Raw genomic sequence first — 56726 nt, 5'->3', positions numbered from 1 at the left:
AGCCGATTCCGAGAACGGCCAGCCAGACCGGAATCAGGTACACGGACAGGCGCAGATCCGGAATCTCGTACATCACCCAGACGATGCCCGCGAGAAACGCGAGCACGACGTAGTTCGTGAACGGATGCAGAAAGCTCGGAAACGAGGTCGCTTCGGCGTTCGCGCGCTTCTGCCGGCGGAACATGAGATGGATGATGCTGATCATCGCCCAGTTGATGACGAGCGCCGACACCGCGAGTCCCATCAAGAGGCCGAACGCGCGCCCCGGAATCACATAGTTGATGACGACGCACGCCGCCGTCACCAGCGCCGACACCGCCAGCGCCGCGAGCGGAATGCCGCGTCCGCTCACGTTGAGCAGCGCGCGCGGCGCGTTGCCTTGCTGCGCGAGGCCGTACAGCATGCGGCTGTTCGCATAGACGCCGCTGTTGTACACGGAGAGCGCGGCCGTCAGCACGATCACGTTGAGCACGTTCGCGACGACCGTGCTGTTCATCTCGCGGAAAATCAGCACGAACGGACTGCCGCCGGTCGCGACCTTGTCCCACGGATAAAGCGACAGCAGCACGCCGAGCGCGCCGACATAAAAAATCAGGATGCGATAGATGACCTGATTGGTCGCGCGCGGAATGCTGCGCGACGGGTCTTCCGCTTCCGCCGCCGTAATGCCGACGAGCTCCAGCCCGCCGAACGAGAACATGATGACGGCCATCGACATGACGAGCCCGTGCACGCCGTTCGGAAAGAAGCCGCCGAGCCGCCAAAGATTCGCGACGCTCGCTTCCGGCCCCGCCTTGCCCGACGCGAGCAACCAGCCGCCGAACAGGATCATGCCGACGATCGCCGCCACTTTGACGATCGCGAACCAGAACTCCGTCTCGCCGTAGGACTTCACGCTCGTCAGATTGATCGCGTTGACGATCACGAAGCACGCGAGCGCCGATATCCACATCGGCAATCCCGGCCACCAGTACTGCATGTAGATGCCCACGGCCGACAGCTCCGCCATGCTCACCAGAATGTAAATGGCCCAGTAGTTCCAGCCGGAGATGAAACCGGCGGCGTGGCCCCAGTATTTATCGGCGAAATGGCTGAAGGAACCGGCAACCGGCTCGTCGACGATCATCTCGCCGAGCTGACGCATGATGAAGAACGCCATCAGCCCGGCGATCGCGTAGCCGAGCAGCACGGATGGCCCGGCGAGCTTGATCGTCTGCGCGACGCCGAGAAAAAGCCCGGTGCCGATCGCGCCGCCGAGCGCGATCAACTGGATGTGGCGACTCTTGAGTCCGCGTTTGAGTGTGTGCGGCGAGGGTGTTTCGTTCGTCGTGGGTGAAGCCATGTCGATGTCTGTTGCACTGCAAAAATTACTGCGTTCATGGATCGAACGATCGCGCGTATCGTTTGATCCGACCTTTTAGTCTGCTTTTTGGTAAGAAACTGTTGTTTTTTCGTGCGGATGACCCCACAAGCCGCTGCAAAAAAGGCCGATTATCAGCGGACGGATCTGCGATTTTACCGCCCGGCGGCCGCAAAGCCTTGATGGGCGGGCGTATAGCAGCCGTGCTCCGAATCGCGGAAACGGACATCAAACGAATTGAGGCCGGAATCAGGGCTTGTTCGGAGGATTACTCGAGGCGTCGCGGCGTGAGAATCGCATCATCCACTCACGACGGGGGTCGCCATGTATCGGACGATGGAAGGAAACGCCAGGCCGCATCGAACGGCGCAGCGTTTCGGCGAAGGATCGCAGGACAGCGCGGCGACACAAGCGGAATTGCTGAGCGCGCTGCAGTCGGTGTCGGACAACATCATGCGTCTCGCCGGGAAGCTGCACGGCGATCCGAACGCCACCGACGACGATGCAGAGACCATTACCGAGCAGCATGCGTTCGCGCAAGAGCTGATCGGACGTTTGCTGGCGCTGCCCGCGTCGCAAACGTAACGGACCAACAGGGCCAACAGAAGGCGGGCAGCGGTGACGGCAAAGCCGCCCGCGCTCGGAGCATCGGGGAGAAGGATATGAGCTACTTGACGATCATCGCGGTGGTCTGGGCTGTTTGCGCGGTGGGTGCGGTGTTGTTCATCCGCGGCGCGGCGCAACGCAATCACGAACCGCTGCGCAAGCAGAGCGAACGCGAGCCGGTCGCGCCCGCGTCGAAGGATTTCAGTCGCCCGGCCTGACCCGATGACACGGCGAAGCGCCCACACGCTTCGCCGTGAAGGCATCGGCCTTATTTGATCGCGGCGACTGCTGCGCGCAAGCCCAGCAAGTAGCTATCGACGCCGAAACCGGAAATTTGCCCTCGCGCAATTTCCGCGAACACCGATTTGTGGCGGAACTCCTCCCGCGCGTGCACGTGCGACATGTGCACTTCGATGATCGGCGCCTTCAGGATCGCGAGCGCATCGCGGATCGCGTAGCTGTAGTGCGTCCACGCACCCGCGTTGATGACGATCGCATCGACGTTTTCTTCGAACGCGCGATGAATGCGCGAGCACATCTCACCTTCGATATTCGTCTGGTAGCACTCCACCTCGACGCCGAGTTCCTTGCCGAGCGCGGCCATCTGCTCGTCGATTTGCGCGAGCGTCGCCGTGCCGTACTGCTTCGGGTCGCGCTTGCCGAACATGTTGAGGTTGACGCCGTGCAGCGTCAGGATCGTTGCCATGTGATTTCCTTGAACTGGAAGGGGAATTGAAAAGATTCAGGCGGTCTCGACGATCCTGCCGCTCGTGGCGGCAAGAACGATGGCCTCGGTGATCCGCAGATTCTGCAGTCCGTCGCGCGCGCTGACAATAGGTTCGGCTTCCCCGCGCGCCACGCGCCCGAAATGTTCCATCTGATGCGCGAGCGGATCGTCGCGCTGCATCGCCACGACGTCTTCGTCGAACGGCTTCCACCATGATCGATCTTCGGCCTTCGCGTAGGACTTGAGACGCATCGTCGGCACGGAAAGCGAGCCGAACGTGCCCGCGATCACGTAGCAGTCTTCGTCGGGATACGTGGAATACGCCTTGTTCTCCTGCGACGTCTGCTCCCAGCTTCGCGGGCACGCGGCGGTGTCGGACAGCATGAACGTGCCGAGCGCGCCGCTCGCGAAACGCAGATTGATCGCGACCGTATCTTCGACGGGAAAGCCGCGCGTCGCGTGCGATGCGAACGCCTGCACCGCGACGATATCGCCGCACAGCATCCGCAAGTTGTGCACCTCGTGGATCATGTTGAGCAGGATCGGCCCGCCCCCCGGCTCGCGCCGCCACGGCGCGCTGGCGTAATACTCGTCGGGCTTGAAGAACACCGCGCTGCCCATCACCGCGACGAGCTTGCCGAGCCGCCCTTCGTCGATGACCTGCTTCGCGCGCGCCATGATCGGGCTGTGCGCGCGATGATGGCCGATCAGCACTTTCGCGCCGGAACGCTCCACTTCATCGACGAGCATCTGCGCTTCCTCGACCGTCGGCGCGATCGGCTTCTCCAGCAGGATCGGCACGCCCGCCGCGATGCACACGCGCGCATGTTCGACGTGCAATTGATTCGGCGTCGCGAGCACGATGCCGTCCGGGCGATCCTTCGCGAGCAGTTCGTCGAGCGTTTTGTAGAGCGGCACGCCCGCCTTCTGCGCGATGTCGACGGCGGCGGGCGCCGGATCGACGATGGCCGAGAGCGTGCACGTCGTGCTCGCCTGCGCGACGCCCACGTGCGCCTGACCGATATAGCCCGCGCCCGCCACCGCGATACGCGTCTTGCCTGAGTCTGTATTCACTTCGATTTCACCGTGTTGAAAAAGCGCGAGTTCACCCCGGCGGCGCTGTCGCGCGCCGCCTGAGCAAGGAAAGAGGACATGAGCTTCAGGAAGTGCGCGCGTTCGCGACCGATTCCGCGCGCAGGCGGTCGTACTCGGACTTCTCGACCGGCCGCGCGTCCGGCTCGCCGAGCTGGTTGAGCGGAATCCGGTACGTCTCCCGCGCGCTCCACGCGGCGATCGCCGAGATGATCGTGACGGCGAGCGTGATTGAACCGATCATGACCGGAATGTTCGTCGATCCGGGCGGCGCGACGCTCGCGAACAGCGCGGGCAACAGCGCCGTGATGGTCGTGCCGATGTTCTGCGAGATCGCCATCGCGGAGACGCGCGTGCGCGTCGGGAAGAGTTCGGGATAGAAGCTCGGGAAGATCGCGTTGTAGCCCTGATAGACGATGCCCCACATCAAGAGCGACGCGACGATCGCCATGCCGACGTTGTGAATGCTGATCGCGTAGAGATACAGATACGACAGCAGCCCCGAGGCGATCGCCCCGACGATGATCGGCGGCCTGCGCCCGATCTTGTCGGAGAGATTGCCGACGATCGGAATCACGATGACGGCGAGAATATTGCCGACGACCGGAATCCACAGATACACGCTCTTGTGAAAGCCGATGCCGTACGCCGCCTGCACCGCATACGCCGCGCCGAAGATCGTCGCGACCACGGGAATCACGTTCATCAGCGCCATGCAGACGACGCGGATCATGTCGGGCAGGTTGTACTTGAAGGCGTCGACGATTGGCGAGCGCGGCACCGCGCCCTTCTCGCCTTCCTTCTCGAACGCGGGCGTCTCGTGCACTTCGCGCCGGATGATGTAGCCGGCAACCAGCACGAACGCCGAAAGCAGGAACGGAATGCGCCAGCCCCATGAATTGAACGCGTCCTCGGGCATGTAGTACGCGAGCGGCAGGAACACGGCGGCGGCGAGAATCTGTCCGGCCTGCACGCCTTGCAGCGTGAAGCTCGCGAAGAAACCGCGGCGTCCGAATGGCGCGTGTTCGAGAATCATCGAGCTCGCGCCGGAGATTTCGCCCGCGACCGCGAAGCCCTGGACGAGCCGCAGGATCACGAGCAGCGTCGGCGCGAGCATGCCGACGCTGTGATACGTCGGCAAAAGTCCGACGGCCATCGTCGAGAAGCCCATCAGGAACATGCACAGCACGAGCACGGTCTTGCGGCCGTGCGTATCGCCCCAATGACCGAGCACGAATGCGCCGATCGGACGCGCCACGTAACCGACGCCGTAGGTCGCGAGCGACGCGACGATCGCCACTTTCGGATTGCCCGAAGGAAAGAAGAGTTGCGGAAAGATCAGCGCGGCGGCTTGCGCGTAGATGAAGAAGTCGTAGTACTCGAGCGCGGAGCCGATCCAGCCGCTCGCGGTCGCCTTCTTCGTCTGCTTGTGGTGCTCGGCGTGCGACCCGCCTTTTGCACCGGGTGAGAGAGAGTTCGTGTCCATGACGTCTCCTTTTATGAATCGCCCGACGGTTTCTGTGGCCATCTTTCCGCGAAACTGCTTCTTTCATCCTCACCGACGACGCCTTCGCGGCATGGCGCGCAGGACATCAAACATGATCGTCTCTGAAACGAAAGCTTTCGATGAGGCAAAACCCGGCGTCAGGCCAGGTTGAAAGACTTGAGCCCTAAATTACTATGTCCGCGCGAAAACGTAATCCGGCTCGAAGGAAAGTCAGAATGCGCTCTCAGCGAATAATCGACGCTCACCACGCCTGAGCCGCCGCTAAGTCCTGCCTAAAGAACACGCAGACGCCGCCGTATACACGATTACCGGCGGTGATCGCATCACCGCCGCCTTCGTATTCATCCTCTCGCCGGCCCGGTCTTGCGTATGTCAGGCAATCCGTCCTTGATCGATTCGATTCTGGCCACGCCGGCGACCGCGGACGGACGGATCACGCCTGCCGTTCGCGCATCGCTGCTGTCGACGCTTGTCGAAGACATCCGCCCGCTGCTGCTGTCCGGCATCTCCGGCGCGTTCGTCGCGATGATCGCGCTCGGACGCCAGCCGTCCCTCTGGACGATGCTCTGGCTCGCCGCCGACGCGCTTCTGCTCGCCACCCGCCTTTCGATCGTCGGCCGATATCGCGCGTTGAGCCGCACGGACGCGCCGCAGCCCGGCCGGTGGGCCGCGCGCTATGCGCCGTTCGGGCTGCTGGCCTGTCTCGTGACGGGCCTCGGCGCGATGGGCTGCGTGATCTCGGGCGACGCCGTGCTCGCGTCGCTCGCGATCATGGTGACGGCCGGCCTGCTCGGCGGCGTCGCGTCGCGCAACGCGGGCACGCCGCATCTGGCGATCGCGCAGGTGTGCCTCGGCGCGCTGCCGATCGGCGTCGGCGGGCTGTTCGGGCCGTCCGGCTACTGGATTCTCGTGCCGCCGCTCGTCCTCTATATCGCCGCGATGTGCGCGGTCGTGCAGCGGCACTATCGCGGCCTCGTCGCGCTGATGACCGCCAAGGAAAGCCACGCCGAAATCGCCACGCGCTTCGACGCGGCGCTCGCGCACATGCCGCACGGCCTCTGCACCGTGGATGCGTCGGGCAGGGTGGTGATCGCGAATCGCAAGGCGGCGGAGCTGTTCGGCGCGACCATCGACATGCTGCGGCTGAACGTGTCGCTGCCGGAGTTCATCGGCTATGCCGCGCTCGCGAAATTCGGCGAGACGCCGCGCGCGCAGCTTGCCGAGCGATGCGCGCAATGGCTCGAAAGCGGCCATCCGACGCTCGACCTGCCCTTGCGCGACGGACGGCATCTCGAACTGAGCCGCAATCCGGTGCCCGACGGCAGCGCGGTCATCATCATCGAGGACGTGACGGAGCGCCGCAAAGCCGAAGCGAAAATCCTGCAATGGGCGCATCACGATTCGCTGACGGGCCTGCCGAACCGGCGCTATCTCGGCGACCAGGCCGGGCGTCTGATGGCGGGCGGCGCGGGCCGCGAGAAAGTGACGGTGATGTACGTCGATCTCGACGGCTTCAAGCACGTCAACGACACGCACGGCCACAATGCCGGCGACGAACTGCTGAAGCTCGTCGCCGACCGCCTGCGCAACGCGATGCGCCGCGGCGAGCTGGTCGCGCGTCTGGGCGGCGACGAGTTCGCGATCGTCGCCACGTATATCGCGCACGCGGCCAACGTGGTTTTCGCGCGCAAGATCATCGGCGAGCTGTCGGCGCCGTACACGCTCGAATCCGGGCAGACGGTGCGCGTGGGCGTGAGCGTCGGCATCGCGCTGGCGCGTCCGGCGGAGTCGTTCGAAAGCGCATTGAAGCGCGCCGATGCCGCGCTGTACGAAGCGAAATCGGAGGAACGCGGCACCTATCGCTTCGCCGATCGCGACGGCGACTCCATCGCGAGCGACGAACAAGCCGTCGCGAACGACCGCGGCCGCGCCTGGTAAGCGAGCCTACGCCTCTTCCGGCCCGGCGATCAGCGCTTGCTCGTTCGACGCGCGCCACGCGTCGAGCCACGCTTCGAGCTTCGCGGGGGGCAGCGGCCGGCTCAGGTGATAGCCCTGCGCCAGATCGCAGCGCAGCGCCTTCAGCCGCTCCAGCATCTCTTCGGTTTCGACGCCTTCCGCGACGACCTTCAGTCCCATGTTGTGCCCGAGATCGATTGTCGAGCGCACGATGGTTTCATCGTCCTTGTGCTGGAACATGCCCATCACGAACGATTTGTCGATCTTCAGCTCATCGACGGGCATGCGCTTCAGATACGACAGCGACGAATACCCAGTGCCGAAATCGTCGATGGACAGGCGAATGCCGAGCGCGTGCAGCCGGTCGAGCGTCTCGATCGCGTGATTCGGGTCGTCCATGATCGCGCTCTCGGTGATCTCGATCCAGATCGATTCCGGCGCGACGCCGTGCTTGTCGAGCAGTCCCTGGAAGATTTCGGGCAGCGTCGACTGGATCAGCTCGCGCGCCGACACGTTCACCGACACGGCCAGCTCGATGCCCTGCCGGCGCCACGCGGCGCATTGCGCGATGGCCTTGTCGGCGACCCAGCGCGAAATCGTCTTGATGTAGCCGGTCTGCTCCGCGAACGGGATGAACTGGTCGGGCGAGACGAAGCCGCGCGTCGGATGATCCCAGCGCACGAGCGCCTCGACATATTTCACGCGATGCGTCGCGAGATCGACCTTCGGCTGATAGTAGAGCGTCAATTGATCGTGCTCGACGGCCTGCCGCAGCTCGCTCATCAGCGAAAGACGCTCGGCGTTGTTCTGGTCGTGACGTTCGTCGTAGAGCGCGTAGCCGAGATTCGAGCGCTTCGCCACGTACATCGCGATATCGGCGCGGCGCAGCAGCACGTTCATGTCCGTGCCGTTCTGCGGAAACGTGACGATGCCGATGCTCGCGCCCACATCGACGAGTTGCCCTTCGATCGTGATCGGCTCTTCGAGCGCGTTCAGCATGCGCGTGGCGAGAAGACGCGCGGACGCCAGATCGTCGGTCGGCAGAAGGACGGCGAATTCGTCGCCGCCCAGACGCGCGACCGTATCGGTCTTGCGATGCAGCGCCGCGCGCAGGCGCTTCGCCACTTCGCACAGCAGCATGTCGCCGATCGGATGCCCGAGCGTGTCGTTCACGTACTTGAAGCGGTCGAGGTCCATCATCATCACGGCGAGCGGGCGCTTGCTCCGCGTCGCCGCGCCGATCGCCTGCTGCAGGCGGTCGTTGAAGAGCGCGCGATTCGGCAGGCCGGTGAGCCGATCCATGTACGCGAGCTCGGTGATGCGTTTCTCGCGCTCCGAAATGCCGTCGCGCATCTGATTGAACGCGCGCGCCAGCTCGCCGATTTCGTCGTTCTGGCGAATCTCGATGGGCGCGGCGTAATCGCCCTGCCCGATGCGCTTCGAAAACTGCGTGAGCGCCGCGATCGGCCGCGTGACCGAGCGCGCCATCAGCACGCTGCCGACGATCGACACGAGCACGCCGAGCAGCGTAATGAGCAGCAGCGTCGTCTGCAGGCGCTTGAAGGGCGCGAGCGCCTCGTTGAGCGAGCGTTCGAGCAGCACGGCGACCGTGCGCCCTTCGGAGTGCAGCCGCATGACGCGCGTCGCGTAGCCGTTCGCGGCGAGTTGCGCCTGATCCGTCAGCGCGTCGCGTGCGTCGTGGGGGAGCGAGCTTGCGAGCACGCCCCATTTGCCGTCGTCGCCGACGGTGAGAAACGACACGTCGAGCGACGTAAGCGAGCTCAGATCGCGTGCGAGCGCATCGTCGACCGCGAAGCCCATCACGACCCACGCGATCGCGATGGGCGCTTTCACCGGCACCGCGACGAGCTGATACGCGCGCGGCCCGATCATGCCGAACGACGACGCATCGCCCTTCGTCGCGACGGTCCTGATGAGCTTCGGGAACGGAAACGCCATGCCTTCGCGCCCGACGCCGCCGCTATCGGCGATCAGCTTGCCGTCGAGATCGACGAGCATCACGACGTCCGCATGAACGCGGTCGCCGTGATTGCGCAGCGCGGACGCGACCGTCTTGCTGTCGTGCGTCGCGACCGCTTCGCGAAAGCCGAAGTCGAGCGCGACCACGCTCGCCGCCTGCGTCAACTGTTCGCTATTGCCGCGCAAAATCTGCGCGAATACGCGCTCGGCCACCGACAGTTGCTCTTCGGCGTTGCGATGCGCGTTCTTCAGAATCACCGAGTTGATGACGAGAAACGCCGCCGCCTGCGCGACGAGCATCAGCACGACGAAGACGAGCGCGATTCGCGCGCGCAGGCTGTGAAAGAGCATCGTGACGGGCGTCCTATTCGGCGGGGCGCAGTTGCAGCGCGAATTTCACCGCGCCGTCCGCGTTGACCTTCTGCGTCGGCTGCGCGTTCGGATCGCTCTGGCGGAAATGCCACGCGATCACCTTGTACGCATCGGCGGGCAGATTGTCGATGGTCGCGGCGCCGTGCGCGTCGGTCTTCGCGAACCACGGCGTATCGACGATCAGCAGATACGCGACCATCGAATCGTGGATGTTGCAGCCCATCACGACGAGGCCGGGCTTGTCGAACACGACCGGATTCGCGGGAATGCCGTGATACAGATTCAGCTCGAAGCGCTTGGGCGGCGAGAACGAATAGACGTCGTGCTCGATGTTGTCCTTGTTCGGGAACGCCACCGACGCGCCCGTCTGCACGACGGAGACCATCGGCACGAAGCGCCGCTTGATCTGATCGATGACCGCGCTGGCGGGCTTCGTCGCGGGCGGCTTGCCGTTGACGGGCAGCGCATAGACGATGGCGTCGGGCACGGGCGCGCCGGCCTGATCGACCACTTGCACGCGCACGCTCCCGGCGTGGGCGATCGTCGCGCCGAACGCCAGCAGCGTGATGAAAAATTTGAGCATGTTCATTCGCGGTCTTGCACGTCGCGGTACATCGGCGCGAGCTTCGCCAGGAGTTTGTTTTGCGCGTGGAACGGCACGCCGTTCTTGTCCATCGCGGCCTGCAAGTCTTCGACGAGCGCGTTGAACGCGGCCCGGTCGATGTTCTGTCCTTCGTGCGTGCGGCGCATCGGGCGGCCGGTGTAGACGCACGGGCCGTCGAGCAGCACGCAGATCTGCTCGACGAGCTTCTGCTTGATGCGCTTGACGGGCGCGTTGTCGAAATACGGCGCGGTGCGCGGATCGGCGAGCACGTTGTCGTACATGTCGTCGACGATCTTCGTCAGCCCTGCTTGCTCCCCGAACTGTTCGTAGAGCGCCTCGTCGGCGTGCGCGTTCGCGCAGGCGAGCGTGAGAGCCAGCATTGCGGCGTGGCGGATTTTCATCGTCAGAACCCCGCCTGCATCGAAACGTAGAGGCCGCGCTGATTCTTCACCGTCGCGATGTCGCCGAGCGCGACATACGCCGCCGTCAGCGAGACGTGCTTGTTCGGCGCCCACGCGACGAACGCGTCGTACGCGTCCTGCTCGCGCGCGAACGAGAGATTGTTCGGCTTCATCCGATATTCCCCGCCGATCGCGACGTTCTTCGTCAGCAGATACGCCACCGACGACTCGAATTCCGGGTGATACGCGTTCGACTTGTCGCCGCCGAACCCGAGCAGGCCGAACTGGTTCGCCTTCGTGAAGCGCAGCGTGCCGTTCAAGAGGAGGCTTTGCGCGAGCAGCAGCTTCGTCGCGGACAGATAGAAATCGGTGCCGGAATTGCTCGCCGCGCCGACCGCTTTCACGATATCGCCCTGTTCGTTGTGCTTGAACTGCAGCCCCGCGGCGATTTGCGGTATCCACGTGTCCTGATCGAGCACCGCGTCGCCGAACAGCCGCACCTTCACGCCGAAGATGTTCTGATTGAACTTGAAGTTCTCGCCGAGGCCGAGTTTCGCGCCGACATCGCGCGTATCGAAACTTTGACGCGCGAGCGACAGCTCGACGCGATTCGCGACGCCGACGGTCAGGCCCCACGTGCCGAGCGCGTAATCCTGCGTGCGGATGTAGGTGCCGTGCGCGTTCGCGCCGAGTTGGCGCGCGGTGCCGTATCCGCCGATGACGGCCCACGGCGTGAGGCCGCCGCCCGCCGCGCCTTCGACTTCCGAGACGCCGCCCGTCAGCAGCAGCTTGCCGCCGGTGAGCGGCACGGCGGGCGGATCGTCGGCGAAAGCGGACGACGAGAACGAAACGAGCGACGCCACGGCCAGACTGGCGAGGCGCATCTTTGAGTAAATCTGACGCATGCGGGAGACATCGAGCGGTTGTCGGGGTTGCCGTCGCCGCCTCGGGGTGCCGCGCGACGCGTCGCGGCGAGCCAGGCGCTCTGGGAAGGTCACTCGCCAGGTAGGCGGCGCCTTTTCATATGCGTGTAAACGGCCGCTGACGGTCGAACTTGACGGCCGTTCGTCAGTTTTTGCGGGCCGAACGTTTGCAATCCGGGATGGGTCAGCGCGTCGGCCTAACCGTGGATCGTGTCGCGATGCAGGTCGCGCAGTTCGAGAAGGTCCGAGCGAATCAGCGAGACGTATGTCTCGACGTCCTCGACCCAGTTGCCCGCCTCCCTCAGCGTCGCGCGCAATTCCTCGCACTCATCGAAGAGCATGGACGGGCCGAGCACCGACAGCCCGCCCGCAAGCTTGTGCGCCCAGCGGCGCAGCGCCGGGGCGTCGCGCTGCGAGCAGATCGCGTCGAGCGCGGCGATGTCTTCGCCGATCTGCTGGACGAAGGCGGCGACATACGGCGCCGGCACCGTCGGCAATCGTGGCGGCGACGCATCATCGGCCGATGCGTTTCCTTCATCGACGGCTAACGTGCGCAACACGTCAGCGAGCACGGAGAGCGCAACCGGCTTTGTCAGATAGTCGGTGAAACCGGCGTCGCGACCACGTTGAACATCGGTCGCGCTCGCACTCGCGCTCACCGCATAGACACGCATCGACGGATCGAGGGCACGCGCGGCCGCCAGGAGTTGCGCGCCGTTCATCTTCGGCATGTCCATGTCGGTCAGCACGAGGTCCACGCGGTTCTTGCGCAGCAGATCGAGCGCTTCCTCGCCGTCGGCTGCTTCGATCACGGATGCGCCGAGCGTCAGCAACTGGTCGCGCAACAAACCTCGGTTGAGGCGATTGTCCTCGGCGATCAGCACTGTCGCGCCGGGATTCGCCGAAGCGGGTTGCAGAGGCGCCGACCGAATGGGCGACGCGGAGATCGCGTGATGCCTCCCGTCTCTGACAATCTGCACCGCTTCCCGGAACTCCTTGGCCGCGAAGATGCTGACGGCTATTTCGCCGTTCTCTCTCGCCACCGGCACGAGCGGGCCGTCCTGCGTCACGCGGATGACGCGCGCGCGATCTGTCCATCGCGCATCGATCTCGTCATCCGAGATTTCGTCGGTCGCGATGAGACAGTCGCAACCCTCCACGTTCGCCGCCGCGCCCTCGTTCGTGATGTACGTAATCGAACTGCGCTCTGCATCGAAGAGTGCGTCGAACCACTCGCGATGCTCGTTCGCCCGATACAGGATGGCGGGCCGGCCGACGAGCAAGGCATCGGCTTCGTCCGGCGACGACTCAGCCACTTGCAACGGCAGCGTGACGGTGATGCGCGTGCCGACGCCCTCCGTGCTTTCAAGCGCGATGCGCCCTTTCATCAGCCGGCACAGATGCTCGCAGATCGAGAGCCCGAGCCCGGTGCCGCGCGCTTGAGTCAGCCGGTGCGCGTCGCCCTGGACAAACGGCTGAAAGAGCATCTGACGCTGCGCTTCCGGAATGCCAATGCCCGAATCGGCCACACTCAGTGCGAGCGCGCCGTCGACCCAGCGCGCACGCACGACGACCTTGCCCGAATACGTGAACTTGAGCGCGTTGCCAAGGAGGTTGTTGAGTATCTGCGCGACGCGAATCGGATCGAGCCATAAGCGTGACGGGCACTCGCGGTCGATCACGACGAACAAACGCAAGCCCTGGCGATTCGCGATGGGCGAATGACCGACCATCACGCGCATGACGATGTCGCGTATCGACGCCGGCTCTTCGCTGAGACGCATTTCCCCGACGTCCATCTTCGAGAAATCGAGAACATCGTTGACGACCTGCAGCAGCGCGCCCGCCGACGCCTGCATCGCACCGACGCGGGCTTCCTGTTCCGCCGCCAGCGGGCCCCTGGCGACGAGTTCGAGATTGCCGACGAGCGACGCCAGCGGCGTTCTGATCTCGTGGCTCATCGAAGCGAAGAAATTCAGCTTGGCCTTGGCGGCGGCGTCGCTGGTTTCCTTCGCTTCGCGCAGCAGGCGTTCGGCTTCGTGATGCTCCGTGATGTCGGCAATGGCGCAGAACAGCACATCGGTCTTGTTGACGACCGCCGACGTGTAGGAAATCTTCAGGTGACGCGACGACTGGTCCGCTTTCTCCAGCGTGCATTCGAATTGCCAGATCACGGCGGCGTCGCCTTTTGCGGGCAAGCTCATGCCATGTTGATGGAAGGCCACACATAGCGCGGCGGGCAGATGCATCGCGCTGGCATCGAGGTCGAGCAGGTTACGCGCGACCTGATTCGCGGCAATGGCGCTGAAATCGCTACGCAGCGCAATGCACAAACCGACCGGCGTCACCTGCACCTGCAGATGATTTAGAATCTCGCCTTCCACCGCGCGGCAAGCCTGCTCATAGGTACGCGTCAGGAAGCGGTAGTTCCAGTATCGGTATAACGCCACGAGCATAGTTGAGAGCGCCGCTTCCACCAGAACGATAACCGACACTTCCGTACGCTTGACAGCGAGATTGGTCGCCGTCGGCAAGGAAACGACGATGTGGCCGACGCCGAGCGCAAGCGGTTCCATTCGCGCGCCCCATCCGTGTCCCATGATCCAGTGGGATACGCCAGGCGGCCCCTTCTCGAGATGTTTGTCGACGAATCGCGCGTCTCCCGATGCATCGCCCGCCAGCACCGTGCCATCGTCGCTAAAGATCGTTATTTCCGAATTGAGGGCGGCGGGCCGGACCAATTTCAGCACACGCTCGACGTCCACCTTCGTGAAGACAAACGCAACGGGTCGATCGTTCTTCTCGACCACCATGAACATAACGATCGTCGAACTCTCGAAACCCAGCAGGGCCGGTGCACGGAACCATAGAACGCTATGTTCTCGTGCGACGCTTACGGGATCGAGGCCGCGAGAACTCATGGTGGCCTTGGCGGTATCGACGAGTGAGCGCAATCGTTCGGTGCCGGGTCCCTCAGCGGCGTCGCGCTTGGTGAAAAATTCAAAACCATACGACGCGCTTCCGTCGAACCGTGCGAATTGCAGGGAGAACGGCAAGCTCCCGTCGGGAATAGCACGCAGTGCCGCGCTGCAAATCCGGCTCATCGATGCGTCTTCGCTGTCCGAAGGTAAGGGCGCGCACGGCAGCGCGGCCCGAGGACCGTTGGGCGATGGATGGTAGTCCTGCGGGGTGACTTCGAGGAGTAGCTCGCCCGTCTTCAGCATGTTGTAACGACTGAAGATACCGATATTCACGCCGCGCATGACGGACTGGACGTCGGCAAGCTCGGTCCTGAGCGTACTATTGACCAGAAAAACGATGGCCGCGAAAGCGGCACACATCGAAGAGAAAATCAGCAAGCCGATGGCGACCGCGAAAATGCGTCGCTCGCGTTTGAGATTGTCCTCGAGCATTCGCAGCATCTGCAGAGGAGAATCTCGCGATGCGGCGAAAACATGCTCCATCAGGCTAGTCCTGCTCTGGCCGCGTATTTGACGAGATCGACGTGGTTCTCCACATGCAGCTTGCGCATGGCCGATCGCTTCTGCGTGGCGACGGTCGGCACGGATCGGTTCAGCGTGCGCGCGATTTCAGTCACCGAAAGGCCCTGCGCGAAGAGGCGCACCACTTCCAGTTCGCGGGGCGAAAGCGGCTGCTCGCGCGCGAGGTCCTGCAGGGTCGATCCATCGCGCGCCAGACGGTGTTGAATCTTAGGCGAAATGATCGTCTCTTTCGTGCTCAATGCACGAAGCGTGACCTGGCTGAGCTCGCTGGCGGGCTCCTCCTTGCTCATGATCGCAGCGACGCCCAGCTTGCACAATTCGTGGTAGATGCCGCCGCTCGTCATCATGGTCAGCACAATGACGGGTATGTTCGGAAAGGACCGCTTGAGCTTGCTGATCAGCCGCAAGCCGTCTATGTCCGTCTCGTCTTCTCCCTGCATCACGAGATCGGTGATGATAAGGTCGACGGGCTCCTTTTCGAGTACGCGAAGCAACTCGGCGCCGGAATGAGCCATGGCGGCGATCGTAAAACCCGGAATTTTCGAGAATTGGTCGGCTACAGCCAACAGCACGATCGGATGATCGTCCGCCAAAACCATCCGAATCTTGTCCCCTCGTGCGTTCATATAACAACCGTTTTTTGAGTTGCCGCTCTTCGAGTCCAAACCCGAAACGTACGGCTCATTTATTGATGTAAAAGCAACTCACGAATGTCGGGCGGGCCTGAGCTATCCCGCAAAGGAAGCCTATCGGATTTTAGGACGTGCTCAATCCGGGAGAAACATCGGCGGTGTCAGAAGTGCGTTTCGCCCGGCGAAACGAATCTTCCCGGCGACACCGGCTTCACGTCCCGCACGCACTTTGTCTGCAGCGCGGACGTTTGTGCATCCTGACCCGCGCTGCTCATGCTCATTGCTTCCACGAAGCGAACTCGCGAGCTGGTCGAGCGGAATCGATGTCACCGGTGGCCTGGCCTCACGTTCGTACTTACGGCTTTCGGATAGCAGCATGCAAGCAAAGATGATCATCGAAAGGCTGAATACCAAAGCAATCGGCACGATCAAATTCCAACTCGATACCCCTAGCGCTGCCAGAAGCAGAAACGACAAGCCGAAATAAACCGACGTGAGAATCGACGACGCGCGCCCGGCCATTGCGCAGTAATGCCGAAATTTTCGGCTCAGAAATTCGAGAATTGACATGGCGATATTCAGTGCAATGGGCACGACGGTCGACCCCGGCTCATACAGGATCCGAAGGAAGACAGTGCTTACTCAGGCCAGCACGCAGGCAGAGCGAGTGCCCATCGCTCGTGACTTGCGCCCTGCCACAACGATGGTCGAATTTAGCCGACGGGCTCTCCGCTCGATATAGAAAAATATCGAAAGCCCGATATGGTCAAAATATCCGCACGATTCATCCGGGAATGGTCTTGCTTCGATCTGCGAACTTATGTAGGGAGATCGTTTTTTTCGTCATTTCCGAAGACGAAAACACCGAAGCGCGAGAGGGTCTATCGCGGAGTCTTCGGTGATTGGGCACAGGACGCAAGACATCCCGCAGACTCGCGTCTTGAGGATGTCTTATGAATTTCTCAGACGCACGTGGTATCGGCCCTTAGCATCTTCAGATGCCCGGCGATGCGCGCGACCACTTCCGACCAGTCGCAACCGTGACGCTTGCGGAAGAGACGCATCGTCGGATACCAGGGACTGTCCTCGCGGGTGTAGTGCCAGCGCCAGTCGCCGTAGAACGGCAGCATCATCCACACGCGCTTGCCCATCGCACCGGCGACGTGCGCCACCGACGTATCCACCGTGAGCACGACGTCGAGTGACTCGATGGCTTTCGCCGTCTCCGCCATCGTCGTGACTTGCGCGCCTACATCGTGGAAGTTCGCGTGCTTCTGCGCGTAGTCGGCGGCTTCGTCGGCTCCGGCGCCCTTCTGCAGGCTGAAGAACTCGATGTCCGGAATCCTGAGCAGATCGTCGAGCACGGCAAGCGAGGGCAAGGAGCGCGCGCGATCGTTCTCATGCGTGGGATTGCCCTTGAACACCAATCCCACTTTCAGCTTGTTCGGCGCGACGATCGGCAGCTTCGAAGGCACAGCGGACGGCGCACGAAGATACGGCACTGCTTTTGGCAACGCTTCGAGATCGAGCGTCAAATGAGCCGGAATCGCGTGCGGATACACCCAGTAATCGATGTCCGGAAGATTCGCGGCCGATTCGGTGCTCACGACTTCGTCCGCCTCGCCCGACGCCTCGTAAAGCTCGACGAGCGGCGGCTGACACATGACGATGACGCGTTTTGCCCCGCACTGCTCGCGGAAGAATCTCGCGAAACGCAGGAAGAAGATTTCGTCACCGAGGCCGAACTCGCTCCAGATCGCAATCGCTTTCCCCTCAAGCGACTGGCCGCTCCACTCCGTTACATGACGCGGCGGCTCGACGGTCGTGCGGCGCTTCCAGCCGAAGCGTGCCATCAATTCCTCGCGCATGCGAAAGCCCTTCTGCAGCCGTCCGCGTGCGATCTCGTGCAGCACGTGATAAAGGCGCGGGTGATGTTCCCCAGGCAGGCGCTTCACGCATTCCTCCCACATCGAGTCGACTTCTTCCAATGCGTCCCAGCGCAGCAGTTCCAGCAACACGTATCGATAAAGATCGAAGTGATACGGATACGTACGCAGCGCTTCCCTGCATGCAGCGACACCTTCCTGCACGCTGCGCGCACGCGACGCGGCTTGCGCCAGTTCACGCGGCGACGCCACAGCGCGCTTGCGCAACACGATCTCGATCGCGCATTCCGCAAGACCCTTCGCGGTCTGGTCCTCATTCGCGTCGCGCTCGTCGTAGCCGTTGCGCACGAGCGTGACTCGCTCACAGTGCGCGACCGGCGACATCGTCTGAATCAGTTCCAGCACGTTGACGGAACGCGGCAAGCGCTTGTCTGATTTGTGGACCGTGAAGCTCCACTTATGGCGGCGATTGAAACGGCTCGGCCATGTGCCCTTACCGTAGAGATCCTCGTCCGGCACGGTCACGACCGCATGGCCGCCCGGCTTCAGCAGCTCCAGCCAGCGCGACAACGCCTTATGAGGATTAACGAGCTCGGCGAGACTATGGCTGGAATGCAGGAAGTCCAGTGTCGACTCTTTCACGCCCTCCATCTTCGTGAGATCGCCCTGCGACGAAGGATAAGACGCGGCGTTGCGCATCTTCGGGAACATGGCGACGTGAGCGGAAAGCGGATCGTCCGCAGGTCCGATGTCGATGCCCTCACCGACGAAATAGTGGTTCACGAAGGCCGGATCATGCGAACGGCGCAGGCTTGCTTTACTGGTCTCTTTCATCATTGCCTCACAGTGCTTCTGCTACGACTTGCGTATCCGCCTTCTCCTTCAGCAAAGCACGGATGCGCTCACCGAGAATCTCCGGACGGCCTTTGAAAATGAGCTTCTCCACTGCCTTGCGGCCCGCGAACTTGCGCGCGAGCTGGTTGCGCTCTTTCGAATCGTCGATGAGACGCAACGCCGCCGCCTTGTACTCTTCGGTCGTCTTTGTGATCATCCACTCCGGGAAGCCGAGACGACGGAACATACCTTCATCGATATGCTCATGCACTTCGCGGCCGGTCTTGCATACGCCGACGAGACCCGCCCACACCGTATCGACGATGCCGTTCGTGTTGCCGAACGGGAACGGATTGAGGAACATGTCGCAATCCGCGATGACCTTCATGTAGTTCGCATAGCTCTGATGCTTGTGGACGACGCCCTTGTCGCCCATCAGGCGGCGTACCAGATTGCGCACTTGCGGGAACGTGATGCCCGTCGCCTGGCCCACCAGAAAATGGAACTCGACAGGCACCGATGCTTCATTCGCGATATCCGCGCATGTCTGCAGGAAACCGGGGTTGAGCTTGATCGTCGTGGCCGCGACCGCGATCTTCACCGGGTCCGACTTGGCGCGCTTGCGCGGCTCGAGCTCGACTTCGAGCATCGCGGCGGGCGGACGATACGGCATGCCGTCCTGCGGCAGCTTCAGGAGCTTCTCGCTGAAGCACGCTTCGTCGCCGACGTAGTCTTCTTCCACGACGACGTAATCCATCGCATGACCATGCGTCGTGGCCGGATGACCGAGCGCCATCAACTGCAGCGGCGCGACGCGCAGGCATGCGAGTCCCATCGTGATAGGGAACATGCCGACGCTCGGCATGTACATCGCCTGCGCCTCGCGCGCTTCGCTCACGTCGCGAACCTGGCGCATGTTTTGCCACAAGTCGCCCTGCAACGGGATGAACTCGTGGAACACTTCGCGGCCCGCTTCATCCACACGCCCGTCATAACCCATGCCGATGATGTGGAACTTGTCGCGCATCGCGACGATGGTCTGCGAATGCGTGCGATAGATCGAATGATTCTTCGAGAACCATTCGAGCACGACCAGCAACACCGGCTTTTGTCCTTCTGCAGCGGGCCGCGCCTGGCGCTCGACATCATGAATGCCGAGGCTCGCGAGCTTGCGGCGGATCAGCGTGTTGATCGGCTTCTTGATGTCGTGCTTGCCCGGCAGGTCCGCGTAACTGCAATGCATGTACATGTCGTGCAGCACGCCCATCGGCAGGGCATCCACGCTTTCGATCTGATCGAGCCGCTCCGGCAGCCAGCGCAGAATCAGCTCGCGCTTCTGATGCGCCGCCGGCGTGCCCAGAAAGCGCGACGACAGGATGGTCGTGGCAAGGCCGGCAGCGGCGACCTTGTCATGCTTCCACAGCGCGTCCCAGTCGAGCCGCACTTCGGATTCGGGCGTGTAAAACAGCCGGAACTTGTCGATGTCCGACTTGCGCAGTTCCACGGAATAGCGTGCATCTTCGTTGACGCCCAACGAACGCAGAATGTGATCGGCATTGCGGAACGAACTCGCCGCGAACAGTCCCGCGATCCAGCGCTGATAAACCAGCGTCCTCGCAATGCCTTCTTCCGAGAAGCGAAAGGCCGGGTCGCTCAGAAGCGAAGTGATCGCGGACGTGATGCGCGTGAGCAAGTGCTCGTCCAAGATGTCCTGCGCCTCGCCGGATTGCGACCAGCTGTCGACGTCCATCAGCACGCCGTAGTTGGCGTCGATGAGCGCAAGCAGCTTGAGAAGCTCGCGGCCCGCAGCACCGTGATCACGGCGATAGCAAAGATATTCGAACTTGTTGATGCTGAATTGCATGATGTCTTCCTTCATCCTGATAGGGTGCGATGCGTTTGCCGAAGCAGCGACGACGCGCGGAAATGAACGTTAGTGATTCCAGGAAACCGAGAGCCAGACCTGCGCCGGCTTCTTGCCGGGATCGACCCACGAGGTCTGCGAAAATCCATAAGCCTTGGAGACCGCGACCGACGCGGTCGCGCCCCACGGCGTCAGCCAGTCGACGCTCACGCCGTAGCCTGCGAGCGTGCGTGTGTTCTGCACGCCCGGCACGTTCACGTAGCTTTGCTCCCAGTTCGTCCACGGCGAGTGATTCACGCGGCCATACGCAAGATCGGAGAAGACGCCGAACTGAAGCTGATGTCCCGCGGCGACCGGCACGCGCTGATACAGGCCGAGGTTCGCCACCACGCCTTCATCGAGCGAGCCTTCGTCGGCACGATAGGCACGCACTGCATTGGGACCGCCGATGCTGAGCTTCTCGCTCGCGTCGAGGTTCTTGCTCGACACTTGCGCGTTCACGCGCGCCGCGAGGAAGGTATTGCCGCTTGGCGACAGTGCGTAGGTGCCGAAGCCGCCGCCGTAGAGCTTGGCGTAGTTGCCGGCGACGTTCCCGCTCATGCTGTCGAACGATCGGTAATCGTTGCTTTGATGGCCGAGAGTCAATGCGAGCTGGCCGCTCCATTGGTTCGTGCGAAGTTGCTTCGCGCGGTCTCCGTTGTCGGCTTGCAAGGAGAGCTGAAGCGAATCGAGCTTGCTGTGCTGAGCCGGAAAGTCCTGCAGCGAAGTTGAGGTGTTGCTGTGCAGATAGGATGCGTGCCCTGATTGATGGTCATCGTGTTGGAATTCTGCGAGATCGAAGCCTGACCTGCGGTGACTTGACCGCCGGTCGGCAGTGCCTGCGCGAAGCTCGTCGCAGGGGTCGATGCGAACATCGCGAGCGCAAAGGCCGTCATCGTTGCAATGACGCCCATTTTCGCGCTTTGAGGAGAAGAGGAGGAGGAAGCGTTGCCTTCGCCGGGCGCCTTGCCCTGGCTTGTTACGTCTTCCGCAACGGCGACCAGCATGCCATGACGCTTACTGAAAACACGACGAAACCGATTCTTGTTCATCCGAAAATAAACCTAGTAAATGAGATTTAGCCGTCCCGGATATCGAGTACGGCGCAACGTGTGACAGGAATTCGCTCAGCTCGACGCACGCGCAGTCGCGCACCTTTTTCACACTCAGGAACCGGTGCCAGAAAGCAGACCAACTCCACGGATCGAATGCTATTGATCGACGCCGCGTCGCCATATAGAAGAAATTCGAATGCCCTCACGGCTGCCCGAGCGGGTACCGTGGATCAAAGGCCCGGCGGGCCAAGCGTCGATGGAATTCAGAATGTTCCCCAATCGACAGAGCGTGAACTTCGAGACAGCCGGCAGTTAGCGGCGCGCGCACCTCGATGCGCGCCATCCAGCCCGGTACACCGATAAGGGATCGTGGGAGAAACGCGCCGTTTCTGTACGCGACGCCGAAACGCGTGCGCCCGGTCTGAATAGACCGGGCATCGGCACGCCGCCCGAATCAGGCTGCGTGAGAAAGGTCGCCCGGACCGAACCGGTCCAGCTTCAATCCAAGGTTCGATGCGAAGCGATGCAGCTCAGAAAGCCGGTCGAAGGCCAGCAAGCTGCGTACTTTGATACTCTGCGAGCTGATCGCGCTCTTGCGACGTTGCATCAAACTCGCTATCTCGCGGCCTGAAATGCCGCACAGCATGAGCCCGGCGATCTCCATCTGGCGCGCCGTCAGCATCCCGAAGCGCTGTAGCTCCGGATTACTCCGGTACTGATACAAAGCCGCGCGCGCGGTCGGCGACAGATATGACGCGCCGCGCTCGAGCTCCCGCACCGCAGTCAACACCTCGGACATCTCGTCGGATTTGCTCACGATCCCTGCCACACCGCGTTGCTCGAGCGATCCAACGAGAAACGGCTCATGAAATTCGGTATAGACAAGAATCCGCAGATCGGGAAATTCGCGCGAAACAATGGAAAGGAATCGCCATCCGTCTGGCGATCCTCTGCCCGGCATCGAATAGTCGGCGATCAAAATATCGCATTCGCGGTGTGCCAGTAAATCCATCAGATCGGAGACGTCGTGCGTCGTGCCGACCACATCGCAGCCGGCCTCATCCAATGCCTTGTGGAGACCAAATGCGACGAGTGGATGATCATCCGCGATAACGACCTTCAGCTTCTCGCGATTGCCAGTCATGACATTTACCCCCGGATCGCGTCGAATTCGACGCCGATTTGCGAACGCTCCAACGACAATCCGTGACTCGCCGCGAAGCGATACATCTCGGATTCCCGGGAAAACCCCAGTCGCTTGCAAGCCGCCGCACGCTGAGAGCTGATCGTATTCATTCGGCGATCGAGCAGGCGCGCCGTTTCGCATACAGAAAGACCACATAGCATCAAGCCCGCGATCTCCATTTGCCGACGCGTGAGCGCGGTGAAGCGGCTCAACTCCGGCGACACATTGAAGCGCTCTACTGCCGATTGCGCGACGGGAGACAAATAGCGCCCGCCAGCGAAGAGCGTATGGATCGCGACAAGCATTTCAGACATGTTTTCGCGCTTGCTGACCACGCCAGCGACGCCGCGTTGCGCGAGACTTCCCACGAGAAATGGATCGTCGAATTCGCTGAAAACGACGACGGGCAACTTCGGGTATTTGCTCGACAAGGCGGTCAGAAATTGCCAGCCGTCCAACGAGGAAGCATCCGGCATCGAATAATCGGCCACGACCACATCGCACGCTTCATTTTCAAGGACGTTCATCAAACCGTCGGCGCTGCTTTCCACGCCACGTACGTTGAATCCCGCTTCAAGTAATGCTTTATTGAGGCCGCACAGGACGATCGGATGATCGTCGACTATTGCGACTCGAATGTCTTTCGCCATCGTTTCATCTCCCCGAAATCTGCTTAGCTCAACCGTACTGAATATGGATAACGATCCGGATGAACAATATCGACCGGGATTTCGGCTCGATATAGAACGACTTTGAAACGAACCGGGAAGGACGAAACGTTCGACTTGCGTCATGAAAGCCGATGGTTTGCCGAGCAAGGCGCATCGCCGTATTGCGGATAGCGGACGTACACACGAAAAAAAGCCGCCGGGCTAACGCAACGGCGGCTGAACGGGGGCAGACTTAAAACTACGACGGGAGATTACGCGCGATCCGGGCGCCGATATATCGATCGATTTCGAAATGGCGAAGACCTGCCTTGCTTGCATCAAACGTTCGTATAAGCACGCCGAGCCGTTCGTAGAATGGCGCGCGCGCATGCGCTTCTCTAAGCTGACGTCATGGTCACGCATCGGGAGCGCATCATGGGCGATACATCGACACGCAGGCTGTTATCCGCTTGCGCCGCCGTTCTGGCGTTCGGAACGTGGTATTCGCTGAGCGCGCCGCACGACTGGAGCGCGCTCGATCGCGCCGGTTACGACACGCAGTTGCCGCTCGAACGCATCGCGTTGAGCGAAGAAACCGCGCCCTCGATGATGCAAAACCGCTAGGCGCGCGGCGGCGTCGATGCGCCTTGCGGCATCTTCACGCCGAGCGCTTCGGCTTTTAGCACCAGGTCGGCCAGCGAACGCGCGGCCATTTTCTTCATCGCCTGGCCGCGATGAATCTTCACCGTGATCTCGCTCAGATTCATCTCCGCTGCGATCTGCTTGTTCATCAGACCCGACACGACGAACGCCATCACCTCGCGCTCACGCGGCGTCAGCGACTCATACGCGCGCCGCAAGTCCGCGACCGAGCGGCTCGCCGCGCGCCGTTCTTCATCGGCTTCGAGCGCCTGCGCGACGGCATCGAGCATGTCCTGATCGCGGAACGGCTTCGCGAGAAAATCCTTCGCACCCGCTTTCATCGCTTTCACGGTCATCGCTATGTCGCCGTGCGCCGTCATGAAGACGATCGGCAAGCCGAGCTGGCTCGCGGCCATCTGCTCCTGCACGGCGAGACCGCTCTGCCCTTTCAGTCGCACGTCGAGGATCAAACAGCTCGGCACTTCGGGCATGTCGTGCGCAAGGAACTCGTGCGCGGACGCGAACGTCGTCACGTTCAGTCCGACCGAACGCAGCAGCATGCGCAGCGCATCGCGCATCGATTCGTCGTCGTCGACCACGTAGACCATCGCGGCGTGCTTGTCATTGCTCATCGTCTCTTCTCTCGTTTTCGGGCAGCACGAAAAGCAGACGCGCGCCGCCTTCATCGGGCGATTCCGCCCATATCCTGCCGCCGTGCGCCTCGATGATCGAACGGCAGATCGACAAGCCCATGCCCATGCCTTCGGCCTTCGTCGTAAAGAACGCATCGAACAGACGCCGCGCGTTCTCGTCGCTGATGCCCGTGCCCGAATCCTGCACGACGATCTGAGCGTAACCGGGATCGCTGTCGCTCTCGCGCGTCGCCACACGCAACACACGCGGCCCGTTCACGGCGGACATCGCCTGCGCCGCGTTCATCATCAGATTGATGAGCACCTGCTGCAACTGCACGCGGTCGCAACGCACCGTCGGCGACGGCGTCGCGAGATCGGCGCGCACATCCACGCGATGACGCGCGAGTTCGCGCCGCACGAGCTCGATCGTCTCGCCGACGATCTCGGTGACTTCGAGCGTCGCGGGCTGGCTGTCGCGCTTTCTCGCCATCGCGCGAATGCGTGCGATGACTTCGCTCGCGCGCTTGGCGTCGCGGACCATCTGCGCGATCGATTGCTGCGCCTCCGCGATATCCGGTTGCGCGCGATTGAGCCAGCGCAAGGCGGCGCCGCCGCTCGTGACGATCGCGGCCATCGGCTGCGTGACTTCGTGCGCGATCGACGCGGCCAGCTCGCCCAGCATCGTCACGCGCGTCACATGCGCGAGTTCGGCGGTCGAGCGCGCGAGCGCTTCCTGCGCGAGCTTGGTTTCGGTGACGTCCATCAGCGCGCCGACGTATTCGCCGCCGTCGTTTTCGCTCGATGCACGATGCGCCACGTAATGAACGTGCTTCACGGTTCCATCCGGCAGCAGCAGCCGATGCTCGACATCGATATCGCGCACGCTGGACAGCGCCGCTTCATGCGCGCCGCGCACGATCGCGATGTCGTCGGGATGCGAGCGCGCGAGAATTGCATCGATGGAAGGCGTCATGTCGCGCGGATAATCGAAGATGCGATACGCCTCGTCGGACCACCACATCGTCCCGGCGGGCAGACGCGTCGCGATGCTGCCGGTAAGCGAAAGCCGCTGCGCATCGAGCAGGAACGCTTCGCTGCGCTTCAATGCATCGCGCTGACGCTGCAACTCGGCTTCCATGCGCTTGCGCTGCATCGTCGTGGCCTGAATGCGCAGCGAGAGAACGGCGGTCGTGCCGATTGCGAGCAGGCTCACCGCGCAGCGTGCGAGCGCGCCGCCCGAGACGTTCTCGTCGTGCGAAAGAATGAAGCCGACGAGCGTGAGGATGACGCAGCCCCACGCGGTCGCGACCGTCGCGGTGCGATTGCCCGTCGATGCGATCAGCAGCACGACGACGACATACAGCACCGCGATGGCGATATCGAGCGGCGTGAGCGCGTCGATCAGAAACACGGCGAGCGCGATGGCCGCCGCGAGCATCGACACGATGCGCGTATCGTGACGCACCGCGCGCGGCGCGCTCTGGAATGTCTCCATCAATCAATCATCGGCGTTCGTTGGAAAGGTCCGGGCCCGCGCCAGATTACGCGAAGCATTCTAATCCTTCAAAAATCCTTGCCGAATGCGTTCGAGGCAATCGGCGACGGCGGTTCCATCGACGGGCTTGCTGAGAAAGCACACCGCGCCGCCGTCGAGCGCCTGACGGCGCGCGGCATCGGATGCGAACGCGGTGATGAACATGACCGGCACGTTCAGATTCAGCTCGTGCAGACGTTGCTGAAGTTGCAGGCCGGACATGCCGGGCATGTTGAGATCGGTGATGATGCACGCGAGGCCGTCGAGCGGATCTGCGTCGAGAAACGTCTCCGCCGACGCGTACAGGCTGACCTCCCAGCCGAGCGAGCGCAGCAGACTGGAAGAGGCGACGCGGACGGATTCGTCATCGTCGATCACGGAAACTCTGGAAGGCGATTGCAAGGGCGTTGTCCTGTTTCGGCGCGCAATGAACTGATCCACGCCTGATTGGAAGCCATCTTACGCACGCGCCTCGTGCCGCGAAATAACATGAAGGTATAGGTCCGAAGCGCCCGCTTTCATCTGATGAAACGGCGTGAGCCCTTTCTGCGGGAAATGCGCCGACAACGTATAGTCCCGTTCTGCTACCTCAGGGTCTGTTTACATGCCGGCTTCAGCTTCGACCACACGCGACGGCGGCAAGCACGTCGAACTCACGCGCGGCCTCATTGCGCTCTTCGCCTTCTGCTGCGGCGCGATCGTCGCGAATCTGTATTACGCGCAGCCGATCATCGAACTCATCGCGCCCGATCTGCACATGGCGGGCGGCACGGCGAGCCTGATCGTGTCGCTCACGCAGATCGGCTATGCGCTCGGGCTGTTCTTCATCGTGCCGCTCGGCGATCTGCTCGAAAACCGCAAGTTGATGATCGCGACCGCGCTCGTGTCGATCGCGAGTCTCACGGCCGCCACGTTCACGCACACGCCCGGCTGGTTTCTCCTGATCTCGCTCGTGATCGGCTTTTCGTCGGTGGCGGTGCAGATTCTGATTCCGCTCGCCGCGCATCTCGCGCCGGACGAATCGCGCGGCAAAGTGGTCGGCACGATCATGAGCGGGTTGTTGCTCGGCATTCTGCTGTCGCGGCCGATATCGAGTCTCGTCGCGGGCCACTTCGGCTGGCGCGCGATGTTCGGCGCGGCCGCCGTGTTGATGATCGGCATCACGAGCGTGCTCGCGTACACGATTCCGAGCCGCAAGCCAGATCATCAGGCGACGTATTTTCAGCTCATCGGCTCGCTCGGGCATCTCGTGCGAACGATGCCGGTGCTGCGTCATCGCTCGCTTTATCAAGGGCTGATGTTCGCATCGTTCAGTCTCTTCTGGACCGGCATTCCGATCGAACTGACGCGTCATTACGGGCTTTCGCAGACGGCCATCGGCATCTTCGCGCTGATCGGCGCGACCGGGGCGACATCCGCGCCGATCGCCGGGCGTCTCGCCGATGCGGGCCACACCGTGCGCGCGACCTTCATCGCGCTGATTCTCGCGGCGATCGCGTATCTTCCCGTGGTGATTCATCCCGCGTGGGGCGTGGGCGCGCTTGTCGTGACAGGCATCGTGCTCGATTTCGCCGTGCAGATGAACATGGTGCTCGGCCAGCGCGAAATCTACGCGCTACACGCCGCGAGCCGCAACCGGCTGAACGCCGTTTACATGACGAGCATTTTCATAGGCGGCGCATTCGGCTCGGCGTTCGCGAGCCAGCTTTACGAGCACGGCGGCTGGACGCTCGTTGCGAGCGTCGCGACGTGCTTTCCGCTCATCGCGCTCGCGCACTTTCTGCTGATCGGGCGGCATCACGCGGCTTCGGCCAGCGCCTGATCCTCACGGCTTGGGAATGCGGATGCGGCTGATCATCAGCGAGCCGGAGATCGCGTAGATCAGCACGAGCGGATGCAGCGTGAAGCCGCCGAGACGCACCGTGCCGAGCCACATGCTTTCGCCGATCGCGCCGGACCACGCGCCGATGGTCAGCAGCAGCACGATGAGAAACGATGTGGGAATCGGCGTGCCTTCGAAGTGCGTGACCTTGCCGCTTGCGCCCGACATCTCTTCGGTCGTGACGTTGTAGCGCGCGAGCCGCGACACGCCGCACGCGACGAAATAGGCCAGTATCACGCGGTCGTAGAGGCCGCGCATGCCGAACCCATAGCCGATGATCGCCGGCGCGACGCCGAACGAGATCACATCGGCCAGCGAGTCCAGCTCCTTGCCCAAGAGCGACGCCTTCTGACGCCAGCGCGCGATGCGGCCGTCGAGCACGTCGAACACGAGCGCCGCGAACACGAGCGCGCAAGCGAGATAGATATGCAGCACATCGGAGTCGTCGAGATAGGACATCGACGAGAAAAGCGCGCCCGTGCCGCACACCGCGTTGCCCAGCGTGAACCAGTCGGCCAGATGGAAATCGCGGATCATCGAGAATCGTTTGGCTTTCATTCGTTTCTGTTTTCGTGACGTTCGGGCAGCGCCGATGGCCAGCGCCGCGAGACTTTCAAGTCTATCATCGCGCCCTCTTTCCCTTAGCACTCCGCATGCCACGCATCGTGGCAAACGGCGTGAGGCAGTATCATCACCGCACGCAAAGGAGGACCGCGACGATGATGTTCAAACGCGCCCTGGCGCTCGCGAGCCTGATGCTCGCCTGCGCGTCATCGATGGCCGCATCGCTCACGATCAACGTCGGCGGCGAGCGCTCGCTCACGGCCGATCAATTGCTCGCGCGCCCGGATGCCGCGATCATCCGCGTGCCGAACGACGTCACGTTTCATCGCAGCATGACGTATCGCGCCGTGCCCTTGCGCGCGCTGCTCGGCATCACGGAACTGCCCGCGGGCAAGGAGCTTCAGGTCACGGCCACCGACGGTTTCGTCACGCACTTTTCCGCGAAGCTGCTGTTCGGCGATGCGAAGAAGCGCGCCGAACCGTGGCTCGCGATCGAGCCGGCGGACGACCCTTGGCCACAGGTGCCGGGCAGCGGCGATGTCGGTCCGTTCTATGTCGTGTGGATCGATCCGGCCGCGTCGGGCGTCACGAGCGAGCAGTGGCCGTTCAAGGTCGACGCGATTCGCATTGCGCCGACGCTCGCCGCGCGCTTCCCGCAGATCGCCGTCGACAAGAGCGTGCCCGCCAATTCGCCGATACGTCGCGGCATGACCGTCTTCACGACGCAATGCATGGTCTGCCACAAGCTGAACGGCGCGGGCGATGCGTCGGTCGGCCCGGACCTGAATCGTCCGCATAATCCGACCGAATATTTTCAGCCGTGGGCGCTGAAGGGGTACATCCGCGATCCGAAGTCGATTCGCGCGTGGGCCGACATGAAGATGCCCGGCTTCGACAAGAACGCGATCAGCGATAGCGATCTCGATGCGGTCATCGCGTATCTCGGCTACATGGCGAAGCGCAAGAAGTAGCCGGGTACGTTACGCGCGCGCGTCGAAAATCGCGTTGAGATCGTTGCCCGCCGCGGCGTCCTTGAACCCGTCGAAGCGGCCATCGACAAGTCCTTGCGCCGCGCGCATGAACCCGCCCCACGCGACGCGCGCAAGCCCTCCGCCGACGCTCACGCGCCGCACGCCGAGCGCGGCGACGTCGCTCAGCGTGAACTCGGACACGCCGCCGATCAGCAGATTCACCGGCTTCGGCGCGACCGCCTTCACGACAGCTTCGATCTGCTCGCGCGTCTTGATGCCGGGCGCGTAGAGGCAATCGGCGCCGGCATCGGAATACGCCTTGAGACGCGCGATGGCATCGTCGATATCGGGCTTGCCCGCGAAGAAGTTTTCCGCGCGGCCGACGAGCAAGGTGTCGCCGCCGCTTGCGTCGATCGCGCGCCGCGCCGCCTTCATGCGCGCCACGGCGACATCGAGCGCAAAGAGCGGCGCGGATGCGTCGCCGGTCGAATCCTCGATCGACAAGCCCGCGACGCCCGCCTCCACCGCGAGCATCACGCTTTGAGCCACTTCGTCGGGCGTCGCGCCGAAGCCGCTTTCGAAGTCGGCGTTCACGGGCAAATCCGTCGCCTCGACGATTTCGCGCAGATGAGCGAGCACGGCGTCGCGCTGCATGTGATTGTCCGCGTGACCTTTGGACCATGCGAAGCCCGAGCTCGTCGTCGCGAGCGCCTTGAAGCCGAGCGTCGCGAGATAGCGGGCGGAACCGACGTCCCAGGGATTCGGCAACATGAAGCAGCCGGATTCGTGCAGCGCGCGAAAAGCGGCGCGTTTCTCGGCGACGGTGCGGGGCATGGCGTGGCTCCTTGTGGATGAACGGGTCGGAAGGTCGACGATACGCGAAGGGGCGAAATGGTGCTCGTACTAAGCCGCTCCTAAGCCCTTACCCCTACGCTCGAGGCTTTCCTCGCATGAGAGACGACATGGAGCGAACAGAAAATGCACTCGCCAAGGTCCCCGAACTGACCCTGGCGTTCTGGATCATCAAGATAGCGGCGACGACGCTCGGCGAAACCGGCGGCGACGCACTCTCGATGTCGATGAACCTCGGCTATCTGGTGAGCACGTTCATCTTCGCGGCCGTGTTCGTCGTCGCGGTGATTGCGCAAGTCAAGGCGGAGCGATTCCAGCCCGCGCTCTACTGGATCACGATCATCGCGACGACGACCGTCGGCACCACGCTCGCCGACTTCGCGGACCGCTCGCTCGGCATCGGCTATGCAGGCGGAAGCGCGATCTTGTTCGCGTTGCTGATCGCATCGCTCGCGGTGTGGCATCGCGCGATGGGATCGGTCTCCGTATCGACGATCGCATCGCCGAAAGCGGAAGCCTTCTACTGGGTCACGATCATGTTCTCGCAGACCCTCGGCACCGCGCTCGGCGACTGGACCGCCGACACCGCGGGCTTCGGCTACACGGGCGCCGCGATGATCTTCGGCGGCGCGCTGTTGCTGATCGTGCTCGCGTATCGCTTCACGAACGTTTCGCGCACCCTGCTGTTCTGGAGCGCGTTCATCCTGACGCGGCCGCTCGGCGCCGTAGTCGGCGATTTTCTCGACAAGCCGGTCGCGAACGGCGGTCTCGCGATGAGCCGCTACGGCGCGTCGATCGCGCTCGCGATGTTCATCGTCGTGTGCGGATTTCTCTTCAAGCAGCGGCCCGCGCGCGTCGCACATTGAAGCGCGTTGCAAGAAGAAACGGCGGCCCCGAAGGACCGCCGCGTTGCCTGCAGCTTCTACCAGCCTGGCCGCTTACTTCTTCAGATCGAAGCGGTCGAGGTTCATCACCTTCGTCCATGCCGCGACGAAGTCGCTGACGAACTTCTCCTTCGCATCGCTGCTCGCATAGACTTCGGCGAGCGCGCGCAGCACCGAATGCGAGCCGAAGATCAGATCGACGCGGCTGGCGGTCCACTTGCGCTGCCCCGACTTGCGATCGCGCCCTTCGAACACATCGCGGCGCGACGACATCGGCAACCACTCCGTATTCATGTCGAGCAGGTTGACGAAGAAGTCGTTCGTCAACGTTTCGGGCTTGTCGGTGAAGACGCCGTGCGCGTTGTCTGCGGCGGTCACGTTGAGCGCGCGCAAACCGCCGATGAGCGCTGTCATCTCCGGCGCGGTCAGCGTCAGCAATTGCGCCTTGTCGATCAAAAGCGTCTCGACGGGCACGCGCACGTTCGACTTGACGAAGTTGCGAAAGCCATCGGCGACCGGTTCGAGAGCAGAGACCGAGAGCACGTCTGTCTTGTCCTGCGACGCGTCCATGCGGCCCGGCGTGAACGGCACCGTGACCGTGTGGCCCGCCTTCTCCGCCGCCTTCTCGATCGCCGCGTTGCCCGCCAGCACGATCAGATCGGCCATCGAGATCTTCTTGCCGCCCACTTGCGCGCCGTTGAATTCTTTCTGAATGCCTTCGAGCGTCGACAAGACCTTGCCGAGCTTTTCAGGCCTGTTCGCCTCCCAGTCCTTCTGCGGAGCGAGACGAATGCGCGCACCGTTCGCGCCGCCGCGCTTGTCGGAGCCCCGGAACGTCGATGCCGATGCCCACGCCGCCGACACCAGATCGGTAATCGACAACCCCGACGCCAGCACCTTCTGCTTGAGCCCCGCGACATCCTGATCACCGACGAGCGGATGATCCACCGCCGGAATCGGGTCTTGCCACAGCAGTTCTTCCTGTGGCACTTCCGGCCCGAGATAGCGAGCCTTCGGACCCATGTCGCGATGCGTCAGCTTGAACCACGCGCGGGCGAAGGCGTCGGCGAACTGGTCTGGATTCTCCCAGAAGCGCTTCGCAATCTTCGCGTATTCCGGATCGAAGCGCAGCGACAGGTCCGTCGTCAGCATCGTCGGCCTGATCTTCTTCGACGGGTCGTGCGCGTGCGGGATGGTTTCCGTCGAATCCTTCGCGATCCACTGATTCGCGCCCGCGGGACTCTTCGTCAGTTCCCACTCGTAACCGAAAAGGTTCTCCCAGAATCCCTGGCCCCACTTCGTCGGCGTCGTGGTCCAGGTGACTTCGAGGCCGCTCGTGATCGTGTCCGCGCCCTTCCCGCTTCCGTAGCTGTTCTTCCAGCCGAGGCCCATGTTTTCCAGATCCGCCGATTCCGGCTCCGGACCGACGTTATCGGAAGGCCCCGCGCCGTGCGTCTTGCCGAACGTATGGCCGCCGGCGATCAGCGCGACGGTTTCTTCGTCGTTCATCGCCATGCGGGCGAAAGTCTCGCGGATGTCATGCGCCGCCGCGAGCGGATCGGGATTACCGTCCGGGCCTTCCGGATTGACATAGATCAGGCCCATCTGCACCGCGCCCAGCGGATTCTCCAGATTGCGGCCGCCGTCGGTGCGGCTGACTTCTTCGCCGTGCTTCTGTTCGTCGGCGGTGATGACGCCCTGATCTTCATCGTTGCCGGCCGCGCCCTTGCCGTAGCGGACATCGCCGCCGAGCCAGGTCTTTTCATTGCCCCAGTAGACGTCCTGATCCGGCTCCCATGTGTCTTCGCGTCCGCCCGCGAAGCCGAACGTCTTGAAGCCCATCGTTTCCAGCGCGACGTTGCCGGCGAGGATGATCAGATCGGCCCATGAAAGATTCTGTCCGTACTTCTGCTTGACGGGCCAGAGCAGGCGGCGCGCCTTGTCGAGGCTGACGTTGTCCGGCCAGCTATTGAGCGGCGCGAAACGTTGCTGGCCGCGTCCGCCGCCTCCCCTGCCATCGCCGATGCGATACGTGCCCGCGCTATGCCACGCCATCCGGATGAACAGCGGACCGTAGTGGCCGAAGTCGGCAGGCCACCATTCCTGCGAATCGGTCATGACCTCCGCGAGATCTTTCTTGACCGCGGCGAGGTCGAGGCTCTTGAATGCTTCGGCATAGTCGAAACCCGAGCCGAGCGGATTCGACTTGTCGGAATGCTGACTCAGCAGATCTACCCGCAGTTGCCGCGGCCACCAGTCACGGATGGTCGTTCCGGTGCCGGCGGCATGCGTAAACGGGCACTTCGATTCGTTTGACATGCGTTATCTCCTTGCGAGGACGTACCCACTAGTACTAGTTCTTGTGCTACTGACTACCATGGCGTCAGATCCATGCGAGGCGCTGCACGAACCTGGTCCGATAAGGGATTTCGCGGCGTGCATCGGGCGATGCGTGGTTCATCCCGACAGCCTTGTGCAACTTAAAAAATACGTGAGAGCGGCGCTCAATAGAATGCGATTTTTGCAATGCCGCCGATAGGTGACGGCTATAAGGCGATGGCGCGTTTGTTTCGCGCGGGCATGTTGCAGTGCGGAATCGCGGGCGGCGCGTCTGACTTCTTTTCGTCATGAAAGCGCGCAGCTCGACGCGCGTGTCAGTCTAGCAGCGTCTCGCGAGCTTGGCAGCGAAGGTGTGTCAAGTCGCCCGTTCGGGGAATGGCGGGCGGCGGCCGGGTGTTGGAGTATTTGACAACACACTATGGCGTTGTCAGAACGTCCAACAGAAAAGCTCCGCTCGTCCTGGGTGCGCGAGAGGAGATGCCTTCCGGTGGTTTCGTCGAACTAACGATATGGCATGTCCCTGAGCCTGCTCCAGGATGCACACATTCATATAAATACAGGCTTGCGTATGTCGTCGCTGGCGAGTGCGTGCTGCGTTACGACAACGAGCGAGGCAAAGGCGATCACCGTCACTTCGCGAACGTCGAGACACTTTATGAATTTACGTCGGTCGAGCAGTTATGCGCCGACTTCTTCACGAATGTGCAAGTCTGGAACAGATGGAGGTCAGGATGATGAAGACCGTCACGATCGGCATCGCGTCGCTGGAAGAGTTCAGCGAGCGCGTTCTTGCCACGGTCAAGAGCGGCAAGTTCCCAGGAAGGTTCTTCTCCTACGCCACGCCCGAACTCCTCTTCCGCACCTTCACCACGCCCCGCTGGCAAATCATCCGTGCGATGACCGGCGCCGGCCCGATGTCGATCCGCGAGCTGTCGCGCCGGCTCGAACGCGACGTGAAAGGCGTGCATCGCGACGTGCAAGCGCTTCTCGAAGCCGGCTTGCTGGAACACGATGAGCACGGCGCCATCGTGTTTCCGTACGACAGCGTGCGCGTCAACTTCACCTTGAAAGCGGCCGATCTCGCGCCGCCCGCCGCGCAGCGCAAATCCGCCGGCACCGCCATCGGCGAAGATTGCGCACCGTCGCCGCACAGCCCGCGTCGGCGAGCGGCGCCACGAAAGCGCGAGCCGCGTCCGGCGGGAAACCGCTGAGCCGCGGAATTCAGCTCCAGTCGTCCATGTCGTGCTTGATCGTGTGGCGATTCGCGATGAGTTCCTCCACGCTCGGCTCGTTGCTCATGGCGCGCTGAATGGCGAGCTTGGTCGCTTCGTAATTCGTGCGGTACATGTCCTTCTTGTCGATGTTCGCGTCCGTCGCGCAACGCGGATCGATCCACACCAGACTGATGATGCACAGATCGTTCGCCTGATCCTTCGGCAGGATGCCTTCTATCAGGCAATCGACGACCGCATCGGCGGTTGCCGACTGCACCACGCCGCCGAACAGATCGATGTTCGCCATGTCCTTCAGCGTCACTTTCGGCACGATCATCGTCGCCGGGCGCACCATCTGATTGCACGCGCGTATCGCGAACATCGCCGTGTGTCCTTTCGATTGCGCCATCATGTTGGCGAACGCGTGGCCGACCGGCCCGTCGACGCGGCCGATGAGAATTTCGGGCATCGCGTCGGTCGCTTGTCCCGGCGCCGCCAGCACGGTTGCTTCGCCTGCGCGGAAGGTCAGATCCAGACTCATGAGCACTCTCCTTTCAGGGCTGAACGATGGTTCGATAGTCCGAAGGAAGAACCGTTTGCAAGGACGATGCCATCCGCGTGATGCACGGCGCGCCGGCAATCCAGGCAACGAGGCGGCGAACAGTCTGCGCCCGCCGCGTGACACACTGTGCGGGACGGCGTTTTCCCTGTCCTCCCTGTTTCGGGTGGGGGTGCGGTTCGTCACGCGCACTTAACGTGGCGACGTGCAGCTTGCACTCCGCGCGAGCGCGCGCGGCGAAACCTACAACGCACCCCGCGGCCCGAACGGGCGCCGCATTTTTGAGCCGATCCGACCCATGAACTCACTCGACGGTTACAGGCCACGCGCGGCGTGGTTGACGACGCTGATGCTGACGGCGCTTGCCCTCATCAATTTCCTCGACAAGATCGTGCTCGGCATGGTGGCCGTGCCGCTGATGCGCGATCTGAACCTGTCGCCGGCGCAATTCGGCGTCGTCGCGGGAAGCTTCTTCTGGCTGTTCGCCGTATCGACGGTGCTGGTCGGCTTTCTGTCGAACCGCATCCAGACCCGCTGGCTACTGCTCGCGATGGGCGTCATGTGGGCCGTGCTGCAGATTCCGCAGGCGCTCTTCAGCAGCATGGCCGCATTTCTCCTGAGCCGCATGGTGCTCGGCGCGGCGGAAGGCCCGTTCTATCCCGTTTCCGTACACGCGCTCTACAAATGGTTTCCCGACGAAAAGCGCAACATGCCGGTCGCCTTGCTCAATCAGGGCGCGATGGTCGGCCTGCTGCTCGCGGGCCTGCTCATTCCGGTGATCACGCATCACTGGGGCTGGCGCATGAACTTCATCCTGCTCGGCATCGTCGGCGCGTTGTGGAGCGTCGTGTGGCTGTTCGTCGGACGCGAGGGCAATCTTGCGCGGCGTCCGCGCGGCAACGCCAGTGCCGACGCCGCGCCTCAGAAAGTGCCGTATCGCAAGCTCCTGAGCAATCCGACCGTCCTCAGCGTGTTCATGCTCGGTTTCGCCGCTTACTGGATGCTCGGCGCCAACACGACCTGGCTGATGAGTTACCTCGAAAAAGCGCTCGGCTTCTCCGGCATCGCGTCCGGACGCTGCTTCGCGCTCGTGATCGCCACCGCGGCGCCGTTCAGCCTCGGGCTCAGTTGGCTGTCGCAGCGCATGCTCGCTCGCGGGGCGTCGTCTCGCAGCGCACGCGTGCGTTTGCTGTGCGCCGCGTTCGCGATATCCGCGTGCCTTTTCTTCGCGCTGATGCTGCCGGGCCTCAGCTCCGCGCAGAAGGTCGCCGTGTTCGCGGTGGCCGGCGCGCTGCCGGCCGTGTGTTTCGCGCTCGCGCCCGCCGTGCTGTCGGAAGTCGTGCCGGATGCGCAGCGCGGCGCGCTCATCGGCATCCACACCGCGCTCGCGAGCACGGGCGCGGCGATCGCGCCGATGGTCATCGGCCGCATCGTGCAGGCGCACGGCAGCACGAGTGCCCACGCCTACGAACTGGGCTTCGCGACGACCGCCGCCATGCTGATCGTCGCCACGCTCATCGCGCTGCGCTGGATGCATCCGGATCGCGCGCCGCGCGCTTCGACCGAGCCGGTCGCGACGAGCGCCGCCTGAGCGCGGCTAGCGCGACACCTTCGCCTTGTACGCGAAGCGGTCGCCGCGAAACAGCAGTTCGGCGCAGCACAGCGCCTTGCCCTGAATGTCGAAAGGCGTGCACCGGACGCGCAGAAGCGGCGCGCCCGGATCCACCTTCAGCCGCCGCGCGTGCTCTTTCGTGGCGGCGATCGCGGCGCTCTCGGTTTCCAGATGCTTCAGCCGATAACCGAGGCGTTCTTCGAGAATGCTCGTGACGTCGTTCGTTTCGAGGTCTTCGGCGACGAGTGCGTCCATGAGCGCCGGGTCGGCCATCACCATGAACATGGCGACGGGCGCGGCGTCCCACAGACGCAAGGTCGTCGCGCAGACGAGCGTGTCGCCTTCGCTTAAGCCGAGCGCTTCCATCGCGAACGGCGGCGGCGTGATCGTCCGCACCGACAGCAGTTCGCCGTTGGCCGTCTGGCCGCGCTTGCGCGCCGCTTCGTAGAAACCGGTCAGTTGTCCGAGATCCGAGCGCTCCGACGGACGCGTGACGAAACTTCCCTTCCCGTTGATCTTCTCGATCAACCCGCTCGCATGCAGCCCGGCGAGCGCCTGCCGGATCGTGATGCGGCTCGCGCCATATTGTTCGACGAGTTCCGCTTCCGACGGCAGCTTGACGCCCGGCGCGAGATCGTTGGCGATGATCTGCTGCCGCAACGCTTCTTCGATCTGCCTGAAACGAGTTTGTGTCATGGCGCCCTTTTATCTTGTCCGGTGGATCGAAACACTGACGGCGATTGTAGCTGTCATGACAGGCTACGGGTTTTAACCGGTACACCTGTTATGACAGGTTGTGCGACCATGCTCGCGAGCATCGCGGCTCGGGCGCCTTTTTTGGCGACGCCGCATCAACGGGAGATCGACATGCAGCAAGCCGGTTCGACCATCGAAGCACGCACTTCCGATTCGGCTCCAGGCGAAATCTGGCCGTTCACCGTCACGCAGGCCACGCCCGCGATCGGCGCTTACGTGAGCGACATCGACCTGCGCCAGCCGCTCGACGAGCCGACGTATCTCGCGCTGCGCCGCGCGCTGATCCGCTACAAGGTGCTGTTCTTCCGCGATCAGGACATTACGCCCGCGCAGCACGTCGCGCTCGGGCAGCGGTTCGGCAACCTGGAAGTGCATCCCGTCATCGCGCATCATCCCGATCATCCGGAGCTCGTCGTCTTCGACAAGTCCGACAAGAAGCGCGGCCGCGAAAACATCTATCACAGCGATGTTTCGTGGCGCGAAGTGCCGTCGATGGGCTCGATCCTGCGTTGCGCCGAATGTCCGCCAACCGGCGGCGACACCATCTGGGTGAACATGGCGCTCGCCTACGAGAACCTGCCCGCCGAAGTCAAAGCGCGTCTCGAGGGCCTCATCGCCGTGCACGATCTGATGCCGCTCTTCGGCTCGATGCTGCCGCCCGAACAGCGCATCACCGTGCGCGCGCAAAACCCGGCCGTCACGCATCCGGTGGTCCGCACGCATCCCGAATCCGGCCAGAAGCTGCTCTTCGTCAACGAGGCATTCACGACGCATTTCTCCAACTACGCGGAGATCGCGGGCTATCGCTTCGGCTTCGATCTCAAGCTGGCCGAAATGGACCTCCTTCAGTATCTGTTCCGGCAAGCGGCCGCGCCGGAATATCAAGTGCGCCTGAAATGGGAGCCGCACACGATCGCGTTCTGGGACAACCGCGCCACGCAGCACTATGCCGTTCAGGACTACTATCCCGCCGTGCGCCGCATGATGCGCGCGACGATCATCGGTGAGCGCCCGGTCTGAGCGCGTCATCACGCAATGGAGAAACCGTGAAAGAGTTGAACAAGTTCTATATCGGCGGACGTTGGGTCGAGCCGGCCGCCGGCGCGCATTTCGCCGACATCGTCAATCCCGCGACGGAAGACGTCATCGGCCGCGTGGCGATGGGCACGAGCGCCGACGTCGACGCCGCGGTCGCAGCGGCGCGCGCCGCGTTTCCCGCGTGGTCGCGCACGAGCGTCGCGACGCGCGCGGCGTTGCTGAGCCGCGTCATGACGCTGTACAAGGAACGCATGGGCGCGCTCGCCGACGCGATCACCACGGAAATGGGCGCGCCCGCATGGCTCGCGCGCGAGAAGCAGGCGCCCGCCGGACTCGGCCAGTTTCACGGCACGCTGACCGCGCTGCAGGACTTCCCGTTCGTCGCCACGCGCGGACGCACGCAGATCGTGCGCGAGGCGATCGGCGTGGCGGCGCTCATCACGCCGTGGAACTGGCCGCTCAATCAGATCGCGGCGAAAGTCGCGCCCGCGCTTGCGGCGGGCTGCACCATCGTGTTGAAGCCATCGGAAATCACGCCGCTCGACGCCGAGCTTTTCGCGCAGATTCTCCACGACGCGGGCGTGCCAGCCGGCGTGTTCAACATGATTTACGGCGATGGCGCCGACATCGGCGGGGCGCTCGCGAGCCATCGCGGTGTCGATATGGTGTCGATCACCGGATCGACGCGCGCGGGTGTCGATGTCGCGATGAAAGCGGCGCCGACCGTGAAGCGCGTCACGCAGGAGCTGGGCGGCAAGTCGCCGAACCTGATCCTCGACGACGCCGATCTGAAGAGCGCCGTATCGAACGGCGTGATCTTCTGCATGCTCAACTCCGGCCAGACGTGCATCGCGCCGACGCGCATGCTGGTGCCGAAGCGTCTGCACGACCACGCCGTTGCAATCGCTGCCGCGACCGCGAACGCGCTGACGGTCGGCGATCCGGCGCATCCCGATACCAAACTCGGCCCGATCTCGAATCGGCGTCAGTACGAGCGCGTACAGCAGATGATCCAGCGCGGCATCGACGAAGGCGCGACGCTCGCAGCCGGCGGCCCCGGCCGGCCCGATACGCTCACGCGCGGCTTCTACGCGCGCCCGACCGTGTTCGCCAACGTGCGCAACGACATGAGCATTGCGCGCGAGGAAATTTTCGGTCCGGTCGTCGTGATGATTCCGTATTCGAGTGAAGACGAAGCCATCGACATCGCCAACGATACCGACTTCGGTCTCGCCGCCTACGTGTCGTCATCCGACGCGGCGCGCGCGCGTCGCGTCGCGGATCATCTGCGCGCGGGGGCGGTGATGCTCAACGGCGCGACGCTCGACCTGAACGCGCCTTTCGGCGGCTACAAGACATCCGGCAACGGTCGCGAGTTCGGCGAGCACGGTTTGTCCGAGTTCCTCGAAACGAAGTCGATCGCCGGCTGCGCGTAATGCAAACGCCCCGCGTCGGCGCAAACCGGCGCGGGGCGACGAAGGAACGTTCAAGCGCTATCAGAACGTCGAGAGCGTCAGCGTGTTGCGCACCGTTTTCACGCCCGGCACGCCCTGCGCCACGCGCGTCGCCTGCTCGATCTGCGCGACTTCGGGAACCCAGCCTTCGAGCAGCACGTCGCCGTCGGTGGCGCGCACAGTGATGCCGGCCGCGCGCATTCCCTTTGCGTCGGCGAGCGCGGTGAGGATCTTCCGGCGCAGCGCGCGATCCGCCGCTTTCGACGAAGTCTTGCCGCCATTCGCCGCCGATGCCATCGCCGGCACGGACGCGCTCACGGGCGCCGACGCGCCGCTCTGCGCGTTGCCATAAAACGATGCGCTGACGGCGGCGACGCCGATCATCAGCTTTGCAGTTCGAAGTAATTTCATAGTGTGATTTGCCGCCATGTTTGTTGTAACGATGCTCGATGCGATGAATGCCGAACGGCGCACTCCGCCGCGCCCGCAGGTTCGGACGAAGCGCGCCCGCTGTCAATCAGAAGCGATGCGACATGCCGACGCCGACGAGCGTCTGATTCTCGCCCGCGGTCGTCGTGTAGCCGGGCCAGGCGGTCGTCGCGAGGCCGTTGTTCTTCATGAAGCCCGCGCGCGCATAAAGGGTCGTGCGCTTCGAGAGGCTATGATCCGCGCCGACCTGCACGCCCCAGGTGTTGTCATGCACGCCGCGCGCGAGGCGCTGAAAGCCGGCGATTTCGATGGCGTCGGCGGGCGTCGCCTGAATCGTCGCGCCGATTTCCGCGACGCTGAACGGATGCGCCGCGTTCAGCCGCGCCGCGACGGAACCCGCGGCCGGATTCTCCGGCTTGTGATACGTGTAGTTGGCCTGCAGATTCACGATGCCGATGCGATACGCGAGCGCCGCCGTGTAATGCTCGACGGACACCGTGTTCACCGCAGCCGGCAATCCCGGCAAGGTCTTCGATCCGGGATGCTGGAACTGATACGACACGCCTGCGTACAGCCCGTAACCGGAGTACGTGGCGGCCACATCGAGCATGTTGCCCGTGCTCTGCGGATACGGCTGCGTCACGGACGCCGCGAGCGCATACATGCCCCAAAGCTGGAATCCGCTGAGATTCGGCGACTTGTAGACGATCGCATTGCTCGAACGGCCGCCGCCCGTCTGCGTGGCGATCGTGTTTCGGTCGATGGAATTCGCCGATGCCGCGAGCGGCGAGAGCACTTCGTTCGCGCGAAACGGATCGGTCGGATAGAGCGACCAGAACGTCGGCTGATACTGCCGGCCGAACGTCAGCGAGCCGTACTTTTCGTGCGACAGACCGACCCACGCCTGACGATAGAACATCACCGAGGAATCGGCGAAAGCGGTGCCGTTGTTGATGTTGAAGCCGCTCTCCAGCGTGAACACGGCCTTCAGGCCGCTGCCGAGATCTTCGCTGCCCTTCAGGCCGACCATCGAACCGCTGTTGCCGCCGCTTCGCATCGACCAGGAATGCTGGCCGCCGTTGTCGTACCACTGAAAGAATGCGTCCGCGACGCCGTAAAGCGTGACGCTGGACTGGGCCGCCGCGCCGCTCGCCACGACCGCAAGGGCCGCACCGGCAACGCTCTTCCTGACGATACACATAGCTGTCTCCTCGTTATGGGTTTTTGGTCTCCCCGGCGCGTTTGTCCGATGCACGCGACGCACGCCGACGCCCCTCCGATCCCGTCCGATTCAGTGTTGCAGGGCGTCTTCGCGTCACCACTACCCGAATCGAGTAGGCGCGGGAATACCCCAGTTCGTTCGTCGAGCGAACCATTGCCGTACTCCGATAGTTCCCGCGCCGGACTACGCGTGTTCCCTAGCGGGCACGGCGCGTCGTGAACGCTAGAATCGCCGGCATCGGAGTTTTGTCCCACCTTGAAAGACGCAGGTGCTTGATGACTGAAACGATCCTCCTTCGCTATCCGAATCATTCCGACGACGACACCGCGCGGGCATCCGCGTCCGATCCGGCCTGCGCATCGCCGCGCATATCGACGCGCATCATGGGCCGCGAGCGGCTCGTCGCGCAGCTCGTCGAAGCCCGGCGCAAGCGCTGCATCGTGATGCAAGGCCCGGCGGGCTACGGCAAGACGACCGCGCTCATCGCGTGGCGCGAGGCGCTTTATCCGCTAGCGTTTCAGGTCGCGTGGCTCACGCTGTCCGATGAAACCGACGACCTCGCCCGGTTCCTCGACGCACTGGCCGCGAGCCTCGCGCAAGTCGATCCGTCGATCGCCGGCGACGCCGCCCTGCTCGGCGGCCGCGGCCTCGACGACGAAGCGGTCGAACGCACGATCATCGCGCTGGTGCGCGGCATCGCGGGCCGTCAGGGCGATCTCGTGCTCGTGCTCGACGATCTGCATCGGCTGACGGATCGGCGCTGTCATCAATCGCTGCAATGGCTGCTCGATTACGCGCCGCCGAATCTGCATGTCGCGATCGCGTCGCGCGGCGCGATTCCGCTGTCCGTCGGCCGCATTCGCGACGAAGGTCTGCTGCTCGAACTCGACATGCGCGATCTGCGCTTTTCGATGGCGGAATCGTTCGCGTTTCTCAAATCGCAGCTTCGCGACATCGCCCCGCGCGACGCGCGCCGCATGCACGAAATGACCGATGGCTGGATCGCCGGGCTGCAGCTGATGGTGGTCGGCGCGAAGCGCGGGAACGTCGCGCCGAAGCAGCTCGCGCTCGATGAAGCGTTCGCGGACGCTCCGCTGCTCGACATCCACACGTTCGCGGAGTATTTCGGACGCGAAGTGCTGTCGCGGCTCGCCGCGAGCGAATGCGAGCTGCTCATGCGGATGGCCGTGTGCGAGCGGCTCTGCGCGCCCTTGTGCGTCGCGCTGATCGGCCGCGCGGATCATCCCGACAGCGTGCTCAAGCTGCTCGCCCGTCTGGAAAGCGACAATCTCTTTCTCGCGCCCGCCGGTCAGGATGCACGCAATGTGTGGTATCGCCTGAATCCGCTCTTTCGCGAGACCTTGCTGGAGCGTTTTCGCGCACGCAGCGAGGCGCAGCAGCGGCAAGTGCATCACACGGCATGGCAGTGGTTCCGCGAGCACGATTACGCCGATGAAGCCGTGCGTCACGCCGTGCTCGCCGGCGAACCCGCCGCCGCCGCCGATCTCGTCGCGCAGATCGCGCGCGCCCTGCAGCCGCGCGGCGAACTGCGCCGGATCGTCGCGCTGATGCGTCTCTTGCCGCAAGCCGAGATTCAGGCGCGCGTCGGGCTGCGGCTCTGGATGATCCATCTGCATCTCTACAATCGCGAGTTCGACGCTTGCGCGAGCGAGATCGAACGGCTGCGCACCGATCTCGCGCACGACGACACGCACTCGCGCTATCGCGTAACGCTGCTGGAAGCCGCGCTCGCGGTCCAGCGCGACGATCTCGACGCCGCCTGCACACTGCTGCCGCAGTTGCGCACGCTGCCGGACGACGCGCAAGGCATCACCATCGGCGCGCACAACAATCTGCTGACCTGGGCGCATACGCTGCGCGGCGAATTCGACGAAGCGCGCCGCGCGCAGACCGACCGCGCGCCCGTGCTCGCGGACGGCACGCCGCTCATGAGCACGTCGGCGGGCGTGCTGAGCGGGCGCGCGCTCGTGGGTTTCGGTCATCTGCTGGAAGGCGATCTGCTGCGCACCGAGCGCGTGTGCCGCGACGTGCTCCACGAGGCCGAACCGCGTGGCAGCGCCGCGGCGGAGGCGTCCGCGCTCGCCGCCGCGCTGCTCGGCGAAGTGCTCTACGAATCCGGCGATGCCGATCAGGCGTGCAAGCTGCTCGAAGAACGTCTCGACGTCATCGAGCGCGTGTCGTTTCCGGATGCGGTGACGAGCGTGCTCACGGTGCTGTCGTCATCGCGCTGGCTCGCGGGTCATCGGCTCGATGCGATCGCGTGTCTCGATCGGCTCGAGGATTACGCCGCGAAGCACGATCTGCGGCGCGCGCTCGCGCATTGCGTCGCGCAGCGCGTCCGGCGCGACTTGCAGGGCGGCCAGTTCGACGCCGCGCACGCGGGCCTCGCGCGGCTCGACGAACTGACCGCGCGCGCCGGCTCGCTCGCGCACGCGGCCGATTTCCGCTTCGTCGCGCAGCAGGCGCACATCGACTGGCGCATGGCGCACGAGGATCACGACGCGGCGGCGCATGCGCTCGCGCCGCTCATCGAACTGTGCCGGGCGCGCGGCTGGCAGCGACGCACCGTGTCTCTGGAAGTGCGCAGGGCTGTCACGGCGCACGTTCGCGGCGACGCGGATTCGGCGCGCCAGGTCATGCTGGACGCCGTGCGCCACGGACATCGCCTGGGCCTCGTGCGCACGCTGCTCGATGCGCATCCCGCCGCGCTGGATCTGATCGGCGCCGCCGTCCGGACCGAACCGCAGGGCGCGGTGTTGCAGTTCTACGCCGATCGTCTGCGCAGCGCGCAAGCGCGCGCGACGGCGAAGCGGCCGGACGCGCCAGGATCAGGCGTGCGCGCCGGCGAGGCGAAGGCGCCGGAAATCCTGAGCGTGCGGGAAACGAAGGTGTTGAGCCTGCTCGCGCAGGCGTTGCCGAACAAGAAGATCGCCCGGACGATGGGCATATCGCCCGAGACGGTCAAATGGCATCTGAAGAACATCTACAGCAAGCTCGGCGTGTCGAGCCGCGACGAAGCCGTCGCGCGCTCGCGGGACCTCGCGCTGAGCGACGGCGCGTGATCCCGGACGCGCGCGTCTCACGCGGCGCGCGCGCGTGCCTCCGGCTCGATCGGCAGATTCGCCAGCACGTCGGCGTGAAATTCCGCATCGCCCAGACGTAGCGACGCCACCATCAGCGACTTGAAGTAATCGCCGACAGCCAGTTCCGCCGTAACGCCCATGCCGCCGTGCAACTGCACGGCCTGCTCGCCGACGAAACGCGCCGCGCGGCTCACGATCAGCTTCGCCGACGAAATCATGCGACGCCGCTCGATGACGCTCGGATGATCGATGGCCGATGCCGCCAGATGCGCCATCGACAACGCCAGTTCCTTTTGCACGGCCATGTCCGCGACGCGATGGCGCAACGCCTGAAAGCGCGCGAGCGGCTGGCCGAACTGCTTGCGCGTGCTCAGATATTCGGCCGTCATCTCGACGAGGCGTTCCAGCGCGCCCGCGCTTGCCGCGCATTGCGCCGCGATGCCGAGTTCGAGTGCGCTTTCGAGCATCGCTTCGCCGCGCGCGGTATCGCCGATGAGCGCGCTTTTCGGCACGCGCACCGCCTTCAGCGTGACTTGCGCATCGTGCGTGCCGTCGAGCGTCGGATAGGCGCGAATCGTCACGCCGGCAGCCGACGACGGCACGACGAACAGCGACATTGCCTGCGCCGACGCGTTCCACGCCGATACGATCAGCGATTGCGCGACGGCGCCATGCCATACGTGAACTTTCTCGCCGTCGAGCAGGAAGCCGTCGTCACGCGCTTCGGCTACCGTCGACGGACGCGCGAAGTCGTAGCGGGCACACGGCTCCTGATACGCGAGCGTCACGATCTCGCGGCCTTCGGCGATCGGCGGCAGCCACGCTTCGCGTTGCGCTTCGGTGGCGTATCGCTGAATCAGCCCGGCCGCCATGACCGCGCACGGAATGAGCGGCTCTGGCAAGCACGCGCGGCCCGCTTCGAACTGAATGGCGAATGTGTCCGTGGCTTGGCCATCGAAACCGCCGTGCTCGGAGCCGATCACGAGCCCCAGCACGCCGAATTCCGCGTAGGTTCGCCACGCGTCGCGGCTGAAACCGTTCGCCTTGCGGCGCGCCTCCAGCGGATAGCGCTCTTCCGTGAAGCGCCTCAGGCTGTCCGCGAGCTGGCGCTGTTCTTCGCTGTATGAAAAGTCCATGTCCGATCTCATCCCTCGATGACCGCTTTCGCAATGATTTCCTTCTGCACCTCGTTCGTGCCGCCGTAGATGGTCGGCTTGCGCATCTCCAGATAGAAGCTGCCGATGCTCGCGCCATGACCGGGATCGGGCGTCCATCCGTCGAAGCCGTCGGCGAGCCAGTCGGGCGAGAACGGCACCGCATTCGGCCCGGCGATATCGAGTTGCAGCGCCGACAACGACTGCTGCAGTTCGGACCCGCGAATCTTGAGGATCGACGATTCCACGCCCGCGCCGCGCTGACTCGCCTGCGACGCGACGCGCATCAGCAGCATTTCGAGCGCCAGCACTTCGGCCTCGATGCACGCGATCTTCTCGCGCACGCGCACGTCGTCCGCGAGCGGCTTGCCGTGGCGGCGCTCGCGCTGCGCCAGCGCCTTCACGTAATTCAGCTCGCGTCTGCAATTGCCGATGCCCGCGATACCCGTGCGCTCATGGCCGAGCAGGTATTTCGCGTAGGTCCAGCCGCAGTTCTCCTCGCCGACGAGGTTTTCGACGGGCACCTTTACTTCGTCGATGAAGACTTCGTTGACATCGGTGAGGCCTTCGAGCGTGCGGATCGGACGCACGGTGATGCCGGGGCTTTTCATGTCGATCAGCAGCAGCGAGATGCCGCTTTGCGGCTTCGCTTCGGGATCGGTTCGCACGAGACAGAACATCCAGTCGGCGTGCTGCGCGTAGGTCGTCCAGGTCTTTTGCCCGTTGACGATGTAATGGTCTCCGTCGCGCACCGCCCGTGTTTTCAGCGAGGCGAGATCCGAACCCGCGCCCGGTTCGGAATAGCCTTGACACCACCAGTCCTCGGCGGTCGGAATGCGCGGCAGGAAGCGCGCCTGCTGCGCCTTGCTCGCGAACTTCATCAGCACCGGGCCGATCATGTTGAGGCCGAATGGAAGCTGACGCGGCGCACCCGCGATGCCGCATTCGATATCGAACAGCAGCCGCTGCAACGCACTCCAGCCCGTGCCGCCGAACTCGGCCGGCCAGCCGGGCGCGCCCCAGCCATGCTGATACAGAATGCGCTGCCAGCGCACGAAGTCGTCGGCATCGAGGTGACGATGATTGAGCACTTTCTCTCGCAGATCCACGGGCAGGTTCTCTGCGAGAAAGCGGCGTACCTGGTCGCGGAACGCGAGATCCGCGCTTGAATAGCTGAGGTTCATGGCACTTCCTTCTGGAGGCGCCCCTTCGCGGAGCGCCTGAGTTAGCGTCGGCTGGCGGCTCAGCGCGTGCGTGAGCGCGCCGGAATTTCGTTGCGCTCGTCCTGCGTCAACACAAGATCCCAGATTTGCTGCGCGACCGGGTTCTGACGCTCCTCGTACAGATGCGCGATGAGCCCCGCCGCGCGCCCGACGAGCATGAAGCCGCGCGCGAGCAGCGGATCGAGCGACATGTCCGCGACGATCGCACCGATCGCGCCCACGGCGTTGAGCGGCAGGTTCTTGCCGTGCTCGTCGCGCAGCACGCGCTCGATCGCGAACACGAGCCGCCAGTGCTTGCCGAAATAGCCGTTGTCGCGCGATGCCTGCGCGAGCGTCGCGACGCGCGGATCGCCGTGGATGTGGATCGGATGCCCGACGCCGTAGATCGGCTGCTTCGCTTCCTTCGCGCGCCGCACGGTCTCGCGCGCGCACGCGGTGATGTCGTCCTCGCTCGCGTCGTCGCGCAATTCGCGACCGGCCTTGATAAGCATCTCCGCCGCGTTCTGCGTCGTGCCGAGAAAGACGCTGCCCGCGCCGAGGAGCCCAGCCGCGACCGCCTGCATCGCCTCGGGCGCGCCGAGATACGTGAGACGCGCGCTCATCGCGGAAGGCGTCAGGCCGTGATCGCACGCCGTCACGAGAATGAGATTGACCATGCGCTTTTCGCGCTCGTCGGGCACGCGGTTCAGGATCGTCAACATCATCGTTTCGACGAAGTCGAGTTTGCCCAGAATGTCCTTCGACAGATCCTTGCCGCGCACGGTGATCCTGTCGATCGTCGTGTAGCCGATTTCGGTGCTGACCATGCTGTCTCCTTATGAATCGTTCTGCGCGCGGCGCAGGACCATCATGCGTACGTCGCATTCGCAGACGGTCTCGCCGCGCTGATTGACCGCCACACGCCTGAAATCGACGATGCCGCGCGCCGGGTTCGACGTCTCGCGCCTGTCGCTGATTTCGATGCGCGCCTTGATCGTGTCGCCGATGAGCGTCGGCTTCGGAAAGCGGATGCGCGTCTCCAGCATGCCGATCAGCGACGGCTCGAGCAGTTGATTGACCACCGTGCGCGTGTTCAATCCCGACACGATCGACGCGACGAGCATGCCGTGCGCGATGCGCGCGCCCCACGGCGTGCTCGCGGCGTATTCGGCATCGACGTGCACGCGGTTGTAATCGGCGGAAAGCGCGGCGAAGCTCACGACGTCCGCTTCGGTCACGGTGCGGCTCGCCGTTTCGAACGAGAAGCCCGGCTCCAGGTCTTCCCAGTAGTAGCGCGCGGTGTCGAGGTCGCGCGGCGCGAGCATGTTTTCCTGGTTCATGCGCGCCTCACACGATCGCCGACATGCCGAGCACTTCGCGCCCGACGATCAGCGTCTGCACTTCGGCGGTGCCTTCGGGAATGGTGCCGCCGCTCGTGTCGCGGAATATGCGCTCCAGCGGATACTCCGTCGAATAGCCGATGCCGCCGTGCACGCCGATCGCGATCTTCGCCACTTCATGCGCCGCTTCGGCAGCATAGAGCTTCGCGATCGAGCATTCGATGCGCGCGGGCAAACCCTTCTGCAACGCGACGGCCGCCTTGTAGCCGAGCGCGCGCGCAGCTTCGGTGCGCACCATCATGTCGACGATATGCTTCTGCACGAGCTGGAACTGGCCGATCGGCTTGCCGAACTGCTTGCGCGTCTTCGCGTATTCGACGGACAGATCGAGCGCCGCCTGCGCCGCGCCGACCGCGCCCATCGCAATATTCATGCGGCCGTAGTTCAGTCCGATCGCCATCACCTTGAGGGCGCCGCCTTCCGCGCCGAGCAGGTTTTCCTTCGGAATGCGCAGATCGTTGAGAAAAAGCTCGGACGTGCCCGACGCCTTCAGCACCATCTTGTCGACGAGCCGCGCCTCGACGGGCGTCTGCGACTTGTCGACCAGAAAGAGCGAGTGGCCGCCGTCGCACGTCTTGCTGTGCGTGCGCGCGAGCACGATGGCGTAATCGGCCGCGACGCCGTTCGTGATCCACAGCTTCGTGCCGTTGAGCACGTAGTGATCGCCGCGATCTTCGGCGCGCGTTTCGATGCCCGCCGGATTCGAGCCGTGATTCGGCTCGCTGAACGCGACGCACGCGCCCTTTTGCGACGCGAGCACGGGCGCGAGAAAACGCGCCTTCTGCTCGTCGTTGCCCTGATGCGAAACGAGCCGGCAGAACACGTTCGTGATATTGACGATGGTGCGCAGCGAGCCCCAGAAATAGCCGCATTCTTCGAGCATCATCGCCCAAGTGACGAAATCGAGGCCCATGCCGCCGTCTTCTTCCGGCAGCAGGCCGCCGATATAGCCGAACTGGCTCACGCCCGCGAGCAGGTCGAGCGGAATGCGCCGCGCCTTCTCGCATTCGTCGATGCGCGCCACGACTTCATTGCGCATATAACGGCGGATGCTGTCGCGCAGCGCGACCTGATCCGCGTCGAAATCAAAATCCATGTGCCACCTGCGTCTTCGAATGATGGGTAAATGAATGCGCGTTCAGGACGAGAAGCGCCCGCCCGTGACGTACAGCGTGACGCCGGAGATGTAGCGCGCGCGCTCCGACGCGATGAACGCAACCGCCGACGCGATGTCGCCGGGCATGCCGAGAAAGCCGACCGGCGTTTTGGCGATCGCCGAGTCGCGCAGCGTTTCGTACGTGGGATTGGCGCGCATCAGTTCGGTCTCGACGAAGCCCGGCGCGACCGCGTTCACGGTGATGCCGAACTTCGCCTGTTCGAGCGCGAGCGCGCGCGTGAAACCGATCAGGCCGAGTTTGGCGGCGCTGTAGTTGGTTTGCCCCGGATTGCCGAACACGGAGCGCGAAGAGATGTTCACGATGCGCCCCCACTTGCGCGCCATCATGCCGGGCAACACCGCGCGGCTGCTGTGAAACGCGCCTTTCAGGATCACGTCGACGACGGAGTCCCATTCGGGCTCGGTCATCTTCGTCAGATAGCGGTCCTTGTTGAAGCCCGCGTTGTTCACGAGGATGTCGACGCCGCCGAAGGCTTCGTCCGCCGCGTTCGCGACGTGCCGCACTTCGTCCTCGCTGCATACGTCGCAGCGCACCGCGATCGCCTGCGCGCCGCTCTTTTGCAGACCGCTTGCGACTTCGTCTGCGGCGGCGGCGTCGATATCGGACACGACGATGCGCGCGCCTTCCGCCGCCAGCATGCGCGCGACTTCCGCTCCAATGCCGCGTCCGCTGCCCGTGACGAGCGCGACCTTCCCGGCGATACCCAGATCCATGACGTCTCCCTTTGATTCGATGGCTTCACCGATGCGCGTTTTCAGCGACTTCGCGTTGTGCCGCATCGTGGAATGAAGATACGCTGCGGCGCCACAGGAGCCGCCACCCACCTCGGGTGGTCGCCGCCTTGCGCGCAAGCCGTATGCTTCTGAAAAGTGCAGAGCGCTCGAATCAGGCACCCAAGCCCGATCGGAAAGAAGCCAAACATGCTCAGGAGACAGGCGTAATGAGTACGTTAGAAGCAAGCGACGCGACGAAGCCGCGATATCGTCCCGTGCGGTTTCCGCAACGCCGCACGCTCGTGGAGCGCCGCGCCGACGGCACGCTGATTCTTCGCTGCGACCGTCCGTTGCCGGACATCGCGCAGCGTTCCTTCGCCGATTTCATTCCGCTCTGGGCCGCCGAACGCGGCGACACGCCCGCCTTCTGCGAGCGCGGCGAAGACGGCGCGTGGCGCGCGTTGAGCTGGAGCGAACTGTGGCGGCAAGTCCGCACGGTCGGCGCCGCGCTGCTCGAAATGGGCCTCGGCGCGGAACGTCCGCTGATGCTGCTGTCCGGCAACTCGATCGAACAGGCTGTCGTGCTGCTCGCCGCCGAATACGCGGGCATTCCGAGCGCGCCCATTTCGCCCACTTATGCGCTGCTCAGCAAGGACTTCGCGCGACTCAAGGCGATTTGCGAACGCGTGCCGCCCGGCGCGGTGTTCGTGCAGGAAACCGGTCCGTTCGCGCGGGCGCTCGCGGCGCTGCCGCTGAACGGCGCGCCTGTCATCGCAGTGAAACAGGCGCTGGCAGGACACATCGCATGGGACGCGTTGACCGCTCTTCCTCTATCGGACGCGCGGCTGCAAACGGTCGAGCAAGCGCATGCGGCCATCCAAAACGACGACACCGCGCGCGTGCTCTTCACCTCCGGCTCGACCGGCGCACCGAAGGGCGTGCGCCTCACGTACCACAATCTCGGCGCGGTGGCGGCCTACTATTCGGACAATCTCGCGTGGCTGCGCGAATCGCAGCCCGTGTTCCTCGACTGGCTGCCGTGGCATCACGGCCTGGGCGGCGTGCTGCATCTCGGGCGCGCAATCCAGTTCGGCGCGACGCATTACATCGACGATGGCCGGCCGCTTCCCGGCATGATCGAGCGCACGCTGCGCAATCTTCGCGACGTCGCGCCGACCATCTATACGAGCGTGCCGTCCGCCTGGGCCGCGCTGTCGAACGAACTCGAACGCGATCCGCTGCTCGCACAGAATCTCTTCGGCAAAGCCAGCTTCTTCGGATATGGCGGCGCGAGCATGCCGGTCGAAGTGTGGAACCGCATTCAGGCCGTCGCGGAGAAGACCATCGGCGAGCGCATGACGTTCTGCTCGGGACTCGCGGCCACGGAAACGTCGGGAATGGGCACGTACTGCGGCTGGGCGACCGACACACCGGGCAATATCGGCACGCCGTCGCTCGGCACCGAAGTCAAGCTGCTGCCGCTTCCGGGCGGCGACGGACGCTATGAAATCCGCATGCGCGGCCCGAACGTGTTCGGCGGCTACATCGGCCAGCCGGATTTGACCGCCGCCGCTTTCGACGAAGAAGGCTTCTTCCGTTTCGGCGATGCCGTGCGCCTCGCCGATCCCGCCGATCCGGCGAGGGGCATGGAGTTCGCGGGCCGCACCGTCGAAGACTTCAAGCTCGCGAACGGCAGTTGGGTGCGCGTCGGCGCGTTGCGGCTCGCGCTCGTCGACTGCTGCGCGCCGCTCGTTTCCGACGCCGTGATCTGCGGTCACGACCGCGACTATCTCGCGGCGCTCGCCTGGCCGAACGTCGCGGCATGCCAGCGCCTCGCGCCCGAGCTGGCGTCGCTGGATGCGAAGTCGCTCATCGCGCATCCGCTCGTCATCGGAGCTTTGCGCGAACGGCTCGTGCGGCAAAAGCCCGCCGGCGCGACGCTCGTCATCGAACGGCTCATGCTGATGGCCGAACCGCCATCGCTCGATGCCAACGAAATCGCCGACAAAGGTTACGTCAATCAGGCGACCACGCGCGCGCGCCGGGCGCATCTGATCGACGAGCTGTACGGGACCGAACCGGGCCAGCACATCGTCCGCGCGCGCCGATAACAAAACAAGAGGAGCTTGCAATGCACATCAATCGAACCGTCTTCAGAGACGATCACGAAATGCTTCGGACTACTGCGCGCAGATTCTTCGAGCGCGAATGCGTTCCGCGCCAGGCGCAATGGGATAAGGCCGGTTGCGTGGATCGTGAAACATGGCTCAAGGCCGGCAAGCAAGGGCTGCTGTGCACGTCGATTCCGTCGGAGTACGGCGGCGGCGGCGGCGACTTCGGGCACGTCGCCGTGCTCGTCGAAGAGATGGCGCACACGGGCGTGAGCGGACCGGGCTTTGGCGTGCACTCGGACATCGTCGCACCGTATATCGCGCGCATCGGCAATGAAGAGCAGAAGCAGAAATGGCTTCCCGCGATTTGCGCGGGCGAGCAGATTCTCGCGATCGCGATGACCGAGCCCGGCGTCGGCAGCGATCTCAAAGCCGTGCGAACCACCGCGCGGCGCGAAGGCAACGAGTACGTCATCAACGGCAGCAAGACCTTCATCACGAACGGTCTGAACTGCGATCTGATCGTGGTCGTCTGCACGACCGATCCGGCTGCGGGCGCGAAGGGCGTGAGCCTGATCGTCGTCGAAGCGACGCGCGAAGGCTTTCGCCGCGGCCGCAAGCTCGACAAGGTCGGATTGCACGCGCAGGACACCGCCGAACTCTTCTTCGACGACGTGCGCGTGCCCGTCGCGAACCGGCTCGGCGACGAAGGCAAGGGCTTCGCCTATCTGATGGCGGAATTGCCGCAGGAACGGCTCTCGATCGCGGTGAGCGCGGCGGCGCGTCTCGAAACCTGCCTGCAGCACACGATCGATTACGTGAAGGACCGTCGCGCGTTTGGACAGACCGTGTGGGACTTTCAGAACACCAAGTTCAAGCTCGCGGACATCAAGGCGCAGGCGATCGCGGTGCGTCTGATGATCGATCACTACATCGGCGAGCACACGCACCGCCGGCTGACGCTCGAGGAATCCGCGATCGCCAAGCTCTATTCGACCGAAGCGCTCGGCAAGGCGCTCGACGAGATGGTGCAACTGCACGGCGGCTACGGCTACATGCTGGAGTATCCGGTGGCGCGCGCATTCGTCGACGCCCGTGTCTCGCGCATTTTCGGCGGCACCAGTGAAGTCATGCGAGACCTCATCTCGCGCAAGCTCTGAATCCATCGAATCCTCAATCACTGAAGGAGAAGCACATGAGTCGCAAGGTGTATGTCGCGGGCGTGGGAATGATTCCGTTCAAGAAGCCGGGTGCAAGCGAGACGTACGACGTGATGGGCGAAATCGCGATCCGCGATGCGCTCGCCGACGCCGGCCTCGACTTCAAGGCCATCCAGCAGGCTTACGCGGGTTATGTGTACGGCGATTCGACGTGCGGCCAGAAAGCGCTTTATCGCGTCGGCATGACGGGCATTCCGGTCATCAACGTCAACAACAACTGCGCGACGGGTTCGTCGGCGCTCTGGCTTGCGCGCCAGGCCGTGGAAAGCGGCGCGGTCGATTGCGCGCTCGCCTTCGGCTTCGAATTCATGCAGCCGGGACCGCTGCTGCCGAAATGGCCGGATCGCGCGGCCGCGCTCGAGCGTGCGATCAGCCTGACGAACGAACTCGTCGACAACACGGAAGTGCCCACGGCGATTCGCCAGTTCGCGGGCGCGGGCCAGGCGCACATGCGCAAGTACGGCACGAAGCTCGAAACGTTCGCCCGCATTCGCGCGAAGGCGAGCGAGCACGCGGCACGCAATCCGCTCGCGGTGTTCCGCAACGTCGTGACGACCGAAGACGTGATGAACGCGCCGATGCTCTGGGAAGGCGTGCTCACGCGCCTGATGGCCTGCCCGCCGACATGCGGCGGCGCGGCGGCGATCGTCGTGTCCGAGGCCTTCGCGCGCAAGCACGGCCTGCGCACCGACGTGCTGATCGCCGGCCAGTCGCTCGCCACCGATCTGCCGAGCACGTACGAAGCGCGCGACATGATCCGCGTCGTCGGCTTCGACATCACGCGCAACGCGGCGCAGCAGGCATACGAGCAGGCGGGCGTCGGTCCCGAAGACATCGACGTGATCGAACTGCACGACTGCTTCGCGCAGAACGAACTGCTGACCTACGAAGGACTCGGCCTGTGCAAGGAAGGCGAAGGCGAGCGCCTCGTCATGGATGGCGACAACACCTACGGCGGCAAATGGGTGACGAATCCGTCGGGCGGCCTGCTTTCCAAGGGGCATCCGCTCGGCGCGACGGGTCTCGCGCAATGCTACGAGCTGACGCATCAGTTGCGCGGCACGGCCGGCGACCGTCAGGTCAAGGACGCGAAGATCGCATTGCAGCACAACCTCGGGCTGGGCGGCGCGGGCGTCGTCACCATCTACAAGAAGACTGCGTAATGGCGATCGACAAACAACACATCGGCATGAAGTTGCCGGTCTATTCCGCGACGGCGGACGCGTGGCGTCTGCGCTTCTTCGCGAAGGCGATCGGCGAAACCAATCCGGTCTACTTCGACGAAGCCGCCGCTCACGACGCCGGTTATCCGGCGCTGCCGCTGCCGCCGACGTTCCTGTTCTCGCTCGAATTCGAGCAGCCGTCGACGGCGTGGCGCGAGGCGATCGGCATCGTCTCGTCGCGCATTCTCCACGGCGAGCAGTCGTTCACGTATCACCGCATGGCGTATGCGGGCGACGTGCTGCGCTTCGAGAGCCGCATCGCCGATATCTACGACAAGAAGAACGGCGCGCTGTGGTTCATCGTGCGCGAGACGCGTGTCACGAACCAGCGCGGCGAGCACGTTGCCGATCTGCGCAGCGTCGTCGTTCAGCGATAAGCGGGGAAATGCGAATGAGCACCATCAATTTCGATTCGATCCAGATCGGCGACAGCTTGCCGCCGCTCACCCTTCCGCCCGTCGACCGCACGATGCTCGCGCTGTTCGCGGGCGCATCGGGCGATCACAACGCCATTCACATCGACACCGACTATGCGCGGCGCGCCCGCGTGCCGGACGTGTTCGCGCACGGCATGTTGTCGATGGCCTGGCTCGGCCGGCTGTTGACGTCGTGGGTGGAGCAACGGCAGCTTCGTGCGTTCGGCGTGCGCTTTGTCGGCATCACGCAGCTCGGGCATGTCGTGACGTGCACGGGCAAGGTCACCGAAAAATTCGAAGCCGACGGCGAACGCCGCGTGCGGCTCGAGATCCAGACCGTCAATCAATATGGCGAACCGCGCGTGCTCGGCGACGCGGTGATCGCGCTCTGACTTCAATCATCAGGAAGACATCATGGGAAAGCTCGAAGGCAAAGTGGCATTGGTAACCGGCTCGGGACGCGGCATCGGTCAGGCGATCGCGATGAAGCTCGCGAGCGAAGGCGCGCGCCTCGTCATCAACGATCTCGATGCCGAACCCGCGCAGGAAACCGTGGAACTGCTGCGCAAGCAAGGCACGGAAGCGGTGGCGTGTGTCGGTAACGTATCCGCGCCGGATTTTGCGGACCGGTTCATCGGCACGGCGATAAATTCGTTCAAGGGCATCGACATCATCGTGAATAACGCTGGTTTCACCTGGGACGACGTCGTGCAGAAGATGACCGACGAGCAATGGTACGCGGTGCTCGATTGCCATCTGACCGCGCCGTTTCGCATCCTGCGCGCCGCGTATCCGCACATCAAGGCGCTGCACGCCGCCGACAAGGAAGCCGGACGCGACAATTACCGCAAGATCGTGAACATTTCGTCGACGTCCGCGCTGAACGGTAACGCCGGTCAGATGAACTACTCGTCGGCGAAAGCGGGCGTGATCGGGATGACGCGCGCGCTGGCGCGCGAATGGGGCCGCTTCAACGTGAACGTCAACGCCGTGGCTTTCGGGCTCATCCATACGCGCATGACCGTGAGCACGGAGCAGGCGCAGACCGTGAAGATCGACGGGCGCGACATCCGTGTCGGCCTCAACGCCGACATGCTGAAGACGCACGCACAGCGCAATCCGCTCGGTCGTGGCGGCACGCCGGAAGAAGCCGCGGGCGGCGTCTATCTGTTCTGCTCGCCCGAGTCGAATTACATTACCGGCCAGACGGTGGCGGTTGCGGGCAACTTGCAGTAGAGCG

General features: G+C 63.8%; 52 protein-coding genes (1 of these 52 running past the window's edge). 19 read left to right on the top strand and 33 right to left on the bottom strand.

Annotation, left to right across the window (positions count from 1 at the left end; all coding sequences use genetic code 11):
* On the bottom strand, positions 1-1342 hold the 5' portion of the coding sequence (locus tag NCT05_RS25920) for an amino acid permease (protein WP_008347403.1). The gene continues 35 nt to the left of window position 1, outside the view; only the first 1342 of its 1377 coding nucleotides appear in the window; its start codon is at positions 1340-1342; the stop codon falls past the left edge of the window.
* 342 nt (positions 1343-1684) lie between these two features.
* Here NCT05_RS25920 and NCT05_RS25915 point away from each other — a divergent pair, with 342 nt between their 5' ends.
* On the top strand, positions 1685-1945 hold the full coding sequence (locus NCT05_RS25915; protein ID WP_175981985.1) for a hypothetical protein: 261 nt from the start codon (positions 1685-1687) through the stop codon (positions 1943-1945).
* 86 nt (positions 1946-2031) lie between these two features.
* Complete coding sequence (locus tag NCT05_RS25910) at positions 2032-2184, top strand: hypothetical protein (protein WP_162483411.1); 153 nt, start codon at positions 2032-2034, stop codon at positions 2182-2184.
* Positions 2185-2234: 50 nt separating this feature from the next.
* On the opposite strand, the gene aroQ is transcribed toward NCT05_RS25910, so the two are convergent.
* The 3 genes from aroQ to NCT05_RS25895 form a co-directional block, all read right to left on the bottom strand.
* On the bottom strand, positions 2235-2672 hold the full coding sequence (gene aroQ / locus NCT05_RS25905) for a type II 3-dehydroquinate dehydratase (RefSeq protein WP_175981987.1): 438 nt from the start codon (positions 2670-2672) through the stop codon (positions 2235-2237).
* Between the two features lie 36 nt (positions 2673-2708).
* On the bottom strand, positions 2709-3767 hold the full coding sequence (locus NCT05_RS25900; protein WP_250503516.1) for a Gfo/Idh/MocA family protein: 1059 nt from the start codon (positions 3765-3767) through the stop codon (positions 2709-2711).
* Positions 3768-3852: 85 nt separating this feature from the next.
* Entirely contained in the window at positions 3853-5271 is a 1419-nt protein-coding gene (locus NCT05_RS25895; RefSeq protein WP_008347399.1) for an MFS transporter, read from the bottom strand.
* Positions 5272-5661: 390 nt separating this feature from the next.
* On the opposite strand from NCT05_RS25895, the gene NCT05_RS25890 reads away from it, so the two are divergent.
* Positions 5662-7230 carry a sensor domain-containing diguanylate cyclase gene (locus NCT05_RS25890; protein ID WP_175981991.1) on the top strand — a complete coding sequence of 523 codons (1569 nt, stop codon included), beginning with the start codon at positions 5662-5664 and terminating at the stop codon, positions 7228-7230.
* Between the two features lie 6 nt (positions 7231-7236).
* Here the strand turns inward: NCT05_RS25890 and NCT05_RS25885 are convergent, their stop codons facing one another.
* The 13 genes from NCT05_RS25885 to NCT05_RS25825 all read right to left on the bottom strand — a co-directional run bounded on the left by NCT05_RS25885 (position 7237) and on the right by NCT05_RS25825 (position 23177).
* Positions 7237-9579 carry a bifunctional diguanylate cyclase/phosphodiesterase gene (locus NCT05_RS25885; RefSeq protein ID WP_250503515.1) on the bottom strand — a complete coding sequence of 781 codons (2343 nt, stop codon included), beginning with the start codon at positions 9577-9579 and terminating at the stop codon, positions 7237-7239.
* A gap of 13 nt (positions 9580-9592) precedes the next feature.
* Positions 9593-10189 (bottom strand): methylamine utilization protein, encoded by a 597-nt coding sequence (locus NCT05_RS25880; protein ID WP_250503514.1) that lies wholly within the window; start codon positions 10187-10189, stop codon positions 9593-9595.
* On the bottom strand, positions 10186-10605 hold the full coding sequence (locus NCT05_RS25875) for a group I truncated hemoglobin (RefSeq protein WP_250437036.1): 420 nt from the start codon (positions 10603-10605) through the stop codon (positions 10186-10188). Before NCT05_RS25875 ends, NCT05_RS25880 begins: the two co-directional genes overlap by 4 nt.
* 2 nt (positions 10606-10607) lie before the next feature.
* A complete protein-coding gene (locus tag NCT05_RS25870; protein ID WP_250503513.1) occupies positions 10608-11510 on the bottom strand; it encodes a DUF3034 family protein in 903 nt (300 codons plus the stop codon).
* 215 nt (positions 11511-11725) lie between these two features.
* Positions 11726-14941 (bottom strand): hybrid sensor histidine kinase/response regulator, encoded by a 3216-nt coding sequence (locus NCT05_RS25865; protein ID WP_250503512.1) that lies wholly within the window; start codon positions 14939-14941, stop codon positions 11726-11728.
* A gap of 50 nt (positions 14942-14991) precedes the next feature.
* A complete protein-coding gene (locus tag NCT05_RS25860; RefSeq protein WP_033535857.1) occupies positions 14992-15657 on the bottom strand; it encodes a response regulator in 666 nt (221 codons plus the stop codon).
* A 141-nt stretch (positions 15658-15798) separates the two neighbouring features.
* Entirely contained in the window at positions 15799-16233 is a 435-nt protein-coding gene (locus tag NCT05_RS25855) for a hypothetical protein (RefSeq protein WP_175982002.1), read from the bottom strand.
* Positions 16234-16625: 392 nt separating this feature from the next.
* A complete protein-coding gene (locus NCT05_RS25850; RefSeq protein WP_350029899.1) occupies positions 16626-18332 on the bottom strand; it encodes a methyltransferase domain-containing protein in 1707 nt (568 codons plus the stop codon).
* A 58-nt stretch (positions 18333-18390) separates the two neighbouring features.
* Positions 18391-20247 carry a peptide transporter gene (locus NCT05_RS25845; RefSeq protein WP_250460162.1) on the bottom strand — a complete coding sequence of 619 codons (1857 nt, stop codon included), beginning with the start codon at positions 20245-20247 and terminating at the stop codon, positions 18391-18393.
* A gap of 69 nt (positions 20248-20316) precedes the next feature.
* Positions 20317-20847 (bottom strand): BamA/TamA family outer membrane protein, encoded by a 531-nt coding sequence (locus NCT05_RS25840; RefSeq protein WP_250503511.1) that lies wholly within the window; start codon positions 20845-20847, stop codon positions 20317-20319.
* A 41-nt stretch (positions 20848-20888) separates the two neighbouring features.
* The gene (locus tag NCT05_RS25835; protein WP_250503510.1) at positions 20889-21338 is read right to left on the bottom strand and encodes an ESPR-type extended signal peptide-containing protein; all 450 of its coding nucleotides are present in this window, start codon (positions 21336-21338) and stop codon (positions 20889-20891) included.
* A 457-nt stretch (positions 21339-21795) separates the two neighbouring features.
* Positions 21796-22485 carry a response regulator gene (locus NCT05_RS25830; protein ID WP_250503509.1) on the bottom strand — a complete coding sequence of 230 codons (690 nt, stop codon included), beginning with the start codon at positions 22483-22485 and terminating at the stop codon, positions 21796-21798.
* A 5-nt stretch (positions 22486-22490) separates the two neighbouring features.
* Positions 22491-23177 carry a response regulator transcription factor gene (locus tag NCT05_RS25825; protein WP_008347376.1) on the bottom strand — a complete coding sequence of 229 codons (687 nt, stop codon included), beginning with the start codon at positions 23175-23177 and terminating at the stop codon, positions 22491-22493.
* A gap of 435 nt (positions 23178-23612) precedes the next feature.
* On the opposite strand from NCT05_RS25825, the gene NCT05_RS25820 reads away from it, so the two are divergent.
* Positions 23613-23801 carry a hypothetical protein gene (locus NCT05_RS25820; protein WP_250497424.1) on the top strand — a complete coding sequence of 63 codons (189 nt, stop codon included), beginning with the start codon at positions 23613-23615 and terminating at the stop codon, positions 23799-23801.
* Here NCT05_RS25820 and NCT05_RS25815 read toward each other — a convergent pair.
* From NCT05_RS25815 to NCT05_RS25805, 3 genes are read right to left on the bottom strand one after another with little or no spacing between them, the layout of a single operon-like run.
* Positions 23798-24451, bottom strand: a complete 654-nt coding sequence (locus NCT05_RS25815) for a response regulator transcription factor (protein ID WP_008347372.1) — start codon at positions 24449-24451, stop codon at positions 23798-23800. The two genes, NCT05_RS25820 and NCT05_RS25815, sit on opposite strands and share 4 nt — an antisense overlap.
* Positions 24441-25949, bottom strand: coding sequence for a sensor histidine kinase (locus tag NCT05_RS25810; protein WP_008347370.1), 1509 nt, complete (start codon positions 25947-25949; stop codon positions 24441-24443). Before NCT05_RS25810 ends, NCT05_RS25815 begins: the two co-directional genes overlap by 11 nt.
* Positions 25950-26009: 60 nt before the next feature.
* A complete protein-coding gene (locus NCT05_RS25805) occupies positions 26010-26366 on the bottom strand; it encodes a response regulator transcription factor (protein ID WP_008347369.1) in 357 nt (118 codons plus the stop codon).
* Between the two features lie 226 nt (positions 26367-26592).
* Between NCT05_RS25805 and NCT05_RS25800 the strand changes: the two genes are divergently transcribed.
* On the top strand, positions 26593-27810 hold the full coding sequence (locus NCT05_RS25800) for an MFS transporter (RefSeq protein ID WP_250503508.1): 1218 nt from the start codon (positions 26593-26595) through the stop codon (positions 27808-27810).
* A 3-nt stretch (positions 27811-27813) separates the two neighbouring features.
* Here NCT05_RS25800 and pssA read toward each other — a convergent pair whose 3' ends face one another.
* Positions 27814-28428 carry a CDP-diacylglycerol--serine O-phosphatidyltransferase gene (pssA, locus tag NCT05_RS25795; RefSeq protein ID WP_033535860.1) on the bottom strand — a complete coding sequence of 205 codons (615 nt, stop codon included), beginning with the start codon at positions 28426-28428 and terminating at the stop codon, positions 27814-27816.
* A 161-nt stretch (positions 28429-28589) separates the two neighbouring features.
* Between pssA and NCT05_RS25790 the strand changes: the two genes are divergently transcribed.
* Entirely contained in the window at positions 28590-29405 is an 816-nt protein-coding gene (locus NCT05_RS25790; protein ID WP_008347363.1) for a cytochrome c, read from the top strand.
* A gap of 9 nt (positions 29406-29414) precedes the next feature.
* Here the strand turns inward: NCT05_RS25790 and NCT05_RS25785 are convergent, their stop codons facing one another.
* Positions 29415-30239, bottom strand: coding sequence for an isocitrate lyase/PEP mutase family protein (locus tag NCT05_RS25785; protein ID WP_175982014.1), 825 nt, complete (start codon positions 30237-30239; stop codon positions 29415-29417).
* Positions 30240-30367: 128 nt separating this feature from the next.
* Between NCT05_RS25785 and NCT05_RS25780 the strand changes: the two genes are divergently transcribed.
* On the top strand, positions 30368-31123 hold the full coding sequence (locus tag NCT05_RS25780; protein WP_250437025.1) for a COG4705 family protein: 756 nt from the start codon (positions 30368-30370) through the stop codon (positions 31121-31123).
* A gap of 72 nt (positions 31124-31195) precedes the next feature.
* Here NCT05_RS25780 and katG read toward each other — a convergent pair whose 3' ends face one another.
* Positions 31196-33460: a catalase/peroxidase HPI gene (gene katG / locus NCT05_RS25775; protein ID WP_250503507.1), complete on the bottom strand. Its 2265-nt coding sequence runs from the start codon at positions 33458-33460 to the stop codon at positions 31196-31198.
* Between the two features lie 396 nt (positions 33461-33856).
* On the opposite strand from katG, the gene NCT05_RS25770 reads away from it, so the two are divergent.
* Both NCT05_RS25770 and NCT05_RS25765 read left to right on the top strand, forming a co-directional pair.
* Positions 33857-34216, top strand: a complete 360-nt coding sequence (locus NCT05_RS25770; protein WP_350029898.1) for a toxin-antitoxin system TumE family protein — start codon at positions 33857-33859, stop codon at positions 34214-34216.
* A complete protein-coding gene (locus NCT05_RS25765) occupies positions 34213-34692 on the top strand; it encodes an HVO_A0114 family putative DNA-binding protein (RefSeq protein WP_250503505.1) in 480 nt (159 codons plus the stop codon). Before NCT05_RS25770 ends, NCT05_RS25765 begins: the two co-directional genes overlap by 4 nt.
* Before the next feature lie 10 nt (positions 34693-34702).
* Here the strand turns inward: NCT05_RS25765 and fae are convergent, their stop codons facing one another.
* Positions 34703-35236 carry a formaldehyde-activating enzyme gene (fae, locus tag NCT05_RS25760; protein WP_008347352.1) on the bottom strand — a complete coding sequence of 178 codons (534 nt, stop codon included), beginning with the start codon at positions 35234-35236 and terminating at the stop codon, positions 34703-34705.
* Positions 35237-35552: 316 nt separating this feature from the next.
* Between fae and NCT05_RS25755 the strand changes: the two genes are divergently transcribed.
* Positions 35553-36845, top strand: coding sequence for an MFS transporter (locus NCT05_RS25755; protein ID WP_008347351.1), 1293 nt, complete (start codon positions 35553-35555; stop codon positions 36843-36845).
* A 6-nt stretch (positions 36846-36851) separates the two neighbouring features.
* On the opposite strand, the gene NCT05_RS25750 is transcribed toward NCT05_RS25755, so the two are convergent.
* The gene (locus NCT05_RS25750) at positions 36852-37562 is read right to left on the bottom strand and encodes a GntR family transcriptional regulator (protein WP_008347350.1); all 711 of its coding nucleotides are present in this window, start codon (positions 37560-37562) and stop codon (positions 36852-36854) included.
* Positions 37563-37733: 171 nt separating this feature from the next.
* On the opposite strand from NCT05_RS25750, the gene NCT05_RS25745 reads away from it, so the two are divergent.
* Both NCT05_RS25745 and NCT05_RS25740 read left to right on the top strand, forming a co-directional pair.
* On the top strand, positions 37734-38642 hold the full coding sequence (locus NCT05_RS25745) for a TauD/TfdA dioxygenase family protein (protein ID WP_250503504.1): 909 nt from the start codon (positions 37734-37736) through the stop codon (positions 38640-38642).
* Positions 38643-38668: 26 nt separating this feature from the next.
* Positions 38669-40096 carry an aldehyde dehydrogenase family protein gene (locus tag NCT05_RS25740; protein ID WP_175982023.1) on the top strand — a complete coding sequence of 476 codons (1428 nt, stop codon included), beginning with the start codon at positions 38669-38671 and terminating at the stop codon, positions 40094-40096.
* Between the two features lie 60 nt (positions 40097-40156).
* Here NCT05_RS25740 and NCT05_RS25735 read toward each other — a convergent pair whose 3' ends face one another.
* Positions 40157-40525 carry a BON domain-containing protein gene (locus NCT05_RS25735; protein ID WP_063828775.1) on the bottom strand — a complete coding sequence of 123 codons (369 nt, stop codon included), beginning with the start codon at positions 40523-40525 and terminating at the stop codon, positions 40157-40159.
* A gap of 106 nt (positions 40526-40631) precedes the next feature.
* The gene (locus NCT05_RS25730; protein WP_175982025.1) at positions 40632-41744 is read right to left on the bottom strand and encodes a porin; all 1113 of its coding nucleotides are present in this window, start codon (positions 41742-41744) and stop codon (positions 40632-40634) included.
* Between the two features lie 296 nt (positions 41745-42040).
* Here NCT05_RS25730 and NCT05_RS25725 point away from each other — a divergent pair, with 296 nt between their 5' ends.
* Entirely contained in the window at positions 42041-44848 is a 2808-nt protein-coding gene (locus tag NCT05_RS25725) for a winged helix-turn-helix domain-containing protein (protein WP_250503503.1), read from the top strand.
* Between the two features lie 17 nt (positions 44849-44865).
* Here the strand turns inward: NCT05_RS25725 and NCT05_RS25720 are convergent, their stop codons facing one another.
* From NCT05_RS25720 to NCT05_RS25695, 6 genes are read right to left on the bottom strand one after another with little or no spacing between them, the layout of a single operon-like run.
* Positions 44866-46005, bottom strand: a complete 1140-nt coding sequence (locus tag NCT05_RS25720; protein WP_250503502.1) for an acyl-CoA dehydrogenase family protein — start codon at positions 46003-46005, stop codon at positions 44866-44868.
* 8 nt (positions 46006-46013) lie between these two features.
* Entirely contained in the window at positions 46014-47207 is a 1194-nt protein-coding gene (locus tag NCT05_RS25715) for an acyl-CoA dehydrogenase family protein (protein WP_250503501.1), read from the bottom strand.
* Positions 47208-47266: 59 nt separating this feature from the next.
* Positions 47267-48052 carry a citryl-CoA lyase gene (locus NCT05_RS25710; RefSeq protein ID WP_250503499.1) on the bottom strand — a complete coding sequence of 262 codons (786 nt, stop codon included), beginning with the start codon at positions 48050-48052 and terminating at the stop codon, positions 47267-47269.
* 9 nt (positions 48053-48061) lie between these two features.
* Positions 48062-48565 (bottom strand): MaoC family dehydratase, encoded by a 504-nt coding sequence (locus NCT05_RS25705; protein ID WP_250503498.1) that lies wholly within the window; start codon positions 48563-48565, stop codon positions 48062-48064.
* Between the two features lie 7 nt (positions 48566-48572).
* Complete coding sequence (locus tag NCT05_RS25700; protein ID WP_250437016.1) at positions 48573-49721, bottom strand: acyl-CoA dehydrogenase family protein; 1149 nt, start codon at positions 49719-49721, stop codon at positions 48573-48575.
* Between the two features lie 42 nt (positions 49722-49763).
* Positions 49764-50516 carry an SDR family NAD(P)-dependent oxidoreductase gene (locus NCT05_RS25695; protein ID WP_033535894.1) on the bottom strand — a complete coding sequence of 251 codons (753 nt, stop codon included), beginning with the start codon at positions 50514-50516 and terminating at the stop codon, positions 49764-49766.
* Between the two features lie 227 nt (positions 50517-50743).
* On the opposite strand from NCT05_RS25695, the gene NCT05_RS25690 reads away from it, so the two are divergent.
* The 6 genes from NCT05_RS25690 to NCT05_RS25665 are packed head-to-tail and all read left to right on the top strand — an operon-like array spanning position 50744 to position 56722.
* Positions 50744-52627 (top strand): feruloyl-CoA synthase, encoded by a 1884-nt coding sequence (locus NCT05_RS25690; protein ID WP_250503496.1) that lies wholly within the window; start codon positions 50744-50746, stop codon positions 52625-52627.
* A 20-nt stretch (positions 52628-52647) separates the two neighbouring features.
* Positions 52648-53787, top strand: a complete 1140-nt coding sequence (locus tag NCT05_RS25685; protein WP_250503494.1) for an acyl-CoA dehydrogenase family protein — start codon at positions 52648-52650, stop codon at positions 53785-53787.
* Positions 53788-53822: 35 nt separating this feature from the next.
* On the top strand, positions 53823-55010 hold the full coding sequence (locus tag NCT05_RS25680; protein ID WP_008347320.1) for a lipid-transfer protein: 1188 nt from the start codon (positions 53823-53825) through the stop codon (positions 55008-55010).
* Positions 55010-55447: a MaoC family dehydratase N-terminal domain-containing protein gene (locus NCT05_RS25675; protein ID WP_008347319.1), complete on the top strand. Its 438-nt coding sequence runs from the start codon at positions 55010-55012 to the stop codon at positions 55445-55447. The genes NCT05_RS25680 and NCT05_RS25675 overlap by 1 nt, the downstream gene beginning before the upstream one ends.
* A gap of 14 nt (positions 55448-55461) precedes the next feature.
* A complete protein-coding gene (locus tag NCT05_RS25670) occupies positions 55462-55878 on the top strand; it encodes a MaoC family dehydratase (protein WP_008347317.1) in 417 nt (138 codons plus the stop codon).
* A gap of 22 nt (positions 55879-55900) precedes the next feature.
* The gene (locus tag NCT05_RS25665; protein ID WP_250503492.1) at positions 55901-56722 is read left to right on the top strand and encodes an SDR family NAD(P)-dependent oxidoreductase; all 822 of its coding nucleotides are present in this window, start codon (positions 55901-55903) and stop codon (positions 56720-56722) included.
* The last annotated feature ends 4 nt before the right edge of the window (positions 56723-56726 follow it).

The sequence above is a fragment of the Caballeronia sp. AZ7_KS35 genome, assembly GCF_023631045.1.
Taxonomy (GTDB): domain Bacteria; phylum Pseudomonadota; class Gammaproteobacteria; order Burkholderiales; family Burkholderiaceae; genus Caballeronia; species Caballeronia zhejiangensis.
This window is presented reverse-complemented; position numbering and strand designations above follow the sequence as displayed.

Bases quoted from the DNA above. Each gene is read 5' to 3' on its own strand.
- NCT05_RS25915 (WP_175981985.1), top strand. From the start codon at position 1,685: ATGTATCGGACGATGGAAGGAAACGCCAGGCCGCATCGAACGGCGCAG.
- aroQ (WP_175981987.1), bottom strand. From the start codon at position 2,672: ATGGCAACGATCCTGACGCTGCACGGCGTCAACCTCAACATGTTCGGC.
- NCT05_RS25895 (WP_008347399.1), bottom strand. From the start codon at position 5,271: ATGGACACGAACTCTCTCTCACCCGGTGCAAAAGGCGGGTCGCACGCC.
- NCT05_RS25890 (WP_175981991.1), top strand. From the start codon at position 5,662: ATGTCAGGCAATCCGTCCTTGATCGATTCGATTCTGGCCACGCCGGCG.
- NCT05_RS25885 (WP_250503515.1), bottom strand. From the start codon at position 9,579: ATGCTCTTTCACAGCCTGCGCGCGCGAATCGCGCTCGTCTTCGTCGTG.
- NCT05_RS25880 (WP_250503514.1), bottom strand. From the start codon at position 10,189: ATGAACATGCTCAAATTTTTCATCACGCTGCTGGCGTTCGGCGCGACG.
- NCT05_RS25875 (WP_250437036.1), bottom strand. From the start codon at position 10,605: ATGAAAATCCGCCACGCCGCAATGCTGGCTCTCACGCTCGCCTGCGCG.
- NCT05_RS25870 (WP_250503513.1), bottom strand. From the start codon at position 11,510: ATGCGTCAGATTTACTCAAAGATGCGCCTCGCCAGTCTGGCCGTGGCG.
- NCT05_RS25865 (WP_250503512.1), bottom strand. From the start codon at position 14,941: ATGCTCGAGGACAATCTCAAACGCGAGCGACGCATTTTCGCGGTCGCC.
- NCT05_RS25860 (WP_033535857.1), bottom strand. From the start codon at position 15,657: ATGAACGCACGAGGGGACAAGATTCGGATGGTTTTGGCGGACGATCAT.
- NCT05_RS25855 (WP_175982002.1), bottom strand. From the start codon at position 16,233: ATGTCAATTCTCGAATTTCTGAGCCGAAAATTTCGGCATTACTGCGCA.
- NCT05_RS25845 (WP_250460162.1), bottom strand. From the start codon at position 20,247: ATGCAATTCAGCATCAACAAGTTCGAATATCTTTGCTATCGCCGTGAT.
- NCT05_RS25840 (WP_250503511.1), bottom strand. From the start codon at position 20,847: ATGAGCGGGAACGTCGCCGGCAACTACGCCAAGCTCTACGGCGGCGGC.
- NCT05_RS25835 (WP_250503510.1), bottom strand. From the start codon at position 21,338: ATGAACAAGAATCGGTTTCGTCGTGTTTTCAGTAAGCGTCATGGCATG.
- NCT05_RS25830 (WP_250503509.1), bottom strand. From the start codon at position 22,485: ATGACTGGCAATCGCGAGAAGCTGAAGGTCGTTATCGCGGATGATCAT.
- NCT05_RS25825 (WP_008347376.1), bottom strand. From the start codon at position 23,177: ATGGCGAAAGACATTCGAGTCGCAATAGTCGACGATCATCCGATCGTC.
- NCT05_RS25820 (WP_250497424.1), top strand. From the start codon at position 23,613: ATGGGCGATACATCGACACGCAGGCTGTTATCCGCTTGCGCCGCCGTT.
- NCT05_RS25815 (WP_008347372.1), bottom strand. From the start codon at position 24,451: ATGAGCAATGACAAGCACGCCGCGATGGTCTACGTGGTCGACGACGAC.
- NCT05_RS25810 (WP_008347370.1), bottom strand. From the start codon at position 25,949: ATGGAGACATTCCAGAGCGCGCCGCGCGCGGTGCGTCACGATACGCGC.
- NCT05_RS25800 (WP_250503508.1), top strand. From the start codon at position 26,593: ATGCCGGCTTCAGCTTCGACCACACGCGACGGCGGCAAGCACGTCGAA.
- pssA (WP_033535860.1), bottom strand. From the start codon at position 28,428: ATGAAAGCCAAACGATTCTCGATGATCCGCGATTTCCATCTGGCCGAC.
- NCT05_RS25790 (WP_008347363.1), top strand. From the start codon at position 28,590: ATGATGTTCAAACGCGCCCTGGCGCTCGCGAGCCTGATGCTCGCCTGC.
- NCT05_RS25785 (WP_175982014.1), bottom strand. From the start codon at position 30,239: ATGCCCCGCACCGTCGCCGAGAAACGCGCCGCTTTTCGCGCGCTGCAC.
- NCT05_RS25780 (WP_250437025.1), top strand. From the start codon at position 30,368: ATGGAGCGAACAGAAAATGCACTCGCCAAGGTCCCCGAACTGACCCTG.
- katG (WP_250503507.1), bottom strand. From the start codon at position 33,460: ATGTCAAACGAATCGAAGTGCCCGTTTACGCATGCCGCCGGCACCGGA.
- NCT05_RS25770 (WP_350029898.1), top strand. From the start codon at position 33,857: ATGGCGGGCGGCGGCCGGGTGTTGGAGTATTTGACAACACACTATGGC.
- NCT05_RS25765 (WP_250503505.1), top strand. From the start codon at position 34,213: ATGATGAAGACCGTCACGATCGGCATCGCGTCGCTGGAAGAGTTCAGC.
- fae (WP_008347352.1), bottom strand. From the start codon at position 35,236: ATGAGTCTGGATCTGACCTTCCGCGCAGGCGAAGCAACCGTGCTGGCG.
- NCT05_RS25755 (WP_008347351.1), top strand. From the start codon at position 35,553: ATGAACTCACTCGACGGTTACAGGCCACGCGCGGCGTGGTTGACGACG.
- NCT05_RS25750 (WP_008347350.1), bottom strand. From the start codon at position 37,562: ATGACACAAACTCGTTTCAGGCAGATCGAAGAAGCGTTGCGGCAGCAG.
- NCT05_RS25745 (WP_250503504.1), top strand. From the start codon at position 37,734: ATGCAGCAAGCCGGTTCGACCATCGAAGCACGCACTTCCGATTCGGCT.
- NCT05_RS25735 (WP_063828775.1), bottom strand. From the start codon at position 40,525: ATGAAATTACTTCGAACTGCAAAGCTGATGATCGGCGTCGCCGCCGTC.
- NCT05_RS25730 (WP_175982025.1), bottom strand. From the start codon at position 41,744: ATGTGTATCGTCAGGAAGAGCGTTGCCGGTGCGGCCCTTGCGGTCGTG.
- NCT05_RS25725 (WP_250503503.1), top strand. From the start codon at position 42,041: ATGACTGAAACGATCCTCCTTCGCTATCCGAATCATTCCGACGACGAC.
- NCT05_RS25720 (WP_250503502.1), bottom strand. From the start codon at position 46,005: ATGGACTTTTCATACAGCGAAGAACAGCGCCAGCTCGCGGACAGCCTG.
- NCT05_RS25715 (WP_250503501.1), bottom strand. From the start codon at position 47,207: ATGAACCTCAGCTATTCAAGCGCGGATCTCGCGTTCCGCGACCAGGTA.
- NCT05_RS25710 (WP_250503499.1), bottom strand. From the start codon at position 48,052: ATGGTCAGCACCGAAATCGGCTACACGACGATCGACAGGATCACCGTG.
- NCT05_RS25705 (WP_250503498.1), bottom strand. From the start codon at position 48,565: ATGAACCAGGAAAACATGCTCGCGCCGCGCGACCTCGACACCGCGCGC.
- NCT05_RS25700 (WP_250437016.1), bottom strand. From the start codon at position 49,721: ATGGATTTTGATTTCGACGCGGATCAGGTCGCGCTGCGCGACAGCATC.
- NCT05_RS25695 (WP_033535894.1), bottom strand. From the start codon at position 50,516: ATGGATCTGGGTATCGCCGGGAAGGTCGCGCTCGTCACGGGCAGCGGA.
- NCT05_RS25690 (WP_250503496.1), top strand. From the start codon at position 50,744: ATGAGTACGTTAGAAGCAAGCGACGCGACGAAGCCGCGATATCGTCCC.
- NCT05_RS25685 (WP_250503494.1), top strand. From the start codon at position 52,648: ATGCACATCAATCGAACCGTCTTCAGAGACGATCACGAAATGCTTCGG.
- NCT05_RS25680 (WP_008347320.1), top strand. From the start codon at position 53,823: ATGAGTCGCAAGGTGTATGTCGCGGGCGTGGGAATGATTCCGTTCAAG.
- NCT05_RS25675 (WP_008347319.1), top strand. From the start codon at position 55,010: ATGGCGATCGACAAACAACACATCGGCATGAAGTTGCCGGTCTATTCC.
- NCT05_RS25670 (WP_008347317.1), top strand. From the start codon at position 55,462: ATGAGCACCATCAATTTCGATTCGATCCAGATCGGCGACAGCTTGCCG.
- NCT05_RS25665 (WP_250503492.1), top strand. From the start codon at position 55,901: ATGGGAAAGCTCGAAGGCAAAGTGGCATTGGTAACCGGCTCGGGACGC.